This window comes from Synechococcus sp. C9, assembly GCF_022984075.1.
Lineage (GTDB): Bacteria > Cyanobacteriota > Cyanobacteriia > Gloeomargaritales > Gloeomargaritaceae > Gloeomargarita.
The window spans coordinates 1664097-1721767 of record NZ_JALAAD010000001.1; the positions used below are offsets into that span (position 1 = coordinate 1664097).

The following is a 57671-nucleotide window of genomic DNA, read 5'->3' on the forward strand; positions in this document are numbered from 1 at the left end:
TGAGTTTAGAGGAATTGGATATTTAACGCTTATCTAAACCATCTCTCTAAACATAGGTTGTAAGGGCACGCTAGGCAGTAGTGTTGAATGTTAACGAAAGGGTGGAAAAGGGAGACTAAAAATGGTATTTTAGATTGGTAGAAACCACGAGTAACAGTATTTTTATGAGACGACAAATTCAGGGACTTATCAAGCCCTTGCTGAACCTTCTTCCCAAAAACGACTATCCAGTCTTGGATACTCGCTTGTTTGTACTCATATGGATGCACTTCATTTTAGATGCAAGAGTCGCCACCATGCGGGGCTTATTCTTCCTCTTGAATCATCTCAATTTTAAAGTTGACATATCAACGTTTTCTAAGGCGTGTAAACATCGTAGCACCGAGCCGTTTCAAGTGATCCTAAGAGAACTGCAAAAACGGCTTAAACATCATCAAGGTGAATTTAAGCACTTATTCCCATTAGATTCTACCATTATCACCCTGACCAGCAAATTATTCTGGCACTACAAGCAGGTAAAATTGACGCTTGGCCTGGATATAAATGAGGGCAATATCGGTGACGAATCAATTATATTTGGAAAGACTAATGACCATAAAATTGGGCATCTTGTGATTGGGACGATACCTGAGAATGCCGTTGGTATCATGGATAGGGGTTTTGCTTCCTGGAAATTAATGGACGAAATGTGTAAACGAAATACATTGTTTATTGTGCGGATTAGAAATAATATGAAGTTGCAACCTGACAATCCGGATATTCGGGTAATTCAATTTTTTAATGAAGAGGAAAACACAGAATATAGGCTAGCGACTAACGTGACTTCGATGACGGATGAAGAGATTTGTTCAGCCTATCGTTTGCGCTGGCGAATTGAGTTGCTTTGGAAGGCACTAAAGATGCACTTGAAATTGGATAGAATCATTACCAAGAATGAGAATGGTGTGCGGCTACAGATTTATGCCGTATTGATTGGTTATCTAATTTTAAGATTGCTGGAGATAGGTCACAATAAGACCTATGAATTGATTGACAAGTTGCGATATTTACAAATAGAAATAGGCCGACACTGTAGCTTCATGGAACTCGTAGGGGTAGAGCCGCTCGTAGGATAACCCTGACCCCTTATGTTAAGTTTTATTACGGACATTCAACACTACTGCACGCTAGGGATTTGGTTTTTCCGAATATAGCAATCCTAAATGAGAATGGAACAGGGGTCGCAGGGGGCACCCCCCGCCCTTGGTTCTGCGGAATTTTTGTTTGTCAATCAAGTAGGATTGCTATACTTGAGCAGGATGACTAAAGGGTAGCTCTATAAATTCAAAGTTAGCGGTCGCAGGGGCACTGCCCCCGTACTTGGTTCTGGAAACTTTGTGTATGCCTACGGCACGCAAGCTAATGTAAATCAAGTAGGATTGCTATAGGTTTTTATCGAGGGTAAAGAACTAAATTTTATTTAACATAATTACTCGATTTCACCCTGATGTACTTATGTTTTTCATTTCACCCACTATCCCTGGGGTGGTAGTCGGGGCAAATGAATCCTGCTATACTTTTTGGGGGCTTGCCCGTTAATCTACGGAATTTCTTAAGATGCTGTTGCTTTGGATGCGAACCACAGTTGGCGTCATTCTGGCGGGGCTGACCCTTGCCGGGGGTGTTGCCTCGGCTACGGAACTACGGGTGGGCATACAACAGGGCGCAAAAACCGTGCGGGTAGGGGCTTCTGGCAATGCCGTCGTTACCGATGGGTCAGGGCGAACCCTGGGCACGTTACCCCCCATGTTGGGTTTTGTGGCGCAGGTGCAGGGGGGGCAGGTCGTACTGCACACGTTTCGGGGACGGGACTTGTGGGTGCGTCCGACGGACAATAGCTTTGTCTTCATCAGCGATGATTGGTACCGGGGGCGGTTGCGCTTGGTGGCTCGCCCGGATGGACTGCTGGCGGTCAACCATGTCCCCCTGGAGGAATACCTGTACAGTGTGGTCGGCTCGGAAATGTACCCCTTCTGGCCTTTGGAAGCCCTGAAAGCCCAGGCGGTAGCCGCCCGTTCCTTTATCCTGTTCCGGTTGCGCCGCCCGGCAGACCCGGATTTTGATGTGGGGCGCACCGTGACGTGGCAAGCCTACAAGGGCTACAGCCGGGAATCCGACAGCACTCGGGAAGCGGTAACTGCCACCACCGGGCAAGTGGTGACCTATCGGGGGCAAATCATCGAAGCTGTCTATCACGCCGCCTCTGGGGGACACACGGAAAACGTAGAGGATATTTGGTCCGCCCCCCGTCCGTACCTGCGGGGAGTGCCGGATTTTGACCAGGAAGCCCCCGTTTATAGTTGGCAAAAAACCTTTACCCAAGCGGAACTCAGCCGCCTACTGCCAGGGGTCGGGCAAGTGACCAGCTTGACCCCAGTGCGTACCACGCCCCAGGGACGGGTGGTGGAGATGCGGGTGACCGGCACGACAGGAACTAAAACCTTTACCGGCTCGGAGTTGCGCCGCCTCCTTGACCTCCGTAGTACCCTGTTTCAAGTCACCCCCACCCGGGGAGATGTTGCCAGTACCAACCCGGTGAATGCCCCCGACGGCAGTTTTGAATTTCAGGGGCGGGGATTTGGGCACGGCTTGGGCATGAGCCAATGGGGAGCCTTTGGATTAGCACAACGGGGTTACAATTACCAGCAAATTTTGCAGTACTATTACCAGGGTACCGAAATTAATTCGACCCGTTAGGGGCAAACAGGGGCAATTCTCCCTGGGTGTTTTGTGAATGAACCCCATGATTTTGTAATCCTAAAGTAATTTGGGAATGCTGTTCAATGCGATGCATAATTTCCCTGGCTCGGTTAATCACCACCGGCGGCAAACCCGCTAACCGCCCCGCTTCAATCCCATAGGAGCGATCCGCCCCCCCTGGTTGTACCTGATGCAAAAACACAATTTGATCCGCCAATTCCTGCACCACCACCTGATAATTAGCGACGTTTTTGAGGGTATTGGCTAATTCATTCAACTCGTGATAATGGGTGGCAAAAATACCCCGACACCGGAGATAAAAAGCTAGGTATTCTGCTACCGACCAGGCAATCGCCAAACCATCAAACGTCGCCGTCCCCCGCCCAATTTCATCCAAAAGTACCAACGAGCGGTCAGTCGCATGGTGCAAAATATTCGCCGTTTCGCACATTTCCACCATAAACGTAGATTGTCCGGTCGCCAGGTCATCCACCGCCCCCACCCGGGTGAAAATCCGGTCACAAATGCTGATTTTTGCCTGTAGGGCTGGGACAAAACTGCCGATCTGCGCTAATAATTGAATCAACCCCACCTGCCGCAGATAACAGCTTTTGCCACTGGCATTTGGACCCGTTAAAATCATCAAATCTGTGCCCATACCGAGATGGGTATCATTGGGGACAAAACACCCCGCCGGTAGGAGTTGTTCCACCACCGGATGCCGCCCCTGTTTGATGGTCAATTCCCGCCCAGTGACAATTTCCGGTCGCCGATAATTGTACATCACCGCCACGTCCGCCAACCCCGCCAAAACATCTAACGCCGCCACCTTTTGCGCCAGGGGACGAATCAATTTTTCATGCAACGAAACCGCCTGACGTAGTTGCAAAAACAGTTCATATTCCCGTTGATTGATTTCCGTTTGCAGGGTGAGAATCCTAATTTCCCGTTCCTTTAATTCCGGCGTAATATATCGTTCTTCATTGGTCAGGGTTTGCTTGCGAATATAATTTTCCGGTGCCTGTTCACTTTTCGCCCGGGTGATGCTGATATAGTAGCCAAAAGTTTTATTAAAACCCACTTTTAATGTGGCAATCCCGGTGCGGATTTTCTCCGTAACTTCCAATTGAGCAATCCAGTTTTGATCCTCAACAAGGGTTTGTTTCAGATGATCCAATTCCTGATCCACCCCCGGTCGAATCAGACCCCCCTCGGTCAAGGTAATTGGCGGCGTTTCCACCAAAGACTGCCGTAACCGCTCTCCCAGGGCTTCTAGTTCCGGCGGTACAGTTTGTAAATCTTGTAAGTATGAAGAACGAACCTGATCCAGCACTTGTGCCAACCGTCCGACCGCCAACAACGAATCCGCCAAAGCCAATAAATCCCGAGCGTTTGCCGTTCCCGCTTGCACCCGCCCCAAGAGGCGTTCCAGGTCATAAATTTGCTTAATATGTTCCCGCACCCGCTGGCGCAATCCTCCCTGATCCACCAGTTCTGCCACCGTATCCAACCGGGCACCAATCGCTTGGGCATCCAACAGAGGTTGCAGTAGCCACCGCCGCAGTAACCGTGCCCCCATCCCCGTCAACGTCCGGTCAATCGCCCAAAGCAAGGAACCGTGAAATGCCCCCTCCCGCACGGTTTGGGTCAATTCCAGATTGCGGCGAGTTTGCTGGTCTAACCGCATATACTCACTGACAAAATAAGTACGAGGTAATTGCAATCCGGTTTGATAGTGCCCCTGATTATTCGCCAAATATCCCAACAATCCCCCGGCGGCTTGTACTGCAAGTGGCAGTTGGTCACAACCGAGACCTTCCAAGGATTTAAGCCCATAGGTTGCTAATAAAGTCTGGCGGGCATTAGCGCCCTGAAACAGTCGCTGGGGCTGTAAGGTGTAAGTAAACTGTATGGGCAAACCTGCGGGAATTTTCCCTGCACTTTCTCCCGGTCGCAACAAACCCACTAAATCGGGTGTTTCCACAGGGATAATAATTTCCGCCGGTTGAATGCGTAATAACTCCTGGGTCAATACTTCCATCCCCTGGGTTTGGGTCAACCAAAATTCCCCGGTAGAAATATCCGCATACGCCAATCCCCAATGTTCCCCATGCAAGACTAGAGCACACAAAAAATTATTTTCTCGGGCGGGTAATAGGGCTTCTTCAAGTAAGGTTCCTGGGGTAAAAACTCGGGTCACTTCCCGCCGTACCATCCGCCGTTCTCGCTCAGCAATAGCGGCATCTTCCGTTTGATCACAAATCGCCACGGCATACCCTTTTTTGAGGAGTTGATTGGCGTACCTTTCTAAAGCGTGTTGGGGCACACCCGCCATCGGCACTTTACCAATTTCTTTACCCCCATGTTTACTGGTCAAATAGAGTTCTAATTCCCTGGCAATCGTAATCGCATCCTGAAAAAAGGTTTCATAAAAATCCCCAACCCGGTATAGTAATAGGGCATGATTATATTGATCTTTAACCTGGCAATAATGCCGCAACATATCCACCAATTGTTCCCGGTCAACCTGTTGATAATTACTATTTTCCAGCATCACCGTAACCCCTTGTTCTCTATCCCATTATAATCCCTGTGGTTGAGACTTATTTACCGATACAAAATTTACTAAAAATGCGGTCAAGGACGGGTTCTGTAATATCCTCGCCGGTGATGCTACCCAAGGCTTGGATGGCGGTGCGTAAATCAATCGTCCAAAAATCAATGGGTAATCCCTGGGCAATCGTCATTTGCATATTTTCTAAGGCTTTTTGAGTGGTTAATAAAGCAGTTTGTTGCCGCTGGTTAATGGTATAGGTCAGATTTGTTTGTTGTACCGTCCCTGCTTGCACCAGAGCTAATAATGCGGTTTCTAATTGGTCAATCCCCGTTTGATGCACCGCTGATGTGTAAATTATGGGTTTTATTGCTAATGGCATCCTGGGCAATTCGGTCACCAAATCTATTTTATTCATCACTACGATTACCCTTTGGCTATCTAATTCCTGATAGAGGGTGGCATCCTCAGAAGTCCAGCCGGTCAACGCATTAATAACTAAGAGAATTACATCAGCTTTTTGGATTGCTTTTCGGGAGCGTTCAATGCCAATTTGTTCTACGGGGTCATCGGTCGCCCGAATCCCAGCGGTATCCAAAATCTCCACCGGTATGCCCTGCACAACTAAATAGGCATCCACCACATCTCTGGTTGTACCTGGTAAATCCGTGACAATGGCTCGGTCAGTTTGGCTCCAAGCATTTAACAAACTCGATTTGCCCACGTTGGGACGACCAACAATTGCTACTTTAATTCCCCGGCGCAATAGTTCACCCCGTTCGGCAGTTGCTAATAGTTGATTTACCTGTATTAAAATGTCAGAAATTTGTTTTCGCACCCACTCAATATCTAACTTGGGCAAATCCTCATCAAAATCAATTCGAGCTTCTAATTCCGCCAATAAATCCAAACATTGACTCCGTAAACTACGAATCTGTTGACCCAATTTTCCCTGCAAAACTGCTAGAGCATTTTCCGCCGAAGCCGTTGATTTTGCCCCTACCAAATCGGCAATTGCTTCCGCCTGAGTCAAATCCAATCGCCCGTTCAACACAGCACGCAGGGTAAATTCCCCTGGACGGGCTAACCGTGCCCCCTGTTCAATACATAAATGCAGGACTTTTTGTACCGTGATCATTCCCCCATGACAGTGAAATTCCACCACATCTTCCCGGGTATAGGAACGGGGAGCCAGCATCAACAAAAGCAATGCTTCATCAACAATTTGCCCGCTTGAATTTTTCACATAACCGTATAAAATTCGATGACTTTCCCAAGTTTGTTTCCCTGGGGCATGAAAAATCGTTTGGGCAATTTTCAAGCTATCAACACCGGACAAACGCACGATGGCAATACTTCCCTGCTCAGGAGCAACCGCTGTCGCAATCGCCGCAATCGTGTCCCCTAAATTTAACATTAATGACTGCGAAAAATTAACTTTTCTCGATGAATATGAATCAGATTAACACCTGGGGAGCCAATCTTTTGAAATAAAAATAGCACATGGTCAGGATGGAGGGATTGACCATCGTTACTCCAAGCCCCTTCGTAAAGGATTTCTGCTTGGTTACCAGCAAGTTTAATAAGTTCTAAATGATGTAATTTGTCTCGTAAATTAATCCGCTTGGGTTTACCACTTTTGGTTTGCCCTTCCCACCATAATTCTGAGGTAGCTAGGATTTGATGTACCCATGCTTCCCAATCGGCTGTTACTGAAGCGTCATCTACAGCAAAGGTCAACCGATATTGGGTAGCAATCAAGGATTGGGTATTGGATGGACAATTTACGGGAATTTCCGTAATTTCATACAGGGGAATATCCGCCGGTAATTGGGCTTTTAATTGTTCTAAAAACTCTTGGGGATCGCAGGTTTTATACAATTCAAAATCAATAATTTCACCCGCACTGGTTGCCCCCAGTGGTAAGGCACTTGCAGGCATTAATCGTGCCCCCGGATGAAACCCTTCACTGTAGGAAATGGGTAAATTGGCTCGCCGAATTGCCCGGTCAAATAAACGCACCAAATCCAAGTGACTTAACAGTGCCAATTCCCCTTGTTTGCCAAATTTTAGGCGTAATCTTTGCACCCGTTGGGTAGGAATTCTGGTCGTAACTTTTTCCTTGGGCAAGGGCGGCGGTGGCACCACCACATTATGACCCAAATCAATCCCACACACCCCACAATGGGAGCATCCTTCAAATGAACAATCCGGTACGGTGGCAGTTGCTAATGCCCGTTGCAAGTCATCTACCAGCCACTTTTTATCAATGCCCGTATCCAGATGATCCCAAGGTAAACTTTGGGTGAGTAACTGTTCATAATCTACGGATTCAAACCACTGTCCCTGTTCAATCGTGCGATATTTCCAGGTTAAATTTGATTCCTCAATCGCTTGCGACCACGCCGCATAAGCCCGTTCTAAAGATTCCCACCAGGCATCCATGCCCGCTCCCAATTCCCATGCCCGCTGAATCACTTTTCCCAGGGAGCGATCCCCCCGTCCTAAAAAATCTTCCATTGCGGAAATGCGTACATCCGTAAAATTGGCTTTGAGATGGCGAATGAACTTAAATTCTTGTTTGAGTAATTCCTGTTTGCGGATAAATTCAGCAGTCGCTACGGAATGCCATTGAAAAGGCGTATGGGGTTTGGGAGTAAAATTAGAAATCGTCACATGAAAACCTAAGGGTTTTCGTCCTGCCCCTCGACATTCGCGCTGGAGCCATTTTAAGGTTTCGGCGATGCCCACCACATCCGCATCCGTTTCGCCGGGCAAACCAATCATAAAATACAGTTTGACCCGATCCCAACCCTGTTCCCAAGCGGTTTTTACCCCCCGCAAAAGTTCCTCGTTGGTTAACCCTTTATTGATAATGTCCCGCAGGCGTTGAGTGCCCGCTTCCGGTGCAAAAGTTAACCCCCCTTTGCGAGTGCCGCCAATAATTTCTGCAATATGTTCATCAAAGCGATCCACCCGCTGGCTGGGTAGGGATAAACTTACCGGTTGGTCGTGTAATTTCTGCTTAATTTCTAACCCCACCGCCGGTAGGGATAGGTAATCGGAACAACTCAACGATAGTAGGGAAAATTCATTAAATCCGGTCGCTCGCATCCCCTGTTCAATGGTTTGAATCACCGTTTCCGGTGCCACATCCCGTGCCGGTCGGGTGAGCATTCCCGGCTGACAAAAACGGCATCCTCTGGTGCATCCCCGCCGAATTTCTACCGTTAAGCGGTCATGCACCGTTTCCACATAGGGCACCAACCCGATGCCATAGGCAGGAATCGGGGTCGCCACCCGTCGCAGGATTTTTTTCGGGACATCAGGGCGTAAAGGCACCACCGCCCCATCCGGTTGGGGGGCATAAAATTCGGGCACATACACCCCTGGAATTTGCGCCAAATCCAGTAATAATTCTCTGCGAGATAAACCCGCCGCTTTCCCCTCTTGAATAACCAAACCAATTTCTGGCAGTAATTCTTCCCCGTCCCCGAGGGCAAAAAAATCGAAAAATTCCGCATAGGGCTCCGGGTTGCCAGTTGCCGTTGGTCCCCCTGCAAAAATCAAGGGATAATCGCCATTGCTCCGGGCGTGACTGGTTAGAGGAATGCCTGCCAAATCGAGCATTTCCAGGATATTGGTGGCACCCAATTCATAGCTTAAACTGAAGCCAATCAGGTCAAATTCCCGTAAACTCCGGCGGGATTCCACAGCAAACAGGGGGGTCTGGGTTGCCCTTAATTTGGCGGCGAAATCCGGTGCGGGTAAATAGGCTCGGTCACACAATTGATCCGGTTGGGCGTTGATAATATTGTAGAGAATAATATGCCCTAGATTTGATGCCCCCACTTCGTACAATTCGGGGTAGCTTAGTACCCAATGTACCTGGGCTTTGTCCCAAGGTTTGTGAATGGCTCCCAGTTCTTGCCCTAAATAACGGGCGGGTTTACTAACATCTGAATTGAGTAAGGAGGTAACGGCTACAGGCATCAGTTATTCCCACCGAGTATTTTGCTTGATTGGTATTTTAATGGTTCTCATCCGTGCTGTTCTTTATTTTTGGTGATCCATTTGCGTAAAATAGGAAATTAGCGTGTATCCATACCTAGTATAACCTGAGAAACTCGGACAGCATGGCGGATCGTGAGGACTTGAACCGGCGATTGGAACGGTTAGCCGTCAGTCGCCAACAATCCTGGGAAGCGGTACGGGAGGCGCAAGCCTTGGTACGGGCAGGCATCGCCAACTTTGAGAACCGCCCCCCCCGCTGGGCGAAACCTGCTCCAGTATCCCCAAAAACTACTCCCCCCCTTCCTACTCCTCGCCCTTGGTACGAGCGGCTATCCCCCCGGTTTTGGCAGGCACTCCCGATTTTTATCGGCACGGTTTTGGGCTTACTGTTGGCGGACTGGTGGGGGGCTTGGTAGGTGGACGTTTTGACCGTACCGGAGCATTGCCCGGACTACCGGGGGGAACCCCTGCGCTTGGGGATTTTAGCGTCGGGAAATGGGAGTAATTTCACCGCTATTGTGGAGGCGATTTCTGCCCAAACATTACCCGCTGTGATCACAGGGGTGATCTACAACAATCCGGGGGCAGGGGTGGTGCAACGGGCGCAAGCGGCGGGGGTCAAAAGTCACCTGGTCAACCATCGGGATTATCCCGACCGGGAGAGCTTTGATCAGGATATTGTCAGTACATTGAAAAATTGGGGCACTGAGTGGGTGGTCATGGCGGGGTGGATGCGGCAGGCGACTGAGGTGTTATTACAGCCGTTTGGGGCGCAGGTGTTGAATATCCATCCCAGTTTGCTTCCGGCGTTTCCAGGCATCAAGGCGGTGGAGCGGGCGTTAGCGGCGGGGGTGAAAATTACCGGCTGTACGGTGCATCGGGTGGTCTTGGCGGTGGACAGCGGGCCCATCATTGCCCAGGCGGCGGTGCCAGTTCTACCCGGGGATACGGTCGCCAGTTTGCACGCTCGGATTCAACAGCAGGAGCATCGGTTGTATCCCCAAGCGATTCTTTGGGCGGCGGTGGGAAATTCCTGACGGGGCGTTTATACTGAAGTGTGGTAGCCCCTGCCTTTGAGGTCACACCCATGACAATGATTAAAACCCGCACCGACCCGATGGTGATCAACTTCGGTCCGCATCATCCCTCCATGCACGGGGTGTTGCGCCTGATGGTCACCCTAGACGGGGAAAATGTGATTGACTGCGAGCCGGTATTGGGATATTTGCATCGCTCGATGGAAAAAATTGCTGAAAACCGGACGGTGGTGCAGTATTTGCCCTACGTGACCCGGTGGGACTACCTGGCGACCATGTTTACCGAAGCGATCACGGTGAATGCGCCGGAAAAATTGGCGGATGTGCCGGTGCCCAAACGGGCGAGTTATATCCGGGTGATCATGCTGGAATTGAGCCGGATTGCCTCCCATTTGCTCTGGCTTGGCCCTTTTTTGGCGGATGTGGGAGCGCAAACCCCATTCTTTTACATCTTCCGGGAACGGGAAATGGTCTATGACCTGTTTGAAGCCGCCACCGGGATGCGGATGATGCACAATTACTTCCGGGTGGGGGGGGTCGCCGCCGATTTGCCCTACGGTTGGGTGGATAAGTGCGAGGATTTTTGTAACTATTTCCTGCCCAAGGTGGACGAGTACGAGCGGTTGATCACGGATAATCCGATTTTCCGCAAACGGGTGCAGGGGGTGGGCACGCTTTCCCGGGAAGATGCGATCAATTGGGGGATGTCGGGGCCGATGTTGCGGGCTTCTGGGGTGAAATGGGATTTGCGGAAGGTGGATCACTACGAGTGTTACGACGATTTTGACTGGGAAGTGCAGTGGGCGACGGATGGGGATTGTTTTGCCCGCTATGTGGTGCGTCTCGGGGAAATGCGGCAGTCCGCCAAAATTATCCAGCAGGCGTTGAAGGGCTTACCCGGTGGACCCTATGAAAATTTAGAAGCCAAGCGGATCAGCAGTGGCCCGAAATCCGAATGGGGTGGCTTTGATTATCAATTTATTAGCAAAAAATCCTCCCCGACGTTTAAGATTCCCAAGGGCGAGCATTATGTGCGGGTGGAGGCGCCCAAGGGGGAATTGGGGGTTTATATCCTCGGGGATGATAGTGTGTTTCCTTGGCGGTGGAAAATCCGTCCACCTGGATTTATCAATTTGCAGGTTTTACCCCAGTTGGTGCGGGGGATGAAGGTGGCAGATATTATGGCGATTTTGGGCAGTATTGACATCATTATGGGTGAGGTGGATCGCTAATGGAAACCGGGATTGATTTACAGCACTCATTCGTCCAATGGCTGGAAGGGGTGGGGGTCACGCCGGGGTTGGCTCATGCCCTGTGGTTGCCCTTGCCGATGGTGTTGGTGCTGACGTTTGCGACCCTGTGGGCGTTGGTGGCGACTTGGTTGGAGCGGAAGGTGTCGGCGGCGGTGCAACAACGGATTGGGCCGGAGTATGCGGGGCCGTTGGGGATGCTGATCCCGATTGCGGATGTGGTGAAGTTGTTGGTTAAGGAAAATGTGCGCCCGGCTAAGGCGGATGGTTGGTTATTCTCCCTGGGGCCGGTGGTGGTGGTGATGGCGGTGCTGTTGGCCTATGTGATCGTGCCGTTTGGTCATAACATTGTCATTACGGATTTGGGGGTGGGAATTTTCCTGTGGATTGCCATTTCCAGCATTGCCCCGATTGGTTTGTTGATGGCGGGGTACGGTTCCAACAATAAGTATTCCCTGTTGGGGGGACTGCGGGCGGCGGCGCAATCCATTAGCTATGAGGTGCCTTTGGCGTTGGCGGTGTTGGCGGTGGCGATGATGTCCAACAGCCTCAGCACGATTGACATTGTGGATCAGCAGACGGGCTATGGCATTTTGGGCTGGAATGTGTGGCGGCAACCGGTGGGGTTTGTGATCTTCTGGATTGCGGCTTTGGCGGAATGTGAGCGTCTGCCTTTTGATTTGCCGGAGGCGGAGGAGGAGTTGGTGGCGGGGTATCAGACGGAATATACGGCGGTGAATTTCATGCTGTTTTACGCTGGTTCCTATCTCAATTTGGTCTTATCCTGCCTTCTGGTGGCGGTGCTGTACCTGGGGGGTTGGGAGTCGCCGGTGTCGGTGGATGCCCTGGCGGGTTGGCTGAATTTGAGTTTGGACAATCCCCTGGTGCAGGTGATCGCCGGGATGTTGGGGATTACGATGACGCTGATTAAGGCGTATTTCATGCTCTTTTTAGCCATTCTCCTGCGCTGGACGGTGCCCCGGGTGCGGATTGACCAGTTATTAGACCTAGGTTGGAAGTTCCTCCTGCCGGTGGCTTTGGCGAATTTGCTGATGACGGCGGCGTTGAAGCTGACTTTTCCGGGGGTGTTTGGCGGTTAGGTCTGATGGAGGGATGGCGCAACGGTTAGATTGTCACGGAACCTGGGAATGCTGGTGGGGGCGTTGCCTTTCCTGAATTTCCGGGAAGTTGAATAGGGATTGGGAAGCGATGAATTCTGAGCAATTTGATCAGATTAACCGCTTGTTTCAATTAACCTTTCAAATTGGCGACCGTTTGGGGTGTGAGTCTTCTGATCCCGCCCAGTTGTTACTGACCAATCAGCCTAGTTTAGACGCAAGCCGCATCTACTTCCCTGCGGATTACACCTATGAAGTTCTGGATGCGGAAGTGTGGAATGATTATATGACTGAGGTATCGCCCTTAGCAGAAATAGCCGACATTTTGCAAGCCTATCCCCTCACCTATGGTATTTATCGTCAAGATGCGGTGTCTTGGTGGGTCTGCGCTTTTTGGTTGAGCCAAGAGGGCTTGGGAATGAACGTGCTCTTACGGGCACACCGAGTGGAAACTTAGCAGTTTCATCAAGTTCGGAATATAGAACCTGTTTGCAATCATTTTAAGCGATTCTACGTAGGATTAAGCGTATGGCACAAATTCTGATTTTTGTTTGACTTGTCTTGATTAAGCCTTCACAGTTTTTCCATAATACTCTGCATTGATTTATCCACGCATTGGTTCTTTCTACTATCCATCGCTTCGCAATCACCACAAATCCTTGCTTCTGTGGATTCTCTTTCTTCGATTTGGCTTTCTGTTCCGGTGTAATTTTTTTTGATATCTCAATGATTATCTTATTCCGCAAAAGTGGTTCCATTTTTTCTATCTCTTCTTCTAAATATCTTTTTTGATAGCCGTTATCTAGTAAAATTGTTACCTCTTGAGGCAGTTCTAAAAAGAATTGTTTATGCTCTCTTATTATTTCTAATAATCCATGATTGTCGCTCAGGCTTGCTTTACTACATAAGATAAAGTAGGGATTCCCTAAAGTATCCACCAATAAATGCCGTTTGATTCCGTTAGTGCATTTATAGTGACAAAATCCTTTCGTTTCAATGCCTGCTGTATCTGTGTTCTTCACACACATAGAGTCCCCTATGAGCAAGCTAGGATATTCTTTTTTTTAATCTCTCTCTTTCAATTTTCTCCAATGCTACCAATACCCTTTCCCAAGTACCATTATTTTGCCATCGCCGAAACTGAGAGTACACAGTCTGCCACTTGGGGAAATCTCGAGGTAAGTCTCGCCATTGACAGCCATTTTTGAGCTGATACATGATGGCATTCACGATGGCATGCCTTGAAACTACATGCTTTTTTGTCTTACTCTTTGGTAGATATTGGTCTAAAATCTCAAATTGTGATGCGCTTAAATTGGTTGTGTATGTCATTGCTCTACCTGTAATTTCTTTCTCCCAGTATAATTGCAAACAGGTTCTATACAGTCTCTGAGGGGCACCTCTACCAATTCAAAGTTAGCGGTCGCAGGGGGGCACCCCCGCCCTTGGTTCTGGCTAATATGGGTCTTCCCACGATGGGATTGATGATTGGTTCAAATCAATAGAGGTTCCCAATAAAGAATGGGGCTTTCAGATACCTTGTGGAAGTACACGAGCAAATAAATAGAGGTGCCACCATAGCAGTCCTAAATGAGAATAGAATAGGGGTCGCAGGGGCACCGCCCCCGTCCTTGGTTCTGGGAAATCTCTGTTCACTAATCAAGTAGGATTGCTATAGAAGGTTATTGTCATAACACAATTGCTTTTTTAGAATGGGTGAGACACCGGTGCAAATGCAAACACATTGTCATCATGCGACCCACGGGTCCAAGGGATGATTGCCAACCATGACCTGGGTGCGGTGCGCAAACTTGAGCTTAAATAGCTGGTGCTGTGCGACCTGCCGCCAGGGGAGATGGTGGAATTTTTTACGTTGCAGTGGCTCATCCACACCATACCACACTAACCAGGAGGAGTAATGGACCCCCAACGCTATTTGACGCTGGTTAAAAAGAGCCTGCTCAACGAAATCTATCTGGAAAACGAACTGCGCCTGCTTTACATCTTTAGCCAGTTGGCGGCGCAACAGCCGGTGGATGCTACGGTGGTGCGTGAGATTCGACAACGCCTACCGCAGGGGTTTGCCCAAATCAGGCAGGCACGGCAGGAGGGTAAGCCCTGGTGGAATGCCCAGATCAAGCGACCCGACGGCACGCTGGGGGTGATCAGTCTGCGGAATGTGTGCGAGTTTTCTCACACGATGATTGGCCGCAAACGCCTGGATAACATCGAATGGTGCCTTGACCGCATTCGCGAGGAGCACATTGCGGGTGACCTGGTGGAAACGGGGGTGTGGCGGGGCGGGGCGTGTATTTTCATGCGGAGTTATCTGGAAGCCTATGGGCTACCGGAGCGGCGGGTGTGGGTGTGCGACAGCTTCGAGGGATTGCCGGTGCCCGCCCAACCTGAAGATGCCGGTTACCAGTAGTGTTGAATGTCCGTAATAAAACTTAACATAAGGGGTCAGGGTTATCCTACGAGCGGCTCTACCCCTACGAGTTCCATGAAGCTACAGTGTCGGCCTATTTCTATTTGTAAATATCGCAACTTGTCAATCAATTCATAGGTCTTATTGTGACCTATCTCCAGCAATCTTAAAATTAGATAACCAATCAATACGGCATAAATCTGTAGCCGCACACCATTCTCATTCTTGGTAATGATTCTATCCAATTTCAAGTGCATCTTTAGTGCCTTCCAAAGCAACTCAATTCGCCAGCGCAAACGATAGGCTGAACAAATCTCTTCATCCGTCATCGAAGTCACGTTAGTCGCTAGCCTATATTCTGTGTTTTCCTCTTCATTAAAAAATTGAATTACCCGAATATCCGGATTGTCAGGTTGCAACTTCATATTATTTCTAATCCGCACAATAAACAATGTATTTCGTTTACACATTTCGTCCATTAATTTCCAGGAAGCAAAACCCCTATCCATGATACCAACGGCATTCTCAGGTATCGTCCCAATCACAAGATGCCCAATTTTATGGTCATTAGTCTTTCCAAATATAATTGATTCGTCACCGATATTGCCCTCATTTATATCCAGGCCAAGCGTCAATTTTACCTGCTTGTAGTGCCAGAATAATTTGCTGGTCAGGGTGATAATGGTAGAATCTAATGGGAATAAGTGCTTAAATTCACCTTGATGATGTTTAAGCCGTTTTTGCAGTTCTCTTAGGATCACTTGAAACGGCTCGGTGCTACGATGTTTACACGCCTTAGAAAACGTTGATATGTCAACTTTAAAATTGAGATGATTCAAGAGGAAGAATAAGCCCCGCATGGTGGCGACTCTTGCATCTAAAATGAAGTGCATCCATATGAGTACAAACAAGCGAGTATCCAAGACTGGATAGTCGTTTTTGGGAAGAAGGTTCAGCAAGGGCTTGATAAGTCCCTGAATTTGTCGTCTCATAAAAATACTGTTACTCGTGGTTTCTACCAATCTAAAATACCATTTTTAGTCTCCCTTTTCCACCCTTTCGTTAACATTCAACACTACTGGCCGGTTACGACTTTAGCAAGGAGAAGTTCCCCATTCTGGCAGTGTCACTAGAGGAGGTGCAGGAAAACTTCCGGCGCTACGACCTGTTGGACAACCGGGTGGTCTTTGTCAAAGGGTGGTTTCGGGACACCTTGCCTCAACTGCCGGTGGAACGTATTGCCCTACTGCGGCTGGATGGCGACCTGTATGAGTCCACCATGGATGCGCTGAATGCCCTTTATGACAAGGTCGTTCCCGGCGGTTACATCATTGTGGATGACTATGGGGATTTTGAACCGTGCCGTCGGGCAATTCATGAATTTCGGGAGACCCGCAACATCAGTGACCCCATCAAGCGCATTGACTGGGCAGGGGCGTTTTGGCGCAAAGGGGGGCAGTCCCAGCCGGTACGCAGTTTTGCCACGGCGCTGTGCCCGAAAAACCTGCATGAGATTCAAGCCGCCACCCATCGCTACACTTGGCGGGAGGTGGGGTTGTGGAAAAATCCCTTTGATTTTGCCAATTACTGGCGGTTGGTGTGGCAGTTCCAGCCGCGCACGGTGATGGAAATTGGTTCCAAGTTTGGCGGCAGTGCCCTGTGGTTGGCGGAGATGATGGAACTCTATGGCATTGATGGGCAGGTGGTTTCGGTGGACATTACCCCACCGGAGGGCGTTACCCATCCCAGGGTCACGTTCCTGCTAGGGGATGCTGGGAATTTGGCACCGACTTTGACCCCGGAGCGCCTGACCGCCTTGCCGCACCCGTGGCTGGTCATCGAGGATTCGAGCCATGTCGCTGACCACTGCCTGGCCGCTATTAGTTATTTGGATCAATTTATGCAAGCGGGGGATGTTTTAGTAGTGGAAGATGGCATTGTGAGCGACTTGGGCATTGCCGAACGGTATGAGGGCGGCCCCAACGTGGCGGTGCAACGGTTCATCAGCGAACGGCCTGGGCAGTACCGCCTGCTCACGGAGTATTGCGACTTTTGGGGGCAAAACGTCACTTGGAATCCCAACGGCTACTGGCTCAAGCAGTGAGTCCGGCAAGGGATGGTGCGAGGGGTTCAGGTATGTTATGACTGGTGCAACTGCTTTGGTCAAAGGGATAAATTTGCAATCCGTTCCGTAGGAAACCAATGGGTCGCAAGAAAAATAAACAAAACAAACCAAAAGCGGCGCAAGGGACACCCCCGCCTGCCACCGCCGAGGGACTCCAACAGGCGATTGCACGCCAGGATAGGGCCAGCCTTAGGACCCTGGCCGATGTCTTCCACCGTGCCCATCAACATAAACTGGCACTGCAAGCCCTGGATGCCCTCGAAGCGCTGGGCGACCAAGACCCCATTGTCATCAAGAAGCGGGCGCAGATTTTCATCAAGTATGGTGAGGTGAAAAGGGCTATTGCGCCTTTGCAACAGTTCCTCGAAACTGCACCGGACGACATCCAAGCCAAGGGCTTGTTGGCCGAGGCCCTTTATCTCTCTGGTAACAAAGAAGCGGCGGTCGAGGTACTGCGTAGCGTCGTGGCGCACTGTCCTGACGACGACAAAGCCAAGGGAAACTTGGTGATCTGGCTTGAAGAGACGGGACGGCGAGATGAAGCAGAAGAGCTTTTGGCTACGCTAATTACCAAGGCTCCTGACCACGTTTTAAATCAGCTCTACTGGCCGCTGGTTGCCCTGGAGCGTATCCCTGCCAGCGAAGCGGTACACCAGGCGATGCTGGAGCGTTTCATGGCCCACATTGCAGATGTCCGAGATTGGGCAAAGACACGGAACGAAGCAGAGCGACGGTCATTTCCGCATCCCTATAGATGGGGCCCCTTTGCTTTGGCTTACTACCCCGGCGACATTACCCCTTATCTGCGGGACTGGGGGGAAATGATCGCCACCCTCTACCCCCCTACGCCAGTGCCCCATCCACCTGTGCGGGAACGACTGCGGCTGGTGATTCTAACCACTGTGTTCCGTCGTCAGTCTGTGTGGTTCATACTGCTACGCAACCTTATTGGCTATCTTGACTGCCACTTTTTCGAGTTGGTAGCAATTAGCCTTGCTCCCTCGGAAGATGACCAGACTGCTTGGCTCAAGGAACGCTGTGCCCGCTACTACGGCAATCGCCCCAGTGGTTGGGAAGACCTGCTCCAGCGAGAGGCACCCGATGTGCTGTTCCTACCCGATACGGCCATGAATGATGTCAGTGTCGGGGTGGCCGCACGCCGCTTTGCCCCCTTGCAGGTGACGACGTGGGGTCATCCGGTCAGTTCGGGGCTTCAGACGGTGGACCTCTATTTCAGTGGCACAGCCCTGGAACCCCCGGATGCGGCGACCCACTACATTGAACGGTTGGTGCGCCTGCCGGGTACGGGTGCCTGTACCCCTAACGCAACGCTCGTGCCTGCCCCTCTTCCTGAAGCCCTAGCTACGCACTTTGCCGATGGCCGTCCGGTGGCCCTGGTACCTTGTTTGTCCTTCAAGCTCGTCCCCGCCGATGACTCCCTATGGGTGCGCCTGGCCCAGACCTACCCCACCCTCAAGCTCCTGTTCTTTCGCCAAAGTGATTTCGGCAGAATGGGCACCGCACCGCTCGAACGCATCACGGCAGCACTGACGGCGGCGGGTGTGGACGTGACCCAGCAGATGGTCGTCCTGGAGTTTCAACCGCCCCAAGTCTTCACCACCCTTCTCTCACGGGCTACCCTCTACCTGGATGTGCCCAGCTTTTCCGGCTACACCACCGCCTGGCAGGGGGTCTTTGCGGGCATCCCGATTGTCACGCTCAAGGGGCGTTTCTTACGCCAACGGCTGGCCGCAGGACTGCTGGAAACCATCGGGTGTGCCGACACGGTGGTGGAGAACCTGGATGCCTACATTGCCAAGGTGGGGGAACTCATCGAGGAGTGGCAACAGCGTCCAGAAGCCTATGCCGCCCGGCGTGCCCGGATTCAAGCCGCCGCCCCCTTGGCCTGCAACGATGTGCGGGTGGTGCGGGGATTTGAGCGGGTACTTCTGGAGGAACTGGCTGAGCGGGGCAACCCCACTGCCCTAGCGTTACTGCCCCAGCACCGTGCCACTTACCCGGACTACCACTACGAGCGGGAACAGGGCTGTGTCGTCGCTCCACCCCGGCAGGATACACCCGACAAGAGCGCTGTTGCTGAACCCCTTGCTACCCCCTGTCTGCAGGAGTTGCCGATGAGTAGCTCATCCGAGTCCGACGCCGTACCCAACCAGTTTGCCCCCACACCCGTCCACGGCTTGATGCCACCCACCACACCATCACCCCCAGGAGCAACATCTGTGAGTAACCCCGCAACCCCTGGCAATGCCACCCCACCCGTCTGGCGACTCCTTGACCAAGACCTACACCTGACCACGCTCTCGCACACCTATGCCCCAGTGGGACTTCTCCAGATGATTCCGGCGGCACCCAGGGCGGTTTTTGACCTTGGTTGTTTCGTCGGTGCCACGGGTCGTTGGCTCAAAGGGCAGTTCCCGGGGGTCAGGGTGGTGGGGGTCGAACTACTCCCGGCGGCGGCGGAGAAAGCCCGTGCCGATTACGGCCAGGTGTTCACGGGACGCTTTGAGGAGATTGACCTGGCACCGCTCACTGGTCAGTTTGACACCATCATCGCCGCTGATGTGCTGGAACACCTCTACCACCCGTGGCAGTCCCTCGAACGGCTTAAGACCCTGCTGGCTCCAGGTGGGGCACTTTATGTAAGCCTACCCAATGTGCGGAACCTACGTGTCCTGGAGGGGCTAGCCCTGGGGGACTGGCTCTATGCGGGGGCTGGGATTCTGGACATCACCCACCTACGCTTTTTTACCCGTCGCAGTGCGCTACGGATGCTCAGCGAAACGGGCTGGCAGGTGCAGGACGTGCGTGCTAACCTCGACCCCCAGCTGAAGGGGATGATCGAAGGCCGTGACCTGAACGCTTATGTATACTCCACGTTGTAAAAGTCTTGTTTAGCCTAAATAATAGTCTCTATCTTCCACGACGTAAGCTCTTTTGATACTCTCTAGCCTCCCTCCAGGGCATGACTTGATAGCCCTCAGAACGGCTCTTATCCACTACCTTAACCAAAGGCTCCGTTCCCATCGTGCTTAGGTAGCGGCGGGGGATGTCAAGGCAGAATCCCTGAGCAATGGCCTCAGCGTACCAGCGGTCAAACTCATCCATCTCAGGTACAGGTGCCTCCAAGGGTACGTTCGGTTCCGCCCCATCTCGAATCATCTGTAGGAGGCAACCCGCAGGGTTCTCCACCACATGCTGCGAGCGGTACTGCTCAAAGGCTTCAATTGCCAGCATGACTTTCTCTGGCTTGTGTTGCTTAATCTCACGCTGGAGGCGTACACCGAGCTTTACACCCAAAGTTTCTAGCTTCTGTACAATGTCTGGATCAATGTCTGAGGCGGTGCTGGGGGCTACCGCTTGGAGTGCCACAACCTTGGAGGTGGGGCGAGGCTCAGTGAACTGCCGCAACAACTCCCGCAAGCGTTCTACCTCATCGCGCAACTCAAAGATTTCCGCAACATGCCCTCGGTACAGTTCGTTCTGGCGCTTTAGCTCCTGAATCTCAGCCTCTAGCTCTTTGATACGCTTGCGGGCGACCTCATGCAGGGTCTTGAGGCTGTATGGCCCAGGTTCAGCTTCTTGAGGTAAGGGGGCAAGCTGATGAGATTGTTCCTCGCGAAGCGACTGAATGTAGTCCTTGACTTCCGGCCATTTGTAGAGATAGCTGATAGAAACTTGAGCAACACGAGCAATAGCTGCAAAGGTGATGGTCTTGCCCTGTTGCTGGAGCGTCCGTACCGCCTCAAACACCTGTTGCCGCTTCTGCTCTTTGCGTTGCTGTTGTGCCTGGCGGAGCGTTTCAGTCTGCTTCTCACGGTTGCCTCTAGCCATGAGCCACCTCCCTGAGTTGTGGTAGCCACTGCTTCATCGCTTCCACAGTCGCTTTAGCCTCCTCGTAGGACAGCTCTGCGCCTGCTGTCTTTGCTTGTTCCATACGCTGTACTTCGCTTTGGTACTGCCGCTCGTAAAGGGGCAACTTGCCAGTGCTGGGTCGGAAACTACTACAGCCGTAGCACTTGGGGTAAAGGTTGTGAGGGCAGGGAGTCTTGGGGTCAAGAGCGCAATGGCCGTAGACGGTAAGACGGGGGTTTATCTCAATGTCTAACTCATGGGCTTTAGGGTTTTTCAGCAGGCTCTCGGGCAGGGATTGCCAGGGCAGGAACTTGTTGTCGGGGTTAAGCAGTAGCTCTTGGAAGGGGAGGTCAGCCGTTGCAACCTGCTCACGAGTGGGTGGGGCGTAGTGCTGAAAGGTTGTTGTGCTGGAAACATGGTCAGCGTAGAGTTGGGCTGCTTCTATCCCGTGCTTGACCCGTATCTCTTGGAGGCGGCTAGAGCGGGTGATTCGACCCGTGAAGTGGGGTTGTTGACCGTTGCTGTCCCGAATGTCCTCCGCTTCAATGAGATAGCGAATCGCTCGCACCATTGGGTTAACATCAGCATTTGTCTTAGGTGGTTCTGGGAGAGGTTTAATACGGCTGAATTTCGGGTAAGAACCTTTTTTGAAAACCCTGAAGTGGCAGAACAGGTAATTGTAGTCTGGGCCTAAGGTCTGTCGTATCCAAGCTTGCTGTGCTTCAATGATGCGCCGGATTTCACGGTTAGCTGGAATCTGATGCCAACGTTTGGTCTTCTGCTGAAAGAAACGGATGTACCACTTGCTGTTTTCCGCAACGAGGCAGTCAAACTGCATCTGGCAGACATCACCGGGTCGTGCGGCTGTGTACTCCTGAACCAAGTAGTGCCTTGCTAGTGGCTCTGGTAATTTGTGCAGGTGCGACTTGATAGCAGAACGAGTGGGTTCATCCAACCATACGGGGTCATCATGACGAATCTTGGGAAAGTCTCTGCGTTTAACTAAGGCTTCAGCCTCAAGGCCAGCCCAACTCAAAAACTCCTTAAGCTGATAGAGCTTTGTGTATACTGTTCGCCCTTTTATGCTTTGCCAAGCATCAATCAGGTTCAGAATGTCACTGCGCTTGATGTCTTGCAGTGATGAACATTTTCTTTGCTTAAGCACTTCGCCCAACTGTCCCAGCACAGCACGGATGGCACGGATTTGGGATGTTGAAGAATATACTTGAGCTTTGAGTAGGTAGTGCAAATACTGTTTTGCCTGCAAGCAGAACCAATCAGGTTCAATGCCATCAAAAGTAAGGAGTCGGTAGTAGGGCTTTTCATAGAAGTGCCGCAAGTCCCAGGTATTAGCGGCAAAGTCAAACGGGAGTAGTTCTTGCAACTTCTGCCTACCCTGCCAGTTGTATTGAACGGTAGCTGAAGGCTCAAAAATTATCTTGCAATAGCGACATCTGCCGTACCCTAGATCGTTACATTTGTAAATCCATCCCCTTTGACCCCTTGAACCAATGCCAGTACAAAGAGGGTTAGGACCAGTAGTGTTGAATGTCCGTAATAAAACTTAACATAAGGGGTCAGGGTTATCCTACGAGCGGCTCTACCCCTACGAGTTCCATGAAGCTACAGTGTCGGCCTATTTCTATTTGTAAATATCGCAACTTGTCAATCAATTCATAGGTCTTATTGTGACCTATCTCCAGCAATCTTAAAATTAGATAACCAATCAATACGGCATAAATCTGTAGCCGCACACCATTCTCATTCTTGGTAATGATTCTATCCAATTTCAAGTGCATCTTTAGTGCCTTCCAAAGCAACTCAATTCGCCAGCGCAAACGATAGGCTGAACAAATCTCTTCATCCGTCATCGAAGTCACGTTAGTCGCTAGCCTATATTCTGTGTTTTCCTCTTCATTAAAAAATTGAATTACCCGAATATCCGGATTGTCAGGTTGCAACTTCATATTATTTCTAATCCGCACAATAAACAATGTATTTCGTTTACACATTTCGTCCATTAATTTCCAGGAAGCAAAACCCCTATCCATGATACCAACGGCATTCTCAGGTATCGTCCCAATCACAAGATGCCCAATTTTATGGTCATTAGTCTTTCCAAATATAATTGATTCGTCACCGATATTGCCCTCATTTATATCCAGGCCAAGCGTCAATTTTACCTGCTTGTAGTGCCAGAATAATTTGCTGGTCAGGGTGATAATGGTAGAATCTAATGGGAATAAGTGCTTAAATTCACCTTGATGATGTTTAAGCCGTTTTTGCAGTTCTCTTAGGATCACTTGAAACGGCTCGGTGCTACGATGTTTACACGCCTTAGAAAACGTTGATATGTCAACTTTAAAATTGAGATGATTCAAGAGGAAGAATAAGCCCCGCATGGTGGCGACTCTTGCATCTAAAATGAAGTGCATCCATATGAGTACAAACAAGCGAGTATCCAAGACTGGATAGTCGTTTTTGGGAAGAAGGTTCAGCAAGGGCTTGATAAGTCCCTGAATTTGTCGTCTCATAAAAATACTGTTACTCGTGGTTTCTACCAATCTAAAATACCATTTTTAGTCTCCCTTTTCCACCCTTTCGTTAACATTCAACACTACTGGGTTAGGACATTCCAAGTCTGCTTGATAGTTGTAGATGTAAGCAGGATTTTCACAGGAGAGGAAAGTGTATTGACCACAGGAGTTGCATCCAAGACGGACACCATTAACACTTCCGTGCGCGAAGTAAGCCTTAGTAAGTCTTCCTTGATTGCATTGTGGGCAGGTAAACTCACCTTGGTAGTCTTGAAGCCAATCCACTTCAAGAATCCCATTGAGTGTTTGATGCCTTGAAATCGGCAGATGCTTACGCTGGCTTGTACATGAGAGGTAAGTGTACTGACCGCAGGAGTTACATTCAAGCCGAACACCATTAATACTTCCGTGTGCGAAGTAAGCCTTAGTAAGTCTTCCTTGATTGCATTGTGGGCAGGTAAACTCACCTTGGTAGTCTTGCAGCCAATTCACTTCAAGAATCCCGTTGAGCGTTTGATGCCTTGAAATCGGCAGGTGTTTACGCTGACTCATGTTGATTTTCCTCCCGTACTTTTTGCAGTTCCTTTAATCCTTGCAGGCGATTGTTTACAAGTTCCAGCAACCTTTGAATCTCGGTTACGCGCCGCTCTTGTTGAGCTATTTGGGCACGTTCAAGGTCAAGCTCCATTTGTTGCTTATCTGCCTCTAGTTGTGGAATGTCTGCTTCTGTAACTCGGTGATGGGTGCAACTTAGGCAGGCGTAACGGTACTGGCAATCGCCCAACATACTGGGGCGATGGCACTCACCAAGGGGAGTCGTAACCTTCATCAGGTCAGCTAACTTTTCGTAGCGTTGCTTGCGGGGCTTGTAGGTGGTTACCCGCCCGTACATGTCCACGTATCCCTTGGTTTCTGCCTGTTTCTCTAGCCGTTCTAAAGACCGCTTACGATAATGAGGCAACATGTCGAGGGAACCATGCCCTAAAACCGCAGCAATGTACTCGTCTTCAACTTCACAATGTGCCATCACACTGGCCTTGGTGCGACGAAACATGTGGCTGGTGAGGGGGAAAGGCTTGCCATGCTTGTCCTTAAGGTTGGCAACCTCCCTAAACGCTTTGAGCCATAAGTGAATTACCGTAAACGACAAGGGGCTAGGCTCATAAACAGGCTCAACTTGAAAACGCCCTCCTACTTCTGCCCCGTCCTTAAATGCTGTGGATGTTTTACAGAAAAGTTTGTTGAACTGAGAATCCTTGCCAAACTGTTCGTCCAAAAAACGCTGCTGCTCTTGCACTAACTCGGCAACGAGAGGATGCACCTGGAAATAACACCACTGCTTCCGTTTGGCCACCCAGCGTAGTAAAAACCAGTGCTCTCCTTCCTGCTTGAGGCAATGGCGCGGCATGAGCAACATCTCGTTGATGCGGCACCCTAAAGCAATTTGCAACCGAAACAGGCGTTCCAAGGGCTCAGGAAAAAGGTCAAGTTGCTCGTAGATTTGGTGCAACACCTCTTCAGGAATAGTTTCCACCTTGGGCGTTGGGTTTTTCATTCGTATGGGGGTAAACGGTAGGGTCAACCAACCCTCCTCTGCCCAAAGGCGTGTTGCAAATACCAAGGTTCTGTGCCGATTCCCCTTGTCAGCCTCTGAGATGAACGTTTTCAGGAGACTGTCTGTGATGCCTGCGGGTTGGCTGTAGCCATGAGCCAGCAAGAATTCATTGAGGCAGGCTAAGCAGAGGGTATCGATAATGATTCGTTTGGCTGAACACTTCTCTCGAACTCGTGCCTTCGCCGTAAGTTTGGTTAAATAATTCAGCCAAGGAAGCGTAATGCGCGTGAAATGAACGTTCCTTATGGCGTGGACACGACAATACTCTTCGTCGAAGCCCAATGCTGTTAGTGGCCAGACATCTTGTTGCATCAGCGGGTCACTGCACCACTGACTACCTAGTTCTGATTGCTTAACTCGTTCATGCAGGTCAGCTAAAAGTACAGCACTCATTGCTCTTCCTCCCCATCCATAAAACTTTCTAAACTCATCTCATCAAGTACATGGCTGTAGATGTCTTTGGTGGTGCTGATGGAACGATGCCCCAGCAATTGCTGCACATACTGGTCGAGGTAGCCCTGTTGCAGCATCCGTGTGGCAAAAGTGTGGCGGAACAGATGTGGGTGCGCCTTGATGCCAGTACGACTGTGCAATTCTTCAAAGAGCTTGTTCAGTCGCACAAGGCTCATGGGCTGGCCTCGCTGCTCGCCCTCTAAGGAGACAAACAGCATTCCGTGACCGAGCTGTTCCGCTTCGGGCGGATACTCCTCCAGCAGGTACGAACGCAGCATCTCTTGCACAGTACAGCGGTTGTGCAGGATAGGTACAACTCGCTCAGTTCCTTTCGCCCAGGCACCGTTGGGATTATCACGCCGGACAACACGCAACCGCCCTGTCACATCCACATCCTGAACATCAATCAGATGCAACCCCAGTAGCTCGCCACGGCGCAGACCCGTCTCACGTAAGAGCATCACAATCAGCTTGTCGCGGTAGCAGAGGCACCCTTCAACCAGGCGCACGACATCCGCATCACTGAGGCAACCAGGGAAAACCTTGGGTTCTTTGAGCTTGAGCCGCTTACGACGCTCCGGCCCGCTCTTGATGATGCCCCGTAGGAAGCCGCCACGCTTGCCCCAGCCGTGAGCAAGCTTGATAAATCGCTTATCGTCAATCCGCCCCTCCGCCGCATGAAACTCGTACAGCCCTTGAATGGCGGTCATCGCCTGGTTGACTGTCTTGGGGCTACGCTTGGAAACTCGCTCCCTTAAGGACTCGTGGATGACCTCTACATCACCCCCGAGCAAATACCAGTTTACGAAGTCGGCCAACTCATCTAGTCCAACACCATCCCAGCTCAAGGCTTTGTACTCCAGCCACCGCCAGTAATCCACCAAGCGGTAAGCGTAGGTTTCGACCGTGTTGGCCGCTAACCCTCGCTTCCGGCAGTAGTTCAGAAATCTCTGAATTGGTTCAACGGGCAAACAGGTCTTGGAGTCAAATACACAACGAAAGCGCTCACCTGTGGCGGGGTCAATCGCTGTCTCTACGGTCACACTCATTACACGTCAAAGAATCTAAGACACATATAGCCTAGCACATAAAATCCCGTTGTTGTTGTTCTTTTTTCTTTGTTGTGTAGTAAGATATTGGAGTCTATAGAAGAATACGGTACGCAACATCCAACTCAAAAATCTGGTGCTACGTGACCTACCGCCAGGGGAGACGGTGGAATTTTTTACGTTGCAGTGGTTCATCCGTGCTATACCACAATAACGATGGGCACGATCATTTTCTCTGCGGATTTGGCTCTCTACCAGGCCAAGTCCCAGGGACGTAATCAGGCGGTTTATCAGGATATGCCCCCGGCAGTGGGTTAACCCGGAGTACAATGGTCTAGGTATATTGACGCTGTTGTTGAGATAGATGTCATGGTAGCCACCGTTTGGAATACGACCGAATCCCAGCGCATTTTTAACGAAGCCCAACAGTTGATGCCGGGGGGGGTGAGTTCCCCGGTGCGGGCATTTAAGTCGGTGGGGGGCCAGCCCATCGTCTTTGAGCGGGTGCAGGGCGCCTACGCCTGGGATGTGGATGGCAATCGCTACATTGATTATGTGGGCACCTGGGGGCCAGCCATCTGTGGTCATGCCCATCCCGAGGTGATTGAGGCGATTTGTGCGGTGGCGCAACAGGGGACGAGTTTTGGGGCACCTTGCCGCTGGGAAAATGTGTTGGCGGAAATGGTGATTGCCGCCGTGCCCAGTATTGAAATGGTGCGGTTTGTGAATTCCGGGACGGAAGCCTGCATGGGCGCCCTACGGTTGGCACGGGCGTTTACGGGTCGGGAAAAAATTATCAAATTCGAGGGCTGTTACCACGGCCATGCGGATATGTTCCTGGTCAAGGCGGGGTCGGGGGTGGCGACCTTGGGACTGCCGGATTCGCCGGGGGTGCCCAAATCCGTGACGGCGGCGACCTTGACGGCTCCGTACAACGATCTACAGGCGGTGGCGGACCTATTTGCCCAGTATCCCGAAGCAATTGCCGCGGTGGTGCTAGAGCCAGTGGTGGGGAATGCCGGGTTTATCCTGCCGGAACGGGAATTTTTGGTGGGACTGCGGGAATTGACCCAGCGGTATGGGGCGTTGCTGGTGTTTGACGAGGTGATGACCGGGTTTCGCATCCGCTATGGGGGGGCGCAGGCATACTTTGGCATTACCCCTGACCTGACGACGCTAGGGAAAATCATTGGCGGTGGTTTGCCGGTGGGGGCGTATGGCGGACGTAAGGACATTATGCAGATGGTGGCACCGGCGGGGCCCATGTATCAGGCGGGCACCCTGTCGGGAAATCCCTTGGCGATGACGGCGGGGATCAAAACCCTGGAATTGCTCCAGCGGCCGGGGGTGTACGAGCAGTTGGAACGGGTGACATCCCGGTTGGTGCAGGGGTTGCAGTCCATTGCCGATGAACTGGGGCATCCCATGTGTACGGGCAGTTTGAGCGGGATGTTTGGCTTTTTCTTTACCCAGGGGCCGGTGCACAACTACGAACAGGCCAAGACCTCAGATGTGCAGAAATTCAGCCGATTTCATCGGGGGATGCTGGAGCGGGGGATTTATCTGGCACCGTCCCAATTTGAGGCTGGATTTACCAGTCTGGCGCACACGGAGGCGGACATTGACCAAACCCTGGCGGCGGCACGGGAGGTACTCAGCACTTTGCCCCGCTGATGCCAGGGATTTTGGGGTTTGATCCCGGTCGGGATAAATGTGGGGTGGTTCTGCGCTCTGCCCAGGGGGAATGGCTGGTACAACGGGTGGTGCCAGCGGCGGAGGTGCTGGAAGTTCTCAGTACTTTATGCCAACAATATCAGCCGGAGGTGCTGGTAATGGGGGATCAGACGACCCACAAACAGTGGCGGCAACGGCTCCGGGAAGTTTTGCCCAGGGTGCCGGTGGTGACGGTGGACGAGCGGTACAGTACCCAGGAGGCGCAAAAAAAATACTGGGAATTGTATCCGGCGCAGGGGTGGCGGCGGTTTTTGCCTGCGGGTCTGCGGCCTTTGCCCCGGCCGGTGGATGATGTGGCGGCCCGGATTTTGGTGGAACGGTATTGTTCCCAATCCCCGTGATGGTGGGGCGGCGGTTACTGCTGGGGGCACCCCCAGGGGTGATTGGGGAGGATGCCCTGGCGTTGTTACGGCGGACGGGGGCGATGGGGCTTGTCCTCTTTCGCAGTAATTTGACCCAACCGGCGCAACTTCGCCAACACCTGACCTGGTTGCGGGAGTGCCTGGGGCGACCAGTGGTGATTGCCATTGACCACGAAGGGGGGCAAGTCATGCGCCATCTGGAAGGCACTGCCCCTTGGCCGGGGAATTATGCCCTGGGGCGGGTGGCGGAGCAGGATGTCCCCCAAGCGGAACGGTGGGCGGAGCAGGTGGGCTGGGAGTTGGGGCAAGAACTGCGGGCCCTGGGGATTGGCTGGAATTTGGCACCGGTTTTGGATGTGCTGGGCGAACAACCGAATCCGGGCTTGGGCGGGCGGGCGTTTGGGAGCGACCCGGAGGTGGTGACCCGCTTGGGGCTGGCGATGGTTCGGGGACTGCAACAGGCGGGAATTGTCCCCTGCGGCAAACATTTTCCGGGGTTGGGCTGGGCCCAGGTGGACCCCCATCACACCCTGCCCCGTTTGGATTTAAGCCCATCGCAACTGGCGGCCCATTGGCAACCCTTTCGGGCGGCGATTGAGGCCGGATTGCCCACCGTGATGACCACCCATGTACTGGTGCCAGCCTTAGATACTGAAAATGTCATGACGTTTTCCCAACACACCATCCAAACCCATCTGCGGGGTGAGTTGCAGTTTACCGGGGTGTGTGTGAGCGATGATTTACAAATGGGAGCCATGACGGACTGGGGAACGATGGCGGACATGACCCTGAAAACCCTACAAGCCGGGCACGATGTGGCGCTGGTGGGGGCGCAGGCGGAGGATTGGCAGGCGGTGCTGGGGCGGTTATCCGAGGCGGTTGACCAGGGGGCACTGCCTGAATTGGAAGCATCCCTGCAGCGGATTGCCCACCTAATGAGCCAAGCGGACATTGCCCAGGTATTGCCCCCGACCCAGGATTGGCAACCGGCGACCCTGCTGGCGGCAGAAATTGCTCAGGCGGCGGTGCGGGTGGTGCGAGACCCCCAGGGTTGGTTGCCGGTGAAATGGCCGGTGCGGTTGTATCTCCCGGATGTGACCCCAGTGGCGGATTGGGTGCTGTTTGAACCCTGTTGGTTTGCTCCGGCCCAGATGGCTGACCTGCTGGGCGTACCAACGGCTGAAATTGTCATGACATTCTTAGACGCAACGAGGGTTTGCACCAGTACGAGGGAGGCCGGAGATACTAAAGCTGGCGATGATTGTGCCGCTGATGTTTTTACAACTAATGTACTGATTTTATACGATGCTCTGCGGTATCCTGGACAGCGGCGGGTGTTGGAGGAATTGGCGCACCAGGGGCAACCGTTGGTGGTGGTATTGGTACGCAATCCTGGGGATGTCCATTTGGTACCGGCAGGGGTGACGGTGGTGGATGCGGCGGGATTTCGTTCTCCCCAGGTACAGCAGGTGGGGCGGGTGTTGCGAGGTGAGCCGTGGCATTTCTGCGCTGGTGGGTGAATTGCCTGCTGTCGTGGCTGGTGGGCATGGCGGTGGCGGCGGCGGTCGGGGTGCTGGGCTGGGTGGTGGGCTATGTGGTGTATCGGGGCGGGACGCAACTCCTGCGGGGGGGGTGGGAAATTTTCACGGAGGTGCCCCCTGCGCCCTTGAGTGGGAGTGGGGGGTTGGGGCCGGCTTTGGTGGGCAGTGGGATTCTCATTACTTTAGCAGTACTGATGGCTCTGCCCGTGTCGGTGTTGGCGGCTTTATACTTGCAGGAATTTTGCCCCTGGCCGGGACTGGTGCGGCTGTTGACCCTGGGGTTGGATGTTTTGGCGGGGATTCCATCCATCATGGCGGGGGTGTTTATTTTCGGCGTGGTGGTGGTGCCTACCCAGCGGTTTTCCGTCGTGGCGGGGGGGTTGGCTTTGGCGATCCTGATGCTCCCGATTTTCACCACGGCAACTCGGTTGGCCTTGGCGGGCATACCGGCGGAAATACGGGACGGGGCGTGGGCCTTGGGGGCCACCCGCTGGCAGATGGTGACGGGAATTTTATTGCCCCAGGCGTGGCCGGGAATGGTGAGTGGCTTAACCTTGGGGGTTGCCCGGGCGGTGGGGGAAACGGCTCCCCTCTTGTTTACCGCCCTATTTTCCTCCCATTATTTGCCCCTGAGGGAATTGGGTGTTCGTGCCCTCGGCACCCAACCCCTGGCTTCATTGCCGGTGTTAATTTACACCTTTGCCATGTCCCCTTTTGCCAATCAACAGGATTTAGCTTGGGCAGGGGCGTTGGTGTTAATTATTTTTATTTTGGGGTTAAATGTACTGGCATATTGGTATCAATTGGTTCAACGATTTTCTCAACAATGAAACAGATAAATAAAATTATTTTTCATCAGAGGAAATTTGAATGGATTGAATATCAAGAATAATTTGGTTATCTATCCCAACCCTGTAGCCTAAATTCTATAGCAATGCTACTTAATTAGTGAGCAGAAATTCCCCAGAACCAAGGACGGGGGCGGTGCCCCTGCGACCCCTATTGCATTCTTATTTGGTTTATTTGGTATTGCCATAACAATGCTACTTAATTAGTGAGCAGAAATTCCCCAGAACCCAAAACGGGGGCGGTGCCCCTGCGACCCCTATTGTATTCTTATTTGGTTTATTTGGTATTGCCATAACAATGCTACTTGATTAGTGAATAGAAGTTCTCCAGAACCCAAGACGGGGGCGGTGCCCCTGCGACCCCTATTGTATTCTTATTTGGTTTATTTGGTATTGCCATAACAATGCTACTTGATTAGTGAATAGAAGTTCTCCAGAACCCAAGACGGGGGCGGTGCCCCTGCGACCCCTATTGTATTCTTATTTGGTTTATTTGGTATTGCCATAACAATGCTACTTGATTAGTGAATAGAAGTTCTCCAGAACCCAAGACGGGGGCGGTGCCCCTGCGACCCCTATTGCATTCTTATTTGGTATTGCTATATTATGGCTATACTGAATTTAGAATTAAGTGTTACAAGGGCAGTGCTATCCCGTATTGGTTCTACAAAATTACGGTTTCTTAAATGCCAAACGAACGGGCGGGATTGCCATATCTATTCTGAAATTAACTAGAAATGCCTGCGTAACCTATCCAGCTAAGGTTAACTATTGATTAATCAAAACTTAACCTGATAATCGCCAGCAATCTTTAGCTTTTCTTTCCCCCTTTGACCCCAACGCAACGCAAAACCTGTGTTAATTTAACGGTGGATGAACTGCTACTATTTACCCCCATACCGACGATGAAACCCTTAATTCATCACACCAAAATTGTTGCTACCATTGGCCCGGCGAGCAATTCCCCCGAGGTGATGCGGCAGATGTTGCGGGCGGGGATGAATGTGGCACGGTTGAATTTTTCCCATGGTAAGTACGAAGACCACGCCCAATGTATTGCCAACCTCCGGGCGGCGGCGGCGGAGTTGGATTTACCCCTGATGCTGTTGCAGGATTTGCAGGGCCCCAAAATCCGCGTGGGGGATTTACCGGCGACGGGGCTGGACTTGGCGGATGGGATGGGTTTGACCCTGGTGCCCCTCGGTCAGGAGGACGGCCAGCCGGACACGGTGGGCATTGACTATCCCTATGTGGCGGAGGAGGCTACCCCCGGTACGCCGGTGCTGTTGGATGATGGACTGCTGGAATTGCGGGTGGAGCGGGTGCAGGGAAATAAAGTACAATGTACTGTTGTTAAAGGAGGCACTCTAAAAAGTCATAAGGGGGTGAATTTCCCCACTTTGAACCTGCGGCTCCCGGCGATGACGGAGAAGGACAAACGGGACTTGGAATTTGGTTTGGCTCAGGGGGTGGATTTAATTTCCCTGAGTTTTGTGCGCCGACCGGAGGATGTGCGGGAATTAAAACAGATGCTCCAGGAACGGGGGGCGAACCTGCCCGTATTAGCCAAAATTGAGAAACCCCAGGCGGTAGAAAATTTGGAAGCCATTATCGCCGAATGTGACGCAGTGATGGTGGCTCGGGGGGATTTGGGGGTAGAAATGAGTCCCGAAAAAGTGCCCCTGATCCAAAAACGGATCATTCACCTGTGCAACCAACGGGGCATTCCCGTGATTACCGCCACCCAGATGTTGGAGAGCATGATCCACAACCCCCGTCCCACCCGAGCGGAAGCCAGCGATGTGGCCAATGCGATTATTGACGGCACGGATGCGGTGATGCTCTCTGGGGAATCTGCCGTGGGACGATACCCAGTGGCCGCCGTGGAAATGCTGGCACGGATCGCAAAGGAGGTGGAACCGGCGGTGAAATTTACCAACTACCCGGCCAACCACAGTGATGATGTGGATGCGGTGGTGGAGGCACTTCACGCCATTGATGATACATTAGATTTACAATGTATTGTTGTTTTTACCAATTCGGGCTACACGGCCAGATTGGTGGCGGCGGAACGTCCCCATACGCCGATTGTGGCTTATACTCCTGATCCACACATTTACCATCGTTTAAGTTTGTATTGGGGGGTGCGCCCAGTGATTACCCGCTGGTTTACGGACAATGTGATGGATGTGCTGAAAGAAATGGAAAAAGATTTAATTCAGCGGCAGTATGTGACCCCAGGGGATAAGGTTTTGGTGATTACGGGGATTCCCTTCGGACAGGCAAAAACCACTAATTTCCTCAAAATTCACACCATTGGTGAGGATTAAAGGATACTGGTAAAATTATTAAAGACACCTCTATAGCAATCCTACTTGATTAGTGAACAGAGATTCCCCAGAACCAAGGACGGGGGCGGTGCCCCTGCGACCCCTATTCTATTCTCATTTAGGACTGCTATGTTTATTGCCACCACTGGCAGATTACTTCGTTAAAATGCCCATATTAAGGCTATCGAGAACCTACACCGCAGGTGCTTCTTTGACGGGGGCTACGCCCCTGTGACCCATTTTTAGAAGTGCCCTTAATTAAAATTGCAAAATAACCCAGAAATTTCGCAACCAAAAGGTATCCTGAATTACATGGGGCAATAGGGGACAAAATGAGTGCATTTTTAATAATTTCTGGTGGTTCATCTACGGTCATTTTCGGGAGTTGTTTTTGAGTTTATTTATAATTTGGTGGCAATCGCTATGATAGAAATGCCAAATGGGTAATTGATGTATGGCAATAAATGCCGTTCAGAAGCAAAAATAAATTTGAGCATTGAGTTTAACCAGGGAGAAACCTTGGGAATTGTTACCCTGGGGTCAGCCGTTTTATTCCTGTCCATATATTTTTTGATCGTCGCTGGCAGAAACAAAAAAGTATTATAAAAACTCATTTTTTGGATATGGAAACCACTACATTGCAAAGCTCTTTTTAATGAACTAGGAGTATAACGACGATAGTGATGATTGATGACATCATGCTGGCTCCATAGCCAAGGATAGGCTGGAACTGTAATGACGACCGACCCTTGCGGAAGTAAATATTCATGTACTTGCTTGAGTAACATAATGTCATCTTCCACGTGTTCAATAACATCGAGTAATAGGGCAATTTGAAAACTTTGTTTATTGGCATCTAAATCAGTTAAGTTACCGCAAAAGACCTTCTGTAATCCCCTTTTTTTGGCATACTCAACTGCCAGGGCAGAGCTATCAATTCCTACCGCTGAGCATAGGTTATTTAATTTTTGGAGCATCATCCCCGTACCACAACCAACATCTAAACCTTGTCCCTGTTTATCAAGTACACAAAAATGCTTGATTAAATGTAAAACGATCACAGCACGTCCTTGAAACCACCAGTGTTCAGCTTCCAATTCATAATGTAAGTAATATAGCAATCCTACTTGATTGACGAACAGAAATGCTCCAAAACCAAATACGGGGGCGGTGCCCCTGCGACCCTTGTTCTATTCTCATTTAGGATTGCTATATAGAGCTTCATCCATTTTTAGCACACCTTTATTACTTTTTAGAATCATTATCGCAATTTACCTACCGCCTTGGCTTGAAACCCTGTCCTCCCTATGAGTTTATCAATGCCTATGGGGGTGAAATTTCCTCTCAGCCTAACGTTTCGTCCCCATTACCTTTGGGTGGAATGAGGATCGCAATGTCCTGAAAACGGTGACACATCATCCCTTAAAATAAGATTTGGTAGGCATTTATGGATAGGTACTAGGTGACAGAATCCCTTGTCCTAGCAGCGATAGACGTTGGTACCAATTCAATTCACATGGTGGTGGTGCGGATTCAACCCCAGATTCCCGCCTTCACAGTCATGGCTAGGGAGAAGGAAACCGTGCGCCTGGGGGAACGCTGTCCCCAGACCGGGAATCTCACCCCAGAGGCGATGGCCAGGGCGTTGGATGCTCTACAACGCTGTTTGACCCTTTCCCGAATTCATCAGGCGGAAGTCACGATTGCCGTTGCCACTAGTGCGGTGCGGGAAGCTCCCAACGGTGCGGAATTTCTACAACGGGTCGCCGCCGAAACCGGTTTGGTGGTGGATTTGATTTCTGGGGTGGAGGAAGCCCGCTGTATTTATCTCGGGGTGTTGTCTGGAATGGAGCTCGATAGGAAAAATCATATTGTCATTGACATTGGCGGCGGTTCTACGGAATTAATTTTGGGCGATGGGGGTGAACCCCAGTATCTTAGCAGTACAAAAGTGGGGGCAGTACGCCTGACCCAGGAGATGATCACCACCGACCCAATCAGCAATGCCGAGTATGAGTGGTTGCGCGCCTATCTGCAGGGGATGTTGGAATGGCCGACCCATGACCTGCGCCAGCGATTGCACCGCCAAACCGTACCAATGATCGGCACCTCCGGCACCATTGAGGCTTTATTTCTCCTGCACGCCCAGATGACGGGTTCCCCACCACCACAACCATTACAAGGGCAAAAACTCACCCGTACGCAAGTGCAAAACCTGGTACAAAAATTACGTTATTTGAATGATCAACAACGCCGGGAGCAGTTACATATACCCCCCAAACGCTCAGAAATTATCCTGGCTGGGGCGATGATTTTACAGGAAACGATGAACTTGCTAAATTGCGACCACATCATTTATTGTGAACGGGCATTGCGGGAAGGGATTATTGTCAATTGGATGCTCAATCATGGGTTGATCGCTGACCATTTGCGCTATCAAAGTTCTGTACGTCAACGCAGTGTTTATAAACTAGCGGATAAATACCGAGTGCGTTTAGATCATGGTAAGCAGGTGGCGGATTTAGCTCTAGAATTTTTTGACCAAACCCAAGGGATTCTTCATACGGGGGATAGTTTAGAACGGGCTTATTTGTGGGCGGCGGCGATTTTGCACAATTGCGGGCATTTTATTAGCCACGATGCCCATCACAAACATTCCTATTACTTAATCCGTTACGGGGAATTGCTGGGCTATACGGAAAACGAAATTGAAATCATTGCCAATATTGCCCGGTACCATCGCAAAAGTTCCCCGAAACGCAAACATGAAGGCTATGCCTGTCTGGATAAGGCGAGCCGAGGGATTGTGGAGCGACTGAGTGCTTTTTTACGCATTGCTGTTGCCCTGGATCGTCGCCAAATTGGGGCAATTGAGCATCTGGAATGTCGGGTAGAGCCTCCCAATTTGCACTTATATTTGTATCCCCAAGAACCAGGGGATGACTGTGCGCTCGAATTATGGAATTTAAGTTATAAAAAAGCCTGGTTTGAATCCCTATTTAATCTGAAAGTCAACCCCCATCTGGCTACCCCAAACGTTACTAAACAGAAAAAATTATCAGGGCATTTGTGACAATACAATATAGTAATCCTATGCGATTAACAAACAGAAATTCTCCAGAACCAAGGACGGGGGCGGTGTCCCTGCGACCCCTGTTCCATTCTCATTTAGGACTGCTATAGTAATTCTATGGGATTAACGAACAAAAATTCTCTAGAACCAAAGACGGGGGTGCCCCCCTGCGACCGCTAATTTTGAATTTATACTAAACCACTTGAAGGTTATCTTGCTGAAATGCCCATACTAATGCTATCGAGAACCATACACCGCAGGTGCTTCTTTGGCGGGGGATACCCCCTGCGACCTATTTTTAGAAGTGCCCATTAGTTAAAACCATTAATATCCCAAACCAGGAAGCAATTTTCGTATGTATCCCCATCCCCAAGGACGGCTATCCCTACTGCCTCTTGGCGGTAACTCTCTTACCATAAAAGTAGTGATGTTCTCAAACAATTACCATGTTTTATCTTGACCCGTTGTACTTAATCTTTGCGATACCCGGACTGCTCTTGGGGTTGTGGGCACAATTTCGGGTACAATCGGCTTTCCAAGAATACTCTCAAGTGGGAACCCGTCTGACCGGTGCCCGTGCCGCCCGGATGTTGTTGGACCGCTATGGGTTGCACGGTGTCCGAGTGGAACGGGTGGATGGTTTCCTGAGCGACCATTACAACCCCCTCACCCGGGAATTGCGCCTGAGTCCGACGGTCTATGATGGGGCAACGGTCGCCTCGGTGGGGGTAGCGGCGCATGAAGCGGGTCATGCCATTCAACACGCGGAGGAGTATATCCCCCTGCAATTTCGGTCGGCGATTGTCCCCGGCGTGGTCGTGGGGAGTTGGTTGGGACCGTTGCTGTTTTTCGTGGGGTTTGTTTTCAGTTCCCTGCGGGTGCTGGCTTGGGTGGGCGTGGGGGTATTTGCCCTGGTCGCCCTGTTTTCCCTGGTCACTCTGCCGGTGGAGTTTGATGCCAGCCACCGGGCGAAAAAACTGCTGGTGTCCGAAGGGATTTTAGACACCCAAGAAATGACCGGGGTGAATGCGGTGTTGAATGCCGCCGCTTTGACCTATGTAGCCGCCGCCGTGCAAGCGGTGATGAACCTGCTATACTACGTCTTTCTGCTGACCGGGAGTCGGCGCAACGATTAACCCCGGCAAAGTTGATAGAGGGCTTGGGCAATTCCTAATGCACCACCGCCCCTGCCCACCCGTTCCCAACCGTTCTGCTGGCATTGGCGCCGGTAATCCGGGTTCTCCATTGCCCGCACTGCCCATTCGGCGGCTAACCGTAACTCAGTTGCTCCCGCCACGCCCCGTCCTACGGTTTGGACAGAGCAACCCAACAAACGCATCTGCGCCTCGGCAAACCGATAGGTAAATTGGGGACCCCGCCCAGGAATTTGGATCACCGGTTTCCCCAACCCCACCGCCTGCTCAATTGCGGTTCCCGCCATGCCCACCACCACCCGACTGGCATGGAGAATATCCACAAACCGATCCCAGGCGCAATGCACGACCCCCGCAGGACAACGTAATTCCCCCGCCTGATACCGCCAGCCCCGTTGCATCGCCAATTCCATTAACAACTCATCCGTAAAGCCAGATACTAATGCCGCCCACACCTGCACCTGCGGACGTAGGGTAAATAACTGTTCACAAAAACCTAACAAAAGCTGGAAATTGTCCTCCGCTTCCGGCAACCGACTGCCGGGCAACAGGGCAACTACCGGCTGATTATCCCCATCCAAAAATGTGCCCGTCGGTTCCAGACCATCCATGATCGGATAACCGGCAAACACCGCCTTGTCCATGCCCCGTTTTTGCAACTGTTGCGCCGTGAATTCATCCCGGGTAAACACTTGTAAACAGCGGGGTGCGGTCAACCCCCACCAGGTCAGCCCCGGTAATTTCAACTCCCCCTCGTAATAACTCGAAGTAGATACAATAAACGCCGCATAGGGTCGCCCCGACAGGCGGGCAAAACCCAAGGGCACCCCATCCCCCACCGCCACCAGCAGGTCACAGGTCGCCGCCACCCGTCGTAATGCCTGCCACTGCCGCCAAGTCAACGCCAATAACCCACCGCCCACATCCCGCACCAGCAACCAGGGATTCATGTAAAAAATGCCCCCGGACGGCAGACTACGGGTGGGGGCAATGATGGGAATGCCCAACCGGCGGTAGGCTTGTCCCTCCCCCACCATCGGCAAAGCGAGTACCTGGGCGCCCAGATTTTGGCAGGCGTGGGCAATCAAACTGGCATTTAAGTCCTCCCCGTGCCCATTGCTGAGAAATAAAATGGTGGTCATGGGTGTAAAATAATCCCCATCATTTATACTAAAATCCATTCTGGGTCAATTAATCAGCTATTCCCATAGGATGCCACTTGATAATACCAGTGTGGTGAACCCATGTTCCAAAGAATCAACAATTACTATCCTAAATTCAATTAGGGTTGCGCCATGACCTATTTTCCCCCCAAACAACCCACATTTAATTATTTACACCATCTGGTACTCATGTATGGGGATGCCCAACACCCCTGGACCGTGGATGACTTGAGTTTTTATGTCGCCCATCAATCGTTACCCGGAACATGGCAGGATTGGTTATTTGACTCTTTTTTGTTTTTGAATATTGCCAGTAAAAATAAACGGGATTACCGGGCAGATATTAATCTAGGTACAACAATGAGTGGGGAAGGGGATTTTTTTGCCGCCTGTTCTCCCCAACCAGCGGGAGTCGCAGAATGGGAAGAATTACTAGACTTTTACAGCGATGCGGTGCAAACCCTAAACCAAACCATCAAACAACTCATTCCCCACATTAATACTCCCTTGACCCATCAACGGAATGCGGTGTTGATGATCCCCTACCCCCACATTACCCAGGTGAATTTTGGTCGTTCCGGCTGGAATTTTTCCACCCAAGGACAGAATTTAGACCAGGCTACCCGCAGTCGTTTAAGTGCCTGTCAATGGTTTATTGAGGAATTACAAAAACGCTTACCCCCCTGTGAATATGTGCATATTTTGGGGGTTTATTGGATGTTTGAAACCGTATTTCGCAGTTGGGAGGTGGATGACCATTGGTTGCTAAAAGAATTACGTCCATTCATTCATAAAATGGGATATAAATTTCTCTGGATTCCCTTTTATAGTACCTATAATATCCACCTGTTAGATGACTATCAAAACTATTATTTTGACCTGGCTTTTTTGCAACCCAATTATATGTTTTATCAACGGGGGGTCAATTTAGCCCAAGCCGCCCAAGCCGCCCAAAAACGCCAAGCCGGTTTAGAAATTGAATACTACTTAGAATTGGATGAACCTATTGCTGTCCAAGGGGAACGTCACCAGCGGTTCCGAGAATATTTGGATGGGGGAGTGACCTATGGGTATATGCGAGAATCCGCCTGTGCCTATTTTTTAGGACAAAAATCCTTAGAACGCATGGTCAGCCATCCTGACCCCCAAGAACGGGAATTTTATCAGGATATTTATCACTTTATCCGGGGCACCTATACCCCCAAATCCCTACGCTAAATTAGAGACACTGATTATTCCTTGATCATGGCACCAGAATCCGTCCCCACCGAGATTTTACTCAACCAGTCCGCCCAACCCTTGGGGGAATTTTTACTCCCTGACCGTCCCCAACCCGGCAGTCCGGTGGAGGTGAACGGGCAACTTTATACCGTCCTCGAACGGCGGCATCGCTACCACTACCGGGGCGGTCGTTACCAACTACACAAGATGGCACTGCTGGTACAGGTCGCCCACCCTGACCGGAATCGTTGGCAGGGGCGATGGATCATTGGGGATGGTCGTTGTCAATATAATGCCCTATCAGAATTAGTACGTTGTGCCGTCAATCCCTCTGGTCCTTGTCGGGGCTGTCCGAGTTTTGTGCCCGCTTCCGATACAATCAGGAATGGTGCAGAGGGGAACCATCGTGCTAGACCTCAAACTGATCCGAGAACAGCCTGAACTGGTGGCGGAACGATTGGCGACCCGGCACGGGGAAGTTAATGTGCAACCGGTGCTTGACCTAGATGAACAGGTGCGTTCCCTGGAGAAACAACGCTCCCGTCTGCAAGCAGAAAGTAATGACATTGGCAAGCAAGTTGGGCAACTCCTGCGCTCCGGCGGTGCGGAAACCACTGTGGCAGACCTGCGGCAACGGGGGCAAGAACTGAAACAAATTTTGGCAGACCTAGAGCAACAGGAGCGAGAACTGCGGCAAAAATTAGAAGCATTATTATTACAATTGCCGAATTTGCCTGCGCCGGATGTGCCACCGGGCAAAGATGAAACCCAAAACATTGAACGCTCTCGCTGGGGAGATGAATACAAATCAAAAATAGACGTTTTACCCCATTGGGAAATCGCAGAAAAACTGCGCCTATTTGAAACAGAACGGGCTACCAAAATTGCCCAAAGTCGGTTTGTGACCCTGTGGGGGGCGGGGGCGGCTTTAGAACGAGCCTTAATTCAATGGATGTTATATCACCATATTCAACGGGGTTACATTGAAGTTTTGCCCCCTTTTTTAGTGAATAGCCAAGCCCTCACGGGTACGGGACAATTACCTAAATTTAGCCAGGAAAGTTTTGCCTGTCGGGAGGATGATTTATGGTTAATTCCCACCGCTGAAGTGCCCGTGACTAATTTATATCGGGATGAAATTTTAAGTGCGGAACAATTGCCCATTTATCACTGTGCGTGGACTCCTTGTTTTCGTCGGGAAGCGGGTAGTTATGGGCGGGATACCAGGGGTTTGATTCGTTTACACCAGTTTAATAAAGTGGAATTGGTGAAAATTGTCCACCCGGAAACCTCTGCCCAAGAACATGAGCAATTGGTACGGGATGCGGCGACCCTTTTAGAAGCATTGAAACTGCCTTACCGAGTGGTTGAATTATGTACGGGGGATTTGGGATTTGGGGCACAAAAATGTTATGACCTAGAAGTTTGGTTGCCCGCCCAGAAAACCTATCGGGAAATTTCTAGTTGTTCCAATTTCGGGACTTTTCAAGCCCGTCGGGCTGGGATTCGTTATCGGGAACCGGGGAAAAAGGGTACGGAGTTTGTCCATACACTCAATGGTTCGGCTTTGGCGGTAGGGCGAACGATGGCGGCGATTTTGGAACAGTATCAAACGCCCGATGGTCAGGTTAACATCCCGGAGGTATTGCAACCCTTTCTCGGTCGGGAAATCCTATGAAATTGGGAGAGTGGTTTGGCTTATTGATCCTCATTATTGCCCTTTATATTCTGTGGGAAATTCGTTATCTTTTACTGTTAGTTTTTGCCGCAGTTTTAGTGGCAGTAGCCTTGGATGGGGTGGTTAATTTCCTAAAGCGTTGGCGGATTTCCCAGGGGATGGCGATTGGACTGACCCTATTTGCGTTACTTGCTATTATTATTATGCTGTTTACCTTAATGGTTCCCCCCTTTAGTAAGGAATTTGAAGAACTGATTAAACTGTTTCCCAAGGGGTTTCAAGCGGTGGCTCGTTGGTTAGAAAAATTACAACTCCAGATTTTTGGAGAAACCCTGTTTAATTTTGCAACCAATGGGGATTTGCTTCGCCAGCTACAAGCCTTTGCCAATCCCTTACTTAGCCGGGGAATTAATTTCTTTTTTGATACGTTGGGCGGGGTGCTTTCTACCCTTTTAATCTTGGTTTTGGCTGTCATGTTTCTCGCTGACCCAGCCGCCTATCGCCAGGGCTTTATTCGCATCTTTCCCTCGTTTTATCGCAATCGGGTGGACACTATTCTCAAACGTTGTGAAGTGAATTTGCGGGCATGGATGTTGGGAACACTGACGGCGATGTCGGTGGTGGGGATTCTCAGTTTTATTGGTTTATCCTTGTTGAGGGTGCGTTTGTATTATGCCCATGCCTTAATTGCGGGATTGTTTAATTTGATCCCCAATATTGGTCCAACCTTAAGTGTCATTCCCCCGACGGTGATTGCTTCCTTAGATGCTCCTTGGAAAGCGATTGCAGTGGTCATTTTATATTTTTGTATCCAACAAACCGATGCCTATTTTGTGACCCCTTATGTCATGTCTCAACACCTGGAATTGCCCCCAGCATTAACCTTGATGGCACAAATTTTTTTCACGACTTTTTTGGGATTACCGGGACTCATTTTAGCCTTACCTTTGATGGTCGTATCCCGGGTGTGGATTGAAGAAGCTCTGATAAAAGATATATTAGACCGTTGGAAATAAGGGGCATATTATTTCGGTGTAGATTGCCGTAACCAGGCTTCAATTCCTTGCGCTAAAGTTTGGGCAAGTTGGATTTGGGCGGTGGGGTTGACAATCCATTCAAATTCCTGGGGATGGATCATAAAACCCAATTCCAAAAGAACCGCTGGACAGACGGTGGGACGGGTCAGGGCAAGGTTATTCCAAAAAATTCCGTAGCTGGGACGTTGGGCATTTTTAGTTAAGTAATGATGCAAAAATACGGCTAAATGATGGCTTTGTTGGTGATACCAAAAGGTGCCAATTCCTTGGGTACCCCAGGCATCTCCCGCATCGGGCAAAGCGTTGTAATGAATACTTAAAGCCAGGTGGGGTTCCTGAGTTTGAATCAGGCGTACCCGCTCTGCCAACCCCACATCCACATCGGTGGTACGGGTGAGGATGACTTCTGCGCCCCGGTGCCGCAGGCGTTCTGCCAATAGTAGGGACATCTGCAAATTCACCTGCTTTTCCGGTGTGCCATCGGGTCCCAAGGCTCCCAGGTCTTCCGTACCCCCATGACCGGGGTCGAGCAGGATTTTGATGCCCGTGAGGGAATGGGTGCGTAACGGCGGTGGGTGGCGGAGGGCTAAAATGAGTACATTGTCCTGATAATGAACCCGGTAGCCCCAGGACTGATCCGTCTGCAAATAAAAGCTGTAGCGAATCTGCCCAGGGTGCGTTTGTTGCCAGGTAAAGGTGCGAACCGCCGCCCCGTCATCCAGGCGAATCGTATCCGTTTGGGCGGTCGTGTGCCAGAGGGTCAGATGCACAACCCCCGGCTCCTGGTGAATGGTAATGGGAATCGGGGTGCTCAAGGGGAAATGAATTTCTGTCCAGTCCCGCCCCAGCCGACTCCGTACCCCCCGCAGAATCGCTTGGGGTGGAGAGGTGGTGATGTGGGTGGTCAGGTGCCGTCGGTGCAACCACCCCCCGTACCGCAATTGTACCCACTCCCCCGCCTGGGCAATCACCTGGTCCTGGGTGCCCGCAGGCAAGGGCGTTAATCGGGAATAATCTGTACCTGAGCCGGTACGGGCAATGCCTTCTTCGCTTAAGGTTGCCACCTCAAACCGATTGGGGTCAAGAATCCGCACCCGCCCCGGACTCTGCCAGGTTTGACTGCCGTAAATCAACTCCGGTTGTCCCCAGTCGCCCGGTTGTCCAATTCGCAGACATCCTTGGTATTTTGTACTATTATTAACTGGGGAATTACCAGATGGGTTAATCAGTACGGCATCATTACCCAGGGGGGGCATGGTGGGCACGGGGAACAGTTCGGTTTGCCATTGCCCCAAACGCAGTTTTACCCCTTCGGTGGGGGGCAGTGCCGCCTGAAAGCACAGGGGTTCTCCCGGCAGGGAAGCCACATCCACCGTCGGCACCAGGGGCGTGGCTGGTTCGGGGGGCAAAGTGCGGCGGATATGCAGGGTGAGGGTTTGCGTCCCGGCTTGTATCTGCACCCGATTCTCCCCCAAAGCCAGGGGGATGCTGGGGGCAAAATGACCGGCGGGGGAGCGCAAAATCACTTCCCCATTCACCCGCACCGGTTCCGAGGGGTTGTGCGTACCGATGAGAAAAATCTGCGGGGCGGTGGTTTGGTGCCCATCGGGGGGATAGACTACCTGGAGCGCCGCCACCGGGGTTGCCCCCACCAGCAGGATTCCCGCCAGAATGAACCCACGGGTCACTACCGCCGCCGGGGCACTTTCGCCAGGAAGTCCAGTTCGCTGACCGTTACCACCGGTTTGGTTTGGGGGCGGGTGTCCACCGACCGGGCGAGGGTGCGGTATTGTTGGGGGTCACCGGCTTGGGGGAATAATTTGACCCGTTCCTGCGCCCGTTTTTGGTAGTAACGAATCATGACGTGGTTCCAGTCAATTTGACCGATGCCTTCCTTCGCCCGATAATCACTGCCGTAGCGGGGGGTGACTAAATTGAAGGGACGACCTGCCATGCGGCGGCGTTGGTACGGCACGGTTTGATCCCCGAAATTTTCCGTGTATTCGTCGCTGTCCACCAATTCGTTGACAAAGCCATTGAACCCCTGGGTGGCGATGCGAATGGACCAGGCAATAGTTTCACTTTGATTGTACGCTTGACGACCTAAAATCCGCCGCAAACACACATCCACCAGCCGATAATTATTATTCGTTGCCACCACCAAGCGGTAGAACGGGTCGGACTGCGCCAAACCCCGGATGAAATCCCGCACCGTGATCGCCCGATTTTTCAACTGGGATTCCAGCGTCACCTGGCGACAGGATTTGAGGATCACGTGTTCGCTAAAAATTTGTCGGTAAGCCGCCCAAATCAGCCCGGACATCTCATCGGCACTGCCCACATCCTCCAGGCGGTAAATTCGGGGACTATCTTCGTTCAATTCAGCCCGACCAAAGTTCCGTACCCGATGGTTTTGGGTCGTGGGTCGGTAGGCGAGCAAAGGTAAGGTCATGATCACCAACTCCATCTCAGGGGTTTCCTTCAGCGTAGGCTAAGGGGTTCCCTCTAGTCCTCGAAAGTAACGTAATGTTAAGTTTTTTCTCAGTCGGGGGCACACCACCGTTGATTAATCACCAGTCATCTGTGACGACGGCTCAGGCAATTCCACCTCTTCATAGACCAACGCCAAGGGGCACTGAAAATCCAGACTCACCAATTCTAAAATGGGATTTTCTTCATTCTCCACATCGTCCGGGTAACCAGTCAGTTCCCATTTGCCCGCACGGGTTTTGCGATAACAGTCTATGCCCACCTGCTCGGAGTCAATTAATACATATTCCTGGAGGGTGGCAATGCGGCGGTAAAATTTGAATTTGTCGCCCCGGTCAAAACCAGCGGTACTGGGCGAGAGAACTTCAACAATTAACTTGGGATATTGCAACACCTCTGTGGCTCGGTGGTCCCGTTCATCACAACTCACCACCAAATCGGGATAAAAATAGGGACCTTTTGCGGCAACTCTAACCTTGACATCTGTAGCATATACTTTACATCCAGTGCCTCGTAACTTACTCCGTAATATGCTAATGAGATTGACGGTAATGGCATTATGGGCGAGTGTCCCGCCCGCCATCGCATAAACTTCACCATCAATGTATTCATGTTTGATGGGTTGTTCCCTTTCCCATGCCAAATACTCATCCGGTGTTAAACCTCTCGCTTGCGGGTTGGCAATCATCCCTGACCTCCATTGGCGGTGAAGTTCTCTTTCATTTATTTATTGTCTCAATTTTTGCAAGATATTGCTCAAGGAAAAAGGGATCGTTTCAGTGCTATAGTCATACTAACAATAATTCTATCAGATACCTGTGAAATGGGCTATCAACAGGGCACTTCTAAAAATGGGTCGCAGGGGCACTGCCCCCGTCTTGGTTCTTGATAATATGGGCATTTCAGCGAAATAATCTGCCAATGGTGACAATAAATAGAGGTGCCCTTATTTTATTTCCATACCCGTGCGGTGGATAATGTATCTAGGATGGATGGTAGTTTTTTCCCATGCCGCCGTTAACCCCGCCCGAACGATTGGCACCCATGCCCTATTCCCATCAGGAGAATCCTCATGCAAGATAAGTACGTTTTAATTACGGGGGGCACCGGGGGTTTAGGGAAAGCCGTGACCCGGCTGGTTTTGGAAGCTGGTGCCGCTGGTGTGACCCTCCCCTACCGCAGTCAAGCAAGTGTGGATGAATTGAAAACGGAATTGACCCCCGAGGCATTTCGCCGCTTGCAATTGGTGCCCGTGGATGTGAACGATGAACAGCAAGTGACCGCGATGGTGGATGCCATGCCCCGTACCGATGCCCTGATCCATTTGGTCGGGGGGTTTCAGATGGGAGCAACCCATGAATTTAGCTTCAGCGATTGGCAACAACAGATGGATCAAAACCTGAATAATACATTTCTTTTGTGCAAACATTGTCTGCGGCGAATGCGGGCGCAAGGCTATGGTCGCATTGTCACCGTTGGTTCTCGGGGGGCGGTACAACCGGGGGCAAATCTGGCGGCTTATTCCGCATCCAAAGCGGGGGTGGTGGCATTGACCCAGGCGATTGCCCAGGAAACCCGTGACCGGGACTCGGATATTACCGCCAATGTGGTACTGCCCAGCGTGATTGATACCCCCAAAAATCGCCAGGATATGGGGCACGAAAATGCCTGGCAATGGGTAACTCCTGAATCTTTGGCGGGGGTGATTGTCTTTCTGGCTTCCCCGGCGGCTAAGGATATTCGTGGGGCGGCAATTCCCGTCTATGGCAAGGCATAACCATGACTTTAACCAAATCCGGGGACGGCACCCAGAAATTCAGGATTTCTTAAATATAAAAAATCTCAAAATTCACAAAGGGCACCCCCCGCCCTCGCTTCTGGATAATAAATTATGGCTACGTCACACAGGCTATGGGTTGGCTCAAATAATCAAATAATCAATAGAAATGCCCCAAATTAACTCACAATTCCAATGGGATTGCCATGTTTGAGATCGCTATAACTGTCCGAGCAGGGGATGGGTTTGGGGAATGACGCGCACTTGTTGGACGTATGTTTGAGCAAATTTCTGCCAAGCCAATACCTGCCCTGGGGTGGGCGCTGGACTGGCGGGACGGGGGGTAACGGGTTGCAAAATGACCAAAATTTCTGGGTCAATGGCTTGAATCATCCCCAACGCTTCGCCCAATTCTGAGGTTTGGGTGTGTTGATCTACGATGATTTTCACAAAAATTTCCACCCCTGCCCCTACCGCTTCGGTGAGAAATGCTTGATGGGCATGGTGATGATTTTCCCCACTGACACTGGGCAGTTTGTAGTCCATTGCAATGATATGCACCCAAGGCAACACCTGGGCTAATTCCTGGGGGCGATGTCCGCCCGTTTCCAAATAGATGGGTAGGGGAATTTGAGTGGTGAGTGTGGGTAAAAATTCCGCTAAAAAATCCGCCTGGAGCAGGGGTTCCCCGCCAGTGATGCTAATCGCTTGATGCCGGAGTCCCTGGGCTTGGTGGGACAACCAGGTGAGCATTTGCGCTCCGGTGACTGGATTGGTAACCGGCTGAAAATCCCGTTCGCCCGGGGTAAGTTCCACCCGCCCCTGTCCCTGGGGTCGCCAAGTGTGGGCACTATCACAAAATCGGCATCGCAGGTCGCAACCGCCCAGGCGCAGAAAAATCTGGCGTTCCCCCAAGTACGGACCTTCCCCCTGGATGGCGGAGAAAATCTCGACGAGGTTGGCGGTTTGGCTCATTTGCGAACGAGAAACTCCGCTTCACACCCCTGGGTGACCCAGATGCCCTGGTTGTCAAAGCCCCAGGTTTGATTTTGGCGGCAGGGACGGTTGGTGAGTTGCCGTTGCAGGAGCACCCCCCGGCGGGTATTGGCGGGACAACGGACGTAGGTGCCATTGCGGGAGCGGCACACCACCAGGACATCCGTCGGCGGAATGTCCGTATTCCCTTTGGCGACCAAAAATTCGCCCCGACAGCCGCTGGTCACCCAAATACCCCGGTTGTCATAGCCCCAGGTGCGATTTTGCAGGCAAGCCGCCCCACTCAACTGCCGCCGTAGGGTGACGGTCGCTTGGCGGGTATTGATCGGACAGTCCACCCGGCGGTTATTGGTGGACTCACAGCGCACCACCTGTTCCTGTTGGGCGGGCGGTTGGGGACTGCTGGGGCTACCAGAACCAATGCCCACCAAAAATTCGCCAGCACAGCCCTTATCCACCCAAATCCCCTGCTTTTCAACCCCCCAGGTGCGATTTTCGATGCAACGGGTATCACTGATTTGCCGGGCGAGGCGCACCCCACCCCGGGTGTCAATCTGGCAAAACTGATATTTGAAATTCAGGGAACGGCAGGTGAGGGTGGTGGGCCCGGTGGCAATGCGAAACACTGCCCGACAGCCCCTGTCCACCCAAATCCCCTGGTCATTCACGCCCCAGGTGCGATTTTCCACACAACGGGCATCACTCAACTGCCGTTGCAGGGTCACCCCCCCACTGGTATCGGTCGCACAGGTGGTGTATCGGTTATTTTGCGACTCACAGGTGATGGTGCGGTCCGATTGGGCAACGGTTTCGGTGGACACAAACAGCATCTGCGCCCCGGTAAAACCCGCCATGAGTGCCAGCGATAGCCACGTTTTCACGCTCAGTCCCCCCTAACGACACACCATCAGTTTACGGTTTAATTCCGCACCGATCCATCGGGTAAACGGGTGTTTTTGTAAATCACTTCGGTAATAAAGGCTTGGTTCAGGATCGCCCCACTCAGATTAGTGCCGGTCAAATTGGTGTTGACCAAGACGGCACCGGTAAGATTGGCACCCTGGGCATTGGCACCGGTTAAATTCGCTCCCACCAGACTCACCCCCCGCAGATTCGCACCCGTGAGATTTGCACCACTTAAATTCGCCCGGTATAAACTGACGTTACTCAAATCCGCCCCACTCAAATTCGCCCCACTCAAATTGGCACGACTCAAGGCGGTACGGTTCAAATCCATTTCCCCGGCTCCCAGCTTTGCCCCACTCAGATTGGCGCCACTCAGATTCACCCCCAGCAGGTTCAGTCCCCGCAGGTCCGCTCCCTGCAAATTACAATTCACACATTCCCGGGTATTTTTCAGCCGTTGTACCGCCTCCGGTTGCGCCTGTACGGGCAGAGCCGCCAAACCCAGTGCCACCATGACCCAAGCGAGCATTCTCATGGAAAAGCCTCTCCAGTCCTGTTGGTTTTCAGGGTACACCTTCTGCTGGTTTCTTTAATAGGATAATCCGATCCTGTTGGTCCGTCTCCGTCAAACACACCCGCACCGCCTCCTCCCGGGATGTGGGCACCACCTTGCCGGTGAAATCAGGATGAATGGGCAATTCCCGATGCCCCCGGTCCACCAGCACCGCCAACCGTACCACCCGGGGTCGCCCGTGATCCTTAATCGCCTCCAACGCCGCCCGTACCGTCCGACCGCTGTAAATCACGTCATCCACCAGCACCACCACCCGCCCGGTAATGTCAAACGGAACCTGGGTAGCAGCAGGGGTGCGGGCACCAATCCGGTCTAAATCATCCCGGTAAAAGGTAATATCCAAGGCTCCCACCGGCACCCGTACCATTTCCCACTGCTGAAGATTGTGCGCCAGCCGTTCAGCCAGGGGTACGCCCCGGGTGTGGATGCCCAGCAAACATAAATCTGCCAACTGGGGGGTGGCTTCCACCACTTGGGCAGTCAGCCGATTCAGGGTACGCCGCAACTCTTCCGCCGAAAATAATTCAATCTCCACAGCGTACCAGGATGGAATAGCCTAAATTGCCGGGAAACTTGGGAAGACCCGGAGGCCACGCCTGTCGCAAGCATCCCTTAGTGCTGCTTCCTTCCGGTTCTGACACGGTTCAGGCGTTGAAACCGCATGGTTCCAGGTCATCTTTGATCATAGCGTTTTTTCCCGTGTTTGGGGGAGGTTTGTGCTAAATTAGGGAGCAGATGTATCACTTGGGGTAAAACCTATGCTGTTCAACGAGTTAAGCCCCTTGGTGCAGGAATTTCTCCAGCAACCGACTGCTTTTTTGGGCGGATTTGTTTCCGGGTTATTGGGGTTGGATTTACAGGAAGACCCCTTGAAATCCTGGTTAGAGCGGCAAACTTCCACCCAAAGCCCTCCGCCGTCCTCGCCGCCCCCGACCTCAGGACCGCAACGAATTGCCATCGATTAGCACGGGCGGTTCCCCTCCCACCACCTCCCGTACCCGGTAAATGGGTCGCCCCTGGGATTCGTGGTAGGTACGCATCAGCAGTTCCGCCAGCAGACCAAAACAAAACAGTTGCAGTCCGGCAATGACCGCCAACCCCGCCAAGAACAACAGGGGGCGTTGCCCGATACTTTGACCCAAACCGATTTTGAGGAACAGCAGATATATTCCCAAGCCCAGCCCCAACCCCAAGAAGCTCAAACCCAACAGTCCAAAAACGTGCATCGGGCGGGTGAGAAACCTTTTCATAAAAGCAATGGTCAGCAAGTCCATCATCACCCGGAAGGTTCGTCCCAGACCGTACTTACTTGACCCAAACCGGCGGGGGTGGTGGCGCACCGGCAATTCCGCAATCCTCGCCCCTTCGATGTACGCCAAAGCGGGGAGAAAGCGATGCAATTCCCCATAGAGATTCATATCCTTCAGCAATTCCCGCCGGTAGGCTTTGAGGGTACAGCCGTAGTCATGCAGTTTCACCCCTGTCACCTGACCAATCAACCAATTCGCCACCCGGGAGGGAAGCAGACGGGTCAGCCCATGATCCTGCCGGGCTTGCCGCCAACCACTCACCAGGTCAAAGCCCTCGTCCAACTTCGCCAGCAGGCGGGGAATATCCTGCGGGTCGTTTTGCAAATCCCCATCCAACGTCACCACCACCGCTCCCGTCGCCTGGTCGAAGCCCGCCGCCATTGCCGCCGTTTGCCCGTAGTTGCGCCGTAAAATCACCACCTTCAGGTCATAGCGTTCCTGAGCCAAATGCCGCAGTCGCTCGGTGGAACCATCCTGGGAGCCATCATCCACACAAATCAATTCATAATCCAAACCCGCCTCGGCTAATACCCCCGCCACTGCAGGCACCAGATGGGGAATATTCTCCACCTCGTTATAAATCGGCACCACGACGGAAACCTGTCGCATCCCTTGTCCTAAAATCATCACAATTATTGTATCCCCAGAGCCGCACCTAGCCTCTTCCCAGCGGTGAACGGTTAGATACTCAAAATCAAAGGTTCCAGGGCACCGTCCCGCATTTGATTCTATGGAATCTCTGCTGTTCTTGTGTTTCGTTCTCATGTTTTGAATAAATAGAGGTGCCCTTGATTGAGACTTGCCATCGTCGCCACCGTCACACCCTCCCTAATCGCTTGTTTCAGTCCCGTTGACCGGGATTAATTGATTGAGACCCCAACTAACGGGCTTGGACAGGGAAATAGGTGGAGATGCGTGTTTCAGTCCCCTTGACCGGGATTAATTGATTGAGACCTAATTTCCTGTAAATTTAAGTTCATCGCTGGCTTAGTTTCAGTCCCGTTGACCGGGATTAATTGATTGAGACCCAGTATAAACATTGTTGGTGGCATAAGAGGCGGGGTTTCAGTCCCGTTGACCGGGATTAATTGATTGAGACCCCAATAGCCCGCACACCAGGGCATTAGCGGTTGATTGTGTTTCAGTCCCGTTGACCGGGATTAATTGATTGAGACCGTTCCCAAGTCGTGAGAGAGAGAGCCGATGGCGTGTTTCAGTCCCGTTGACCGGGATTAATTGATTGAGACCCGGGTTTTATGCGTTTGAAATTGACGTGACTTTCAAGTTTCAGTCCCGTTGACCGGGATTAATTGATTGAGACTCGTCAGAGCATCGTTCCCTATTGCCGCCAATTGGACGTTTCAGTCCCGTTGACCGGGATTAATTGATTGAGACCCGATTGACGTGTAACCGGGAATCTTCTATCAAAAACGTGTTTCAGTCCCGTTGACCGGGATTAATTGATTGAGACTCCCCTGTTTCACCAAAATCGTTATAGGTTGGACAAGTTTCAGTCCCGTTGACCGGGATTAATTGATTGAGACTCGTTTGGATTTCCCGTTTCCAGCCGCCCCGAATAAGTTTCAGTCCCGTTGACCGGGATTAATTGATTGAGACTTTGCCTACCATGTTGCCCTAATTGAGTGGTCTGGTGTTTCAGTCCCGTTGACCGGGATTAATTGATTGAGACATTTGGAACCTTACAGGAGGTGGCGAGCATGAGTCCCCGTTTCAGTCCCGTTGACCGGGATTAATTGATTGAGACTCACAAAATTGCCACCCGCCATAGAGATAAGGCTCGTTTCAGTCCCGTTGACCGGGATTAATTGATTGAGACCCGTTGCGCCTCCCGCTCCCCCGCCGTCGTGTTTTCGTTTCAGTCCCGTTGACCGGGATTAATTGATTGAGACACATCAGGCGTGACATCAGGCGTGACATCCGTGACAAGTTTCAGTCCCGTTGACCGGGATTAATTGATTGAGACTTTGCCTACCATGTTGCCCTAATTGAGTGGTCTGGTGTTTCAGTCCCGTTGACCGGGATTAATTGATTGAGACATCCCCGATGGCGTATTGACTGGCGGTGGGGGTGATGTTTCAGTCCCGTTGACCGGGATTAATTGATTGAGACGACGGATGCGGATAATGACCTGTTATGCGAGAGCTTTGTTTCAGTCCCGTTGACCGGGATTAATTGATTGAGACCTGTAGCCCCCGCAGAATCTGCCTTAGCCCGTTCACCCGTTTCAGTCCCGTTGACCGGGATTAATTGATTGAGACCCAATAAACTTTGGACTTTGGTTAGCCCGGTAGGTGCGTTTCAGTCCCGTTGACCGGGATTAATTGATTGAGACTCCCGCAACCTACCACCTGCGCTATGGCGGGGGGTCACGTTTCAGTCCCGTTGACCGGGATTAATTGATTGAGACGCCAAAACCTTCCGCTTTGACCCTAATCGCCTCTCCAGTTTCAGTCCCGTTGACCGGGATTAATTGATTGAGACTTCCCGTGCCAGTTCGAGGTGGCTGGTCGGGCAACGGTAGGTTTCAGTCCCGTTGACCGGGATTAATTGATTGAGACTGGATGTTGGGTCCCCCGGCGGTGGGGTCTAGGTTGTTTCAGTCCCGTTGACCGGGATTAATTGATTGAGACGGCACAGGCTAGAACCCACAGCAGGAAGGCGTTCCAAGCTACATTTTGGCAGACCTCCGGCAATCGGTGAGTTTTGTTACTACTTTGTTTACCGTTTCTGGCAACAAAGTTGAAAAAGTATTGATTTTTCCAGGTTCTGGGGCTTTTGGCAAACCTCCCAAGGATTTTGACCTTGCTTGGGTTTGCCAAAATAACATCCATTTCTATCATAAGATAATTGCCCCCTCTTGTCGCGGCTTTTCCGACCCGTAAGTAATAGTTCGTTTCACTGCCCCTGCATCCAAAACATAAATTCTGATTGAATCCTCGTCAGATTTAATCAATTTTTCAATTTGAGTTTGTAGTTTACTAAACTGTACAGCAGTCAAAAAGCACTCAAACACACTATACTGTGTCCATTTTCCATAACCCGATAGTAATTTATGCAAACGATTACGCCGTTTATTTGCTGGCTTACTATCCGGTAAATCATAAATAATCAAATAGAACAGTGTAGTCACATTTTAACGTAAAATAAGAGGTTGATACGCAATATTTTCTTGTAAATGTCGTGCCATAAGTCTAGCTTGAAGTTCAATTGCTCGCCGATAGGTACAGCGATACTCAAATACTGGATGCTTAAATTCATCGCTCATTTTGCGTTCAAACGCTTGTAAAAAAGACTTTCGAGCATTTTCTGAAAGGCGATAAGCTCCTAAACTTTCACTAAAGTCTTGGCGTTTTATCCCTCGGTTATTGATTACTGCCAACACCAAATTATCCGCTACCAATGGGCGGAACTCCTCCATTAAATCCAATTTTCAGTCCCGTTCACCGGGGTTGATTGATTGAGACTCAATGATGCCAGAAATGAGGAGGCGGTCACTCCAGACCCACTGTTGTTTATGAATAAGCGTATCTCCTTCTTGAACGGTTTCTGACTCGTTTATATGCCGATGTAGATGACGACCAAGAATAAGATGTTCATTATCCGCCATTTCACCTAACACATATTCAAAGTAAAAACGCCTGGGACAATATTCCCAAGCATTGAGATAAGCTAAAGGTAAATAATCCTCAGACATGACCTTACACTTCATGTTGTTGTAAAAGTACTTGACCCATGCCCATTGCCGTTTTACGTCCAACTCCCGCAAAAAACGCAAAGTGAGCCAAAATGGTTGCAATTCTTGCCTGTTCTGGGTCAGGGAACCGATAGCGTACCCAGCCGACTGCACCGATTTCAACTGAATTTTCCATTTTTATTTTCTGGGTTTTGAGGTCATAATCTGAAACCAGTCCACTCCATTGAATTTTGGGAAAACGCCATTCGTCAGGGGCAAAAATATTCCAGCGGCGATGCAAACTCCCAAATACGGATTCCGGTAGGGGAAACGGTTGAATTCCTTGCCCGGAGTTGAGCTTAAAACTGGTTGGGGAGAGCAGTTTGAGCGTGAGGTCATCGGATGCCACCGGGATTTTGGCAAGTAAGGCATAGTCCGAAGAACCTACCCAGGGGTCGGTGCCAGGTAGCATATTGATACTGCGGAAAATAAAGGGACATTTTGCGAGGGAAAAAGCTTTATCGCCCCACTTTTCCAAACCACTCAGTAACGGTTCAATCAGGCTTCCATCCAGCAATCCAATCCGAAAGTAAAATTCATCCCCAGCCCGCACCTCTGCTTTCCGGCGTTTTCCCATTAGCCCAGAGAGGCTCAGCGGTGATTCCTGGCTTTGGTGAATGGCTTCAGAAATAGCCGGGTCTGCCAAACGAAACCAATCAAGGACTTGAGCATGAATGGCTCGACCACAAGCTCCGGGTAAAGCTCCGTCGTCGGCAACGCCTAAATGAATCACCAGCGTATGCAGAGCAGTGGATTTAAGTCGGGGTAACGGCAATGTTGGCTCCATAGCTAACTCCACTTGGTAAACAAACCTCATGGGACAGGTCATGAGAATTAGACCAATGATCGGGTTTAGAAATTTGCCAGTAATTCCCGACGAGCCGTGACTGACTGACCAGACTGACCGGTGGCATCACAATCCGGTTATAGAGCAACAAACGGGTAGAACCAGGCAAATCAATGGGATTCAAGGGATGGGTACAGGAATACTCACCTGACTTTTGCTGAATGGCATTTGCAGGCAATCGTTGTGCATCCACTTGAATTTTGGACGCCCATTTACCCAAGCGTATCCAGCGGGGAATTGAGATAGGTTCACGAGCAATAATGTAAGTTTGGTAGAGACTGCCAACCGCCAATTCCTTAGCCCGTCCATAGTTTATCGGGTAGTTGCGATTTGCCCCTCTCTCTCCAAACTGTTTGGATTGACCGTAGTAGGGCACTTGAGCCGCTTTGAAGGTATTAACCTGGTAAGACCACTTCAGCGGTAGGGCTGGAAAAACATAGATACCATGCTCATTGAGTACCAACAAATTTTGCTCATTGGCGGTTTCTAAATAACCAGGACGTTGAGCGACTGCTCCCTGCAAACGGTAAGGTTTAGGAATGAAGGTGGCTTCAAACAAAGCAAAACTGAGTGCCCAATTATGCAGGTACTTCTCTGTTTCATAGAGGATTCCCATCTCACGGGTGGCAAAAAAAATGTTGTCATGGAGGGTCAAAGTACACTGATAAAACAGCATGGGAATACCTCTGGTTAGGGGTTTAGCAATTCAAAAATGGGGTAGGATAGCGTTTTATTCTTCCCTTCGGCTTGTTTTTCTCCTTGTTTCTTGTTTAGCTGTTGCTCCATACGTTTCTGAATAGGTTTTGGTTTGCTCGTACAGAGTGGTCAATGTATGACGCAAACGCTCTTCATCCTGATAAAGACTGTTTACTTCCGCCAACAATTCATCCAACTGTTGACCGAAAATAACTTGGCGTTTCCGCACTGGTTCTTGATTCAACAATTTTTCTGCTACCATAGTCGCCTCCGCTGATAAGTTACTGATTGGTCGAGCTGTATCCCCATCTAAAGAATCGTAGAGTGCTTGAGTAAAGTGCAAATTACTAAAGATTTCGCCATCACAGAGGGCAATCCCCACAATATGATTGGTCATGGTGCCAGTACGAGATTCTTGGGCACCATAGCGACGAGTCCGAAGCAAATTACCCAGAATATAGATAAAGCCTTCCCAAGTAGAATCTCGCAAGGTTTCCACAGTAGGAAATGATACTTCTGGCAAGATGTGATCCTGTTCATTAATAGAAGATCGCATTTCCCCCTTTTCACTCATCGTGCCGCCTTCAAAAGGAGCATTGAAGGTAAAACTACGATGGGAAAGTTCGTAAGGACTGAGAGAAAATGCTGAATCAGAATAGACTTTGGAACGTTCAGAGCCACTGTCCCCAATGGCAAAACCATAGAGGATACAATCGGGGCACTTTTTACAGGAGTTTTCACCGTTATATTCACAGAAATTATCCATTCCTGCCGTTGCACTGGTGAGATTAAGCGAGCGCAATAGTTCCCGCCCAGTTAATCGCTCTGGGGTGACCTGTTTGCGTTTGAACATGACCAGACGGCTAATAGATTGCTTAGACTTTTCATTGCTGGCATCTAAACCTGCCTGAGTGCGGGCAGTGTTGAGAACTCCATCAGTCTGAAAGATGGGAAATGATTGGCTGTGGCGCACCACCAAAAAGTGTACATAGTTCCCAGAAGCCAGCCGGGGAAAAGCAATTTGAAAGTTCGGCTTTAAGGATGTAAGGATGCTCATGATTGCTCTCCAGATGGTGGTTTACGATGTGGCTTGTTGGTCTTGTAGGGCTAATTGAAGGTAGGCAAATTCGACTCCCGATTTCAGGCGGTTGCGATGTTCCTGAAGCAGGGCACGGTCTCCTTTACACATCCTTCCAAATACGTCAATCACGCAGGTGGTCATAAAAGTTTGAATCGCTTCAAACTCTTGGATGCGACGTTGCTCAAAAGGAATCTCTTTGTTCTGTATAATGGGGCGTTTATAGACTTCTTGCCGCTCTAAGGCGGCTCTTAACTGCCCCGCTCCTTGCACGATAAGTTCCTCATCATCCCAATCATTCGGTACAGAG

At 51.0% G+C, this 57671-nt stretch carries 52 protein-coding genes, 1 other RNA gene, 2 pseudogenes and 1 CRISPR repeat array (2 of these 56 cut by a window edge); of the genes and pseudogenes, 26 read left to right on the forward strand and 29 right to left on the reverse strand.

Annotated elements, in window-relative coordinates; genetic code table 11:
- The 3 genes from gyrB to MLD66_RS08250 form a co-directional block, all read left to right on the forward strand.
- Positions 1–26, forward strand: the final stretch of a protein-coding gene (gene gyrB / locus MLD66_RS08240; protein ID WP_247216853.1) for a DNA topoisomerase (ATP-hydrolyzing) subunit B. The gene continues 1909 nt to the left of window position 1, outside the view; only the last 26 of its 1935 coding nucleotides appear in the window; its start codon lies beyond the left edge, outside the window; its stop codon occupies positions 24–26.
- Between the two features lie 138 nt (positions 27–164).
- On the forward strand, positions 165–1115 hold the full coding sequence (locus MLD66_RS08245; RefSeq protein ID WP_247214935.1) for a transposase: 951 nt from the start codon (positions 165–167) through the stop codon (positions 1113–1115).
- Positions 1116–1611: 496 nt separating this feature from the next.
- Positions 1612–2736: a SpoIID/LytB domain-containing protein gene (locus tag MLD66_RS08250; RefSeq protein ID WP_247216854.1), complete on the forward strand. Its 1125-nt coding sequence runs from the start codon at positions 1612–1614 to the stop codon at positions 2734–2736.
- On the opposite strand, the gene mutS is transcribed toward MLD66_RS08250, so the two are convergent.
- From mutS to MLD66_RS08265, 3 genes are read right to left on the reverse strand one after another with little or no spacing between them, the layout of a single operon-like run.
- Positions 2720–5293, reverse strand: coding sequence for a DNA mismatch repair protein MutS (mutS, locus tag MLD66_RS08255; RefSeq protein WP_339396946.1), 2574 nt, complete (start codon positions 5291–5293; stop codon positions 2720–2722). The genes MLD66_RS08250 and mutS overlap by 17 nt on opposite strands.
- A 49-nt stretch (positions 5294–5342) precedes the next feature.
- On the reverse strand, positions 5343–6710 hold the full coding sequence (gene mnmE / locus MLD66_RS08260; RefSeq protein ID WP_247216856.1) for a tRNA uridine-5-carboxymethylaminomethyl(34) synthesis GTPase MnmE: 1368 nt from the start codon (positions 6708–6710) through the stop codon (positions 5343–5345).
- Positions 6710–9286, reverse strand: a complete 2577-nt coding sequence (locus MLD66_RS08265; RefSeq protein ID WP_247216858.1) for a TIGR03960 family B12-binding radical SAM protein — start codon at positions 9284–9286, stop codon at positions 6710–6712. Before MLD66_RS08265 ends, mnmE begins: the two co-directional genes overlap by 1 nt.
- A 143-nt stretch (positions 9287–9429) precedes the next feature.
- Between MLD66_RS08265 and MLD66_RS08270 the strand changes: the two genes are divergently transcribed.
- The 5 genes from MLD66_RS08270 to MLD66_RS08290 all read left to right on the forward strand — a co-directional run bounded on the left by MLD66_RS08270 (position 9430) and on the right by MLD66_RS08290 (position 13169).
- Positions 9430–9723: a hypothetical protein gene (locus MLD66_RS08270; RefSeq protein ID WP_247216860.1), complete on the forward strand. Its 294-nt coding sequence runs from the start codon at positions 9430–9432 to the stop codon at positions 9721–9723.
- The gene (gene purN / locus MLD66_RS08275) at positions 9724–10344 is read left to right on the forward strand and encodes a phosphoribosylglycinamide formyltransferase (protein WP_247216861.1); all 621 of its coding nucleotides are present in this window, start codon (positions 9724–9726) and stop codon (positions 10342–10344) included. It abuts the gene before it with no gap.
- A gap of 50 nt (positions 10345–10394) precedes the next feature.
- Positions 10395–11576 (forward strand): NAD(P)H-quinone oxidoreductase subunit H, encoded by a 1182-nt coding sequence (locus MLD66_RS08280; RefSeq protein ID WP_247216863.1) that lies wholly within the window; start codon positions 10395–10397, stop codon positions 11574–11576.
- On the forward strand, positions 11576–12694 hold the full coding sequence (gene nuoH, locus MLD66_RS08285) for an NADH-quinone oxidoreductase subunit NuoH (RefSeq protein ID WP_247216865.1): 1119 nt from the start codon (positions 11576–11578) through the stop codon (positions 12692–12694). Before MLD66_RS08280 ends, nuoH begins: the two co-directional genes overlap by 1 nt.
- Before the next feature lie 109 nt (positions 12695–12803).
- Positions 12804–13169, forward strand: coding sequence for a hypothetical protein (locus tag MLD66_RS08290; protein WP_247216867.1), 366 nt, complete (start codon positions 12804–12806; stop codon positions 13167–13169).
- A gap of 43 nt (positions 13170–13212) precedes the next feature.
- Here the strand turns inward: MLD66_RS08290 and MLD66_RS08295 are convergent, their stop codons facing one another.
- Positions 13213–13758 carry a transposase gene (locus MLD66_RS08295; protein WP_281438412.1) on the reverse strand — a complete coding sequence of 182 codons (546 nt, stop codon included), beginning with the start codon at positions 13756–13758 and terminating at the stop codon, positions 13213–13215.
- Positions 13759–14630: 872 nt separating this feature from the next.
- Between MLD66_RS08295 and MLD66_RS08300 the strand changes: the two genes are divergently transcribed.
- On the forward strand, positions 14631–15140 hold the full coding sequence (locus tag MLD66_RS08300; RefSeq protein WP_247216869.1) for a TylF/MycF family methyltransferase: 510 nt from the start codon (positions 14631–14633) through the stop codon (positions 15138–15140).
- Positions 15141–15181: 41 nt separating this feature from the next.
- On the opposite strand, the gene MLD66_RS08305 is transcribed toward MLD66_RS08300, so the two are convergent.
- A complete protein-coding gene (locus MLD66_RS08305; RefSeq protein ID WP_247214935.1) occupies positions 15182–16132 on the reverse strand; it encodes a transposase in 951 nt (316 codons plus the stop codon).
- Positions 16133–16218: 86 nt separating this feature from the next.
- Here MLD66_RS08305 and MLD66_RS14635 point away from each other — a divergent pair.
- The 3 genes and pseudogenes from MLD66_RS14635 to MLD66_RS08315 all read left to right on the forward strand — a co-directional run.
- Positions 16219–16590 (forward strand): annotated as a pseudogene (locus tag MLD66_RS14635) (TylF/MycF/NovP-related O-methyltransferase); the annotation flags it as partial.
- A gap of 90 nt (positions 16591–16680) precedes the next feature.
- A pseudogene (locus tag MLD66_RS14640) lies at positions 16681–17244 on the forward strand (CmcI family methyltransferase); the annotation flags it as partial.
- Positions 17245–17342: 98 nt separating this feature from the next.
- The gene (locus tag MLD66_RS08315) at positions 17343–20168 is read left to right on the forward strand and encodes a tetratricopeptide repeat protein (RefSeq protein ID WP_247216874.1); all 2826 of its coding nucleotides are present in this window, start codon (positions 17343–17345) and stop codon (positions 20166–20168) included.
- 28 nt (positions 20169–20196) lie between these two features.
- Here MLD66_RS08315 and MLD66_RS08320 read toward each other — a convergent pair whose 3' ends face one another.
- The 6 genes from MLD66_RS08320 to MLD66_RS08345 all read right to left on the reverse strand — a co-directional run bounded on the left by MLD66_RS08320 (position 20197) and on the right by MLD66_RS08345 (position 26792).
- On the reverse strand, positions 20197–21117 hold the full coding sequence (locus tag MLD66_RS08320; RefSeq protein WP_247215030.1) for a DUF6262 family protein: 921 nt from the start codon (positions 21115–21117) through the stop codon (positions 20197–20199).
- Positions 21110–22522 carry a tyrosine-type recombinase/integrase gene (locus tag MLD66_RS08325; RefSeq protein WP_247216876.1) on the reverse strand — a complete coding sequence of 471 codons (1413 nt, stop codon included), beginning with the start codon at positions 22520–22522 and terminating at the stop codon, positions 21110–21112. Before MLD66_RS08325 ends, MLD66_RS08320 begins: the two co-directional genes overlap by 8 nt.
- A gap of 199 nt (positions 22523–22721) precedes the next feature.
- On the reverse strand, positions 22722–23672 hold the full coding sequence (locus MLD66_RS08330) for a transposase (protein ID WP_247214935.1): 951 nt from the start codon (positions 23670–23672) through the stop codon (positions 22722–22724).
- 45 nt (positions 23673–23717) lie between these two features.
- A complete protein-coding gene (locus tag MLD66_RS08335) occupies positions 23718–24227 on the reverse strand; it encodes a hypothetical protein (protein ID WP_247216878.1) in 510 nt (169 codons plus the stop codon).
- Complete coding sequence (locus tag MLD66_RS08340; protein WP_247216880.1) at positions 24214–25683, reverse strand: tyrosine-type recombinase/integrase; 1470 nt, start codon at positions 25681–25683, stop codon at positions 24214–24216. Before MLD66_RS08340 ends, MLD66_RS08335 begins: the two co-directional genes overlap by 14 nt.
- Positions 25680–26792 carry a tyrosine-type recombinase/integrase gene (locus MLD66_RS08345; RefSeq protein WP_247216887.1) on the reverse strand — a complete coding sequence of 371 codons (1113 nt, stop codon included), beginning with the start codon at positions 26790–26792 and terminating at the stop codon, positions 25680–25682. Before MLD66_RS08345 ends, MLD66_RS08340 begins: the two co-directional genes overlap by 4 nt.
- Positions 26793–27161: 369 nt before the next feature.
- On the opposite strand from MLD66_RS08345, the gene hemL reads away from it, so the two are divergent.
- From hemL to pyk, 5 genes are all read left to right on the forward strand, one after another.
- Positions 27162–28466, forward strand: a complete 1305-nt coding sequence (gene hemL, locus MLD66_RS08350) for a glutamate-1-semialdehyde 2,1-aminomutase (protein ID WP_247216889.1) — start codon at positions 27162–27164, stop codon at positions 28464–28466.
- Positions 28466–28867, forward strand: coding sequence for a pre-16S rRNA-processing nuclease YqgF (locus MLD66_RS08355; RefSeq protein WP_247216892.1), 402 nt, complete (start codon positions 28466–28468; stop codon positions 28865–28867). The genes hemL and MLD66_RS08355 overlap by 1 nt, the downstream gene beginning before the upstream one ends.
- A complete protein-coding gene (gene nagZ, locus MLD66_RS08360; RefSeq protein WP_247216893.1) occupies positions 28849–30408 on the forward strand; it encodes a beta-N-acetylhexosaminidase in 1560 nt (519 codons plus the stop codon). Before MLD66_RS08355 ends, nagZ begins: the two co-directional genes overlap by 19 nt.
- A complete protein-coding gene (pstA, locus tag MLD66_RS08365) occupies positions 30384–31259 on the forward strand; it encodes a phosphate ABC transporter permease PstA (RefSeq protein ID WP_247216902.1) in 876 nt (291 codons plus the stop codon). Before nagZ ends, pstA begins: the two co-directional genes overlap by 25 nt.
- Before the next feature lie 923 nt (positions 31260–32182).
- On the forward strand, positions 32183–33607 hold the full coding sequence (gene pyk, locus MLD66_RS08370) for a pyruvate kinase (RefSeq protein WP_339396948.1): 1425 nt from the start codon (positions 32183–32185) through the stop codon (positions 33605–33607).
- Positions 33608–34008: 401 nt separating this feature from the next.
- Here the strand turns inward: pyk and MLD66_RS08375 are convergent, their stop codons facing one another.
- Positions 34009–34704 (reverse strand): class I SAM-dependent methyltransferase, encoded by a 696-nt coding sequence (locus tag MLD66_RS08375; RefSeq protein WP_247216906.1) that lies wholly within the window; start codon positions 34702–34704, stop codon positions 34009–34011.
- Between the two features lie 365 nt (positions 34705–35069).
- Between MLD66_RS08375 and MLD66_RS08380 the strand changes: the two genes are divergently transcribed.
- Together MLD66_RS08380 and MLD66_RS08385 are read left to right on the forward strand one after the other, a co-directional pair.
- Positions 35070–36680 carry a Ppx/GppA phosphatase family protein gene (locus MLD66_RS08380; RefSeq protein ID WP_348644347.1) on the forward strand — a complete coding sequence of 537 codons (1611 nt, stop codon included), beginning with the start codon at positions 35070–35072 and terminating at the stop codon, positions 36678–36680.
- A gap of 446 nt (positions 36681–37126) precedes the next feature.
- Positions 37127–37816, forward strand: a complete 690-nt coding sequence (locus MLD66_RS08385) for a zinc metallopeptidase (protein ID WP_247216908.1) — start codon at positions 37127–37129, stop codon at positions 37814–37816.
- Here MLD66_RS08385 and MLD66_RS08390 read toward each other — a convergent pair.
- Positions 37813–38976: a lipid-A-disaccharide synthase-related protein gene (locus MLD66_RS08390; RefSeq protein ID WP_247216910.1), complete on the reverse strand. Its 1164-nt coding sequence runs from the start codon at positions 38974–38976 to the stop codon at positions 37813–37815. The genes MLD66_RS08385 and MLD66_RS08390 overlap by 4 nt on opposite strands.
- A 153-nt stretch (positions 38977–39129) precedes the next feature.
- On the opposite strand from MLD66_RS08390, the gene MLD66_RS08395 reads away from it, so the two are divergent.
- From MLD66_RS08395 to MLD66_RS08410, 4 genes are read left to right on the forward strand one after another with little or no spacing between them, the layout of a single operon-like run.
- Entirely contained in the window at positions 39130–40215 is a 1086-nt protein-coding gene (locus tag MLD66_RS08395; RefSeq protein ID WP_247216912.1) for a DUF4855 domain-containing protein, read from the forward strand.
- Positions 40216–40242: 27 nt separating this feature from the next.
- Positions 40243–40659 (forward strand): DUF6464 family protein, encoded by a 417-nt coding sequence (locus MLD66_RS08400; RefSeq protein ID WP_247216914.1) that lies wholly within the window; start codon positions 40243–40245, stop codon positions 40657–40659.
- Entirely contained in the window at positions 40625–41896 is a 1272-nt protein-coding gene (gene serS, locus MLD66_RS08405) for a serine--tRNA ligase (protein WP_247216916.1), read from the forward strand. The genes MLD66_RS08400 and serS overlap by 35 nt, the downstream gene beginning before the upstream one ends.
- Positions 41893–42912, forward strand: a complete 1020-nt coding sequence (locus MLD66_RS08410; protein WP_247216918.1) for an AI-2E family transporter — start codon at positions 41893–41895, stop codon at positions 42910–42912. Before serS ends, MLD66_RS08410 begins: the two co-directional genes overlap by 4 nt.
- 8 nt (positions 42913–42920) lie before the next feature.
- Here MLD66_RS08410 and MLD66_RS08415 read toward each other — a convergent pair whose 3' ends face one another.
- The 3 genes from MLD66_RS08415 to MLD66_RS08425 all read right to left on the reverse strand — a co-directional run bounded on the left by MLD66_RS08415 (position 42921) and on the right by MLD66_RS08425 (position 46111).
- On the reverse strand, positions 42921–44621 hold the full coding sequence (locus tag MLD66_RS08415) for an N-acetylmuramoyl-L-alanine amidase (RefSeq protein ID WP_247216920.1): 1701 nt from the start codon (positions 44619–44621) through the stop codon (positions 42921–42923).
- Entirely contained in the window at positions 44621–45385 is a 765-nt protein-coding gene (locus MLD66_RS08420) for a phycobilisome rod-core linker polypeptide (protein ID WP_247216922.1), read from the reverse strand. Before MLD66_RS08420 ends, MLD66_RS08415 begins: the two co-directional genes overlap by 1 nt.
- 114 nt (positions 45386–45499) lie before the next feature.
- Complete coding sequence (locus MLD66_RS08425) at positions 45500–46111, reverse strand: Uma2 family endonuclease (RefSeq protein ID WP_247216923.1); 612 nt, start codon at positions 46109–46111, stop codon at positions 45500–45502.
- Positions 46112–46495: 384 nt separating this feature from the next.
- Here MLD66_RS08425 and fabG point away from each other — a divergent pair, with 384 nt between their 5' ends.
- Entirely contained in the window at positions 46496–47200 is a 705-nt protein-coding gene (fabG, locus tag MLD66_RS08430; protein ID WP_247216924.1) for a 3-oxoacyl-ACP reductase FabG, read from the forward strand.
- 219 nt (positions 47201–47419) lie between these two features.
- Here the strand turns inward: fabG and MLD66_RS08435 are convergent, their stop codons facing one another.
- The 5 genes from MLD66_RS08435 to ffs form a co-directional block, all read right to left on the reverse strand.
- Positions 47420–48175, reverse strand: a complete 756-nt coding sequence (locus MLD66_RS08435; protein ID WP_247216925.1) for a 7-carboxy-7-deazaguanine synthase QueE — start codon at positions 48173–48175, stop codon at positions 47420–47422.
- On the reverse strand, positions 48172–49077 hold the full coding sequence (locus tag MLD66_RS08440; protein WP_247216926.1) for a DUF3011 domain-containing protein: 906 nt from the start codon (positions 49075–49077) through the stop codon (positions 48172–48174). Before MLD66_RS08440 ends, MLD66_RS08435 begins: the two co-directional genes overlap by 4 nt.
- A gap of 38 nt (positions 49078–49115) precedes the next feature.
- The gene (locus MLD66_RS08445; RefSeq protein WP_247216927.1) at positions 49116–49637 is read right to left on the reverse strand and encodes a pentapeptide repeat-containing protein; all 522 of its coding nucleotides are present in this window, start codon (positions 49635–49637) and stop codon (positions 49116–49118) included.
- Between the two features lie 28 nt (positions 49638–49665).
- Entirely contained in the window at positions 49666–50211 is a 546-nt protein-coding gene (gene pyrR, locus MLD66_RS08450; protein WP_247216928.1) for a bifunctional pyr operon transcriptional regulator/uracil phosphoribosyltransferase PyrR, read from the reverse strand.
- A 42-nt stretch (positions 50212–50253) separates the two neighbouring features.
- Positions 50254–50350: signal recognition particle sRNA small type (gene ffs, locus MLD66_RS08455), an RNA gene on the reverse strand.
- An 84-nt stretch (positions 50351–50434) separates the two neighbouring features.
- Between ffs and MLD66_RS08460 the strand changes: the two genes are divergently transcribed.
- Positions 50435–50641, forward strand: a complete 207-nt coding sequence (locus tag MLD66_RS08460; protein ID WP_247216929.1) for a hypothetical protein — start codon at positions 50435–50437, stop codon at positions 50639–50641.
- Here MLD66_RS08460 and MLD66_RS08465 read toward each other — a convergent pair.
- A complete protein-coding gene (locus MLD66_RS08465; RefSeq protein ID WP_247216930.1) occupies positions 50612–51595 on the reverse strand; it encodes a glycosyltransferase family 2 protein in 984 nt (327 codons plus the stop codon). The two genes, MLD66_RS08460 and MLD66_RS08465, sit on opposite strands and share 30 nt — an antisense overlap.
- Positions 51596–51748: 153 nt before the next feature.
- A CRISPR array of direct repeats spans positions 51749–53637; the repeat unit is 37 nt; unit sequence GTTTCAGTCCCGTTGACCGGGATTAATTGATTGAGAC.
- Positions 53638–53682: 45 nt separating this feature from the next.
- Here MLD66_RS08465 and MLD66_RS08470 point away from each other — a divergent pair.
- The gene (locus MLD66_RS08470) at positions 53683–53889 is read left to right on the forward strand and encodes a hypothetical protein (RefSeq protein WP_247219169.1); all 207 of its coding nucleotides are present in this window, start codon (positions 53683–53685) and stop codon (positions 53887–53889) included.
- Here the strand turns inward: MLD66_RS08470 and cas2 are convergent.
- The 7 genes in view from cas2 to cas10d are tightly spaced (at most 54 nt apart) and all read right to left on the reverse strand, a layout consistent with a single transcriptional unit that may run on beyond the window.
- A complete protein-coding gene (gene cas2 / locus MLD66_RS08475; RefSeq protein WP_247216931.1) occupies positions 53844–54137 on the reverse strand; it encodes a CRISPR-associated endonuclease Cas2 in 294 nt (97 codons plus the stop codon). The two genes, MLD66_RS08470 and cas2, sit on opposite strands and share 46 nt — an antisense overlap.
- A 3-nt stretch (positions 54138–54140) precedes the next feature.
- Positions 54141–54425: a CRISPR-associated endonuclease Cas1 gene (gene cas1, locus MLD66_RS08480; RefSeq protein ID WP_247219040.1), complete on the reverse strand. Its 285-nt coding sequence runs from the start codon at positions 54423–54425 to the stop codon at positions 54141–54143.
- A 12-nt stretch (positions 54426–54437) separates the two neighbouring features.
- Positions 54438–54701: a hypothetical protein gene (locus MLD66_RS08485; RefSeq protein ID WP_247216932.1), complete on the reverse strand. Its 264-nt coding sequence runs from the start codon at positions 54699–54701 to the stop codon at positions 54438–54440.
- A gap of 4 nt (positions 54702–54705) precedes the next feature.
- Positions 54706–55527 carry a CRISPR-associated endoribonuclease Cas6 gene (gene cas6 / locus MLD66_RS08490; RefSeq protein ID WP_247216933.1) on the reverse strand — a complete coding sequence of 274 codons (822 nt, stop codon included), beginning with the start codon at positions 55525–55527 and terminating at the stop codon, positions 54706–54708.
- Complete coding sequence (gene cas5d, locus MLD66_RS08495; protein WP_247216934.1) at positions 55496–56263, reverse strand: type I-D CRISPR-associated protein Cas5/Csc1; 768 nt, start codon at positions 56261–56263, stop codon at positions 55496–55498. Before cas5d ends, cas6 begins: the two co-directional genes overlap by 32 nt.
- A 54-nt stretch (positions 56264–56317) precedes the next feature.
- Positions 56318–57340 carry a type I-D CRISPR-associated protein Cas7/Csc2 gene (cas7d, locus tag MLD66_RS08500; RefSeq protein ID WP_247216935.1) on the reverse strand — a complete coding sequence of 341 codons (1023 nt, stop codon included), beginning with the start codon at positions 57338–57340 and terminating at the stop codon, positions 56318–56320.
- 21 nt (positions 57341–57361) lie between these two features.
- Positions 57362–57671, reverse strand: partial view of a type I-D CRISPR-associated protein Cas10d/Csc3 gene (cas10d, locus tag MLD66_RS08505; protein WP_247216937.1) — the 3' portion only. Its footprint extends 2711 nt past the window's final position; only the last 310 of its 3021 coding nucleotides appear in the window; its start codon lies off the right edge, out of view — the gene reads right to left on this strand; it ends in the stop codon at positions 57362–57364.

Excerpts from the sequence above, each read along its gene's own strand:
- MLD66_RS08320 (WP_247215030.1), bottom strand. The coding sequence starts at position 21,117 with ATGGCTAGAGGCAACCGTGAGAAGCAGACTGAAACGCTCCGCCAGGCA.
- fabG (WP_247216924.1), top strand. The coding sequence starts at position 46,496 with ATGCAAGATAAGTACGTTTTAATTACGGGGGGCACCGGGGGTTTAGGG.
- MLD66_RS08290 (WP_247216867.1), top strand. The coding sequence starts at position 12,804 with ATGAATTCTGAGCAATTTGATCAGATTAACCGCTTGTTTCAATTAACC.
- MLD66_RS08340 (WP_247216880.1), bottom strand. The coding sequence starts at position 25,683 with ATGAGTGCTGTACTTTTAGCTGACCTGCATGAACGAGTTAAGCAATCA.
- MLD66_RS08265 (WP_247216858.1), bottom strand. The coding sequence starts at position 9,286 with ATGCCTGTAGCCGTTACCTCCTTACTCAATTCAGATGTTAGTAAACCC.
- MLD66_RS08250 (WP_247216854.1), top strand. The coding sequence starts at position 1,612 with ATGCGAACCACAGTTGGCGTCATTCTGGCGGGGCTGACCCTTGCCGGG.
- MLD66_RS08400 (WP_247216914.1), top strand. The coding sequence starts at position 40,243 with ATGGCACCAGAATCCGTCCCCACCGAGATTTTACTCAACCAGTCCGCC.
- MLD66_RS08385 (WP_247216908.1), top strand. The coding sequence starts at position 37,127 with ATGTTTTATCTTGACCCGTTGTACTTAATCTTTGCGATACCCGGACTG.
- MLD66_RS08245 (WP_247214935.1), top strand. The coding sequence starts at position 165 with ATGAGACGACAAATTCAGGGACTTATCAAGCCCTTGCTGAACCTTCTT.
- MLD66_RS08345 (WP_247216887.1), bottom strand. The coding sequence starts at position 26,792 with ATGAGTGTGACCGTAGAGACAGCGATTGACCCCGCCACAGGTGAGCGC.
- MLD66_RS08280 (WP_247216863.1), top strand. The coding sequence starts at position 10,395 with ATGACAATGATTAAAACCCGCACCGACCCGATGGTGATCAACTTCGGT.
- MLD66_RS08485 (WP_247216932.1), bottom strand. The coding sequence starts at position 54,701 with ATGTCTGAGGATTATTTACCTTTAGCTTATCTCAATGCTTGGGAATAT.
- cas6 (WP_247216933.1), bottom strand. The coding sequence starts at position 55,527 with ATGGAGCCAACATTGCCGTTACCCCGACTTAAATCCACTGCTCTGCAT.
- MLD66_RS08315 (WP_247216874.1), top strand. The coding sequence starts at position 17,343 with ATGGGTCGCAAGAAAAATAAACAAAACAAACCAAAAGCGGCGCAAGGG.
- cas5d (WP_247216934.1), bottom strand. The coding sequence starts at position 56,263 with ATGCTGTTTTATCAGTGTACTTTGACCCTCCATGACAACATTTTTTTT.
- cas7d (WP_247216935.1), bottom strand. The coding sequence starts at position 57,340 with ATGAGCATCCTTACATCCTTAAAGCCGAACTTTCAAATTGCTTTTCCC.
- MLD66_RS08395 (WP_247216912.1), top strand. The coding sequence starts at position 39,130 with ATGACCTATTTTCCCCCCAAACAACCCACATTTAATTATTTACACCAT.
- mnmE (WP_247216856.1), bottom strand. The coding sequence starts at position 6,710 with ATGTTAAATTTAGGGGACACGATTGCGGCGATTGCGACAGCGGTTGCT.
- mutS (WP_339396946.1), bottom strand. The coding sequence starts at position 5,293 with ATGCTGGAAAATAGTAATTATCAACAGGTTGACCGGGAACAATTGGTG.
- MLD66_RS08465 (WP_247216930.1), bottom strand. The coding sequence starts at position 51,595 with ATGCGACAGGTTTCCGTCGTGGTGCCGATTTATAACGAGGTGGAGAAT.
- MLD66_RS08435 (WP_247216925.1), bottom strand. The coding sequence starts at position 48,175 with ATGAGCCAAACCGCCAACCTCGTCGAGATTTTCTCCGCCATCCAGGGG.
- pyk (WP_339396948.1), top strand. The coding sequence starts at position 32,183 with ATGAAACCCTTAATTCATCACACCAAAATTGTTGCTACCATTGGCCCG.
- MLD66_RS08300 (WP_247216869.1), top strand. The coding sequence starts at position 14,631 with ATGGACCCCCAACGCTATTTGACGCTGGTTAAAAAGAGCCTGCTCAAC.
- MLD66_RS08420 (WP_247216922.1), bottom strand. The coding sequence starts at position 45,385 with ATGACCTTACCTTTGCTCGCCTACCGACCCACGACCCAAAACCATCGG.
- MLD66_RS08460 (WP_247216929.1), top strand. The coding sequence starts at position 50,435 with ATGCTGTTCAACGAGTTAAGCCCCTTGGTGCAGGAATTTCTCCAGCAA.
- nuoH (WP_247216865.1), top strand. The coding sequence starts at position 11,576 with ATGGAAACCGGGATTGATTTACAGCACTCATTCGTCCAATGGCTGGAA.
- MLD66_RS08335 (WP_247216878.1), bottom strand. The coding sequence starts at position 24,227 with ATGAGTCAGCGTAAACACCTGCCGATTTCAAGGCATCAAACGCTCAAC.
- MLD66_RS08330 (WP_247214935.1), bottom strand. The coding sequence starts at position 23,672 with ATGAGACGACAAATTCAGGGACTTATCAAGCCCTTGCTGAACCTTCTT.
- MLD66_RS08355 (WP_247216892.1), top strand. The coding sequence starts at position 28,466 with ATGCCAGGGATTTTGGGGTTTGATCCCGGTCGGGATAAATGTGGGGTG.
- MLD66_RS08445 (WP_247216927.1), bottom strand. The coding sequence starts at position 49,637 with ATGAGAATGCTCGCTTGGGTCATGGTGGCACTGGGTTTGGCGGCTCTG.
- MLD66_RS08425 (WP_247216923.1), bottom strand. The coding sequence starts at position 46,111 with ATGATTGCCAACCCGCAAGCGAGAGGTTTAACACCGGATGAGTATTTG.
- hemL (WP_247216889.1), top strand. The coding sequence starts at position 27,162 with ATGGTAGCCACCGTTTGGAATACGACCGAATCCCAGCGCATTTTTAAC.
- MLD66_RS08390 (WP_247216910.1), bottom strand. The coding sequence starts at position 38,976 with ATGACCACCATTTTATTTCTCAGCAATGGGCACGGGGAGGACTTAAAT.
- MLD66_RS08305 (WP_247214935.1), bottom strand. The coding sequence starts at position 16,132 with ATGAGACGACAAATTCAGGGACTTATCAAGCCCTTGCTGAACCTTCTT.
- MLD66_RS08410 (WP_247216918.1), top strand. The coding sequence starts at position 41,893 with ATGAAATTGGGAGAGTGGTTTGGCTTATTGATCCTCATTATTGCCCTT.
- MLD66_RS08270 (WP_247216860.1), top strand. The coding sequence starts at position 9,430 with ATGGCGGATCGTGAGGACTTGAACCGGCGATTGGAACGGTTAGCCGTC.
- cas1 (WP_247219040.1), bottom strand. The coding sequence starts at position 54,425 with ATGGAGGAGTTCCGCCCATTGGTAGCGGATAATTTGGTGTTGGCAGTA.